At 69.0% G+C, this 56,039-nt stretch carries 50 protein-coding genes (2 of these 50 only partly in view); 29 read left to right on the top strand and 21 right to left on the bottom strand.

Features of this window, described 5'->3' with window-relative positions:
- Positions 1-343, top strand: the end of a protein-coding gene (locus tag HUA75_RS20840) for a cyclic nucleotide-binding domain-containing protein (protein ID WP_141647399.1). It extends 989 nt beyond the left edge of the window; 343 of the gene's 1,332 nt are visible here — the last part of the coding sequence; its start codon lies beyond the left edge, outside the window; the stop codon is at positions 341-343.
- Positions 344-350: 7 nt separating this feature from the next.
- On the top strand, positions 351-845 hold the full coding sequence (locus HUA75_RS20835; protein WP_141647398.1) for a hypothetical protein: 495 nt from the start codon (positions 351-353) through the stop codon (positions 843-845).
- 18 nt (positions 846-863) lie between these two features.
- On the opposite strand, the gene HUA75_RS20830 is transcribed toward HUA75_RS20835, so the two are convergent.
- Entirely contained in the window at positions 864-2,444 is a 1,581-nt protein-coding gene (locus HUA75_RS20830; protein ID WP_141647397.1) for a tetratricopeptide repeat protein, read from the bottom strand.
- 92 nt (positions 2,445-2,536) lie between these two features.
- On the opposite strand from HUA75_RS20830, the gene HUA75_RS20825 reads away from it, so the two are divergent.
- Positions 2,537-3,508, top strand: coding sequence for a homoserine kinase (locus HUA75_RS20825; RefSeq protein WP_141647396.1), 972 nt, complete (start codon positions 2,537-2,539; stop codon positions 3,506-3,508).
- A gap of 41 nt (positions 3,509-3,549) precedes the next feature.
- Here HUA75_RS20825 and HUA75_RS20820 read toward each other — a convergent pair whose 3' ends face one another.
- The 3 genes from HUA75_RS20820 to HUA75_RS20810 all read right to left on the bottom strand — a co-directional run bounded on the left by HUA75_RS20820 (position 3,550) and on the right by HUA75_RS20810 (position 7,042).
- On the bottom strand, positions 3,550-4,017 hold the full coding sequence (locus tag HUA75_RS20820) for a nuclear transport factor 2 family protein (protein WP_141647395.1): 468 nt from the start codon (positions 4,015-4,017) through the stop codon (positions 3,550-3,552).
- A 71-nt stretch (positions 4,018-4,088) separates the two neighbouring features.
- Entirely contained in the window at positions 4,089-4,616 is a 528-nt protein-coding gene (locus HUA75_RS20815; protein WP_174487373.1) for a hypothetical protein, read from the bottom strand.
- A gap of 65 nt (positions 4,617-4,681) precedes the next feature.
- Positions 4,682-7,042, bottom strand: a complete 2,361-nt coding sequence (locus tag HUA75_RS20810; RefSeq protein ID WP_174487371.1) for a tetratricopeptide repeat protein — start codon at positions 7,040-7,042, stop codon at positions 4,682-4,684.
- A 25-nt stretch (positions 7,043-7,067) separates the two neighbouring features.
- Here HUA75_RS20810 and plpQ point away from each other — a divergent pair, with 25 nt between their 5' ends.
- From plpQ to HUA75_RS20790, 4 genes are all read left to right on the top strand, one after another.
- The gene (gene plpQ, locus HUA75_RS20805) at positions 7,068-7,469 is read left to right on the top strand and encodes a motility regulator PlpA (protein WP_141647970.1); all 402 of its coding nucleotides are present in this window, start codon (positions 7,068-7,070) and stop codon (positions 7,467-7,469) included.
- On the top strand, positions 7,466-8,017 hold the full coding sequence (locus HUA75_RS20800; protein ID WP_141647971.1) for a DUF192 domain-containing protein: 552 nt from the start codon (positions 7,466-7,468) through the stop codon (positions 8,015-8,017). The genes plpQ and HUA75_RS20800 overlap by 4 nt, the downstream gene beginning before the upstream one ends.
- A 153-nt stretch (positions 8,018-8,170) precedes the next feature.
- Positions 8,171-10,528: an alkaline phosphatase PhoX gene (locus HUA75_RS20795; protein ID WP_141647972.1), complete on the top strand. Its 2,358-nt coding sequence runs from the start codon at positions 8,171-8,173 to the stop codon at positions 10,526-10,528.
- A gap of 29 nt (positions 10,529-10,557) precedes the next feature.
- Positions 10,558-12,222, top strand: coding sequence for a hypothetical protein (locus tag HUA75_RS20790; protein WP_141647973.1), 1,665 nt, complete (start codon positions 10,558-10,560; stop codon positions 12,220-12,222).
- Between the two features lie 7 nt (positions 12,223-12,229).
- Here HUA75_RS20790 and HUA75_RS20785 read toward each other — a convergent pair whose 3' ends face one another.
- Both HUA75_RS20785 and HUA75_RS20780 read right to left on the bottom strand, forming a co-directional pair.
- On the bottom strand, positions 12,230-13,354 hold the full coding sequence (locus HUA75_RS20785; RefSeq protein WP_246137722.1) for an EAL domain-containing protein: 1,125 nt from the start codon (positions 13,352-13,354) through the stop codon (positions 12,230-12,232).
- Between the two features lie 203 nt (positions 13,355-13,557).
- A complete protein-coding gene (locus HUA75_RS20780) occupies positions 13,558-14,796 on the bottom strand; it encodes a hypothetical protein (protein ID WP_141647975.1) in 1,239 nt (412 codons plus the stop codon).
- 72 nt (positions 14,797-14,868) lie between these two features.
- Here HUA75_RS20780 and HUA75_RS20775 point away from each other — a divergent pair, with 72 nt between their 5' ends.
- Positions 14,869-15,897, top strand: coding sequence for a zinc-binding dehydrogenase (locus HUA75_RS20775; protein WP_174487370.1), 1,029 nt, complete (start codon positions 14,869-14,871; stop codon positions 15,895-15,897).
- A gap of 7 nt (positions 15,898-15,904) precedes the next feature.
- On the opposite strand, the gene ybaK is transcribed toward HUA75_RS20775, so the two are convergent.
- From ybaK to purE, 3 genes are read right to left on the bottom strand one after another with little or no spacing between them, the layout of a single operon-like run.
- On the bottom strand, positions 15,905-16,381 hold the full coding sequence (ybaK, locus tag HUA75_RS20770) for a Cys-tRNA(Pro) deacylase (protein WP_141647976.1): 477 nt from the start codon (positions 16,379-16,381) through the stop codon (positions 15,905-15,907).
- Between the two features lie 4 nt (positions 16,382-16,385).
- Complete coding sequence (purK, locus tag HUA75_RS20765) at positions 16,386-17,528, bottom strand: 5-(carboxyamino)imidazole ribonucleotide synthase (protein ID WP_141647977.1); 1,143 nt, start codon at positions 17,526-17,528, stop codon at positions 16,386-16,388.
- Entirely contained in the window at positions 17,525-18,022 is a 498-nt protein-coding gene (gene purE, locus HUA75_RS20760; RefSeq protein ID WP_141647982.1) for a 5-(carboxyamino)imidazole ribonucleotide mutase, read from the bottom strand. The genes purK and purE overlap by 4 nt, the downstream gene beginning before the upstream one ends.
- 207 nt (positions 18,023-18,229) lie before the next feature.
- On the opposite strand from purE, the gene HUA75_RS20755 reads away from it, so the two are divergent.
- Positions 18,230-19,471 (top strand): hypothetical protein, encoded by a 1,242-nt coding sequence (locus HUA75_RS20755; protein ID WP_174487369.1) that lies wholly within the window; start codon positions 18,230-18,232, stop codon positions 19,469-19,471.
- Between the two features lie 103 nt (positions 19,472-19,574).
- Here HUA75_RS20755 and HUA75_RS20750 read toward each other — a convergent pair whose 3' ends face one another.
- Positions 19,575-20,996, bottom strand: coding sequence for a VWA domain-containing protein (locus HUA75_RS20750; protein WP_174487368.1), 1,422 nt, complete (start codon positions 20,994-20,996; stop codon positions 19,575-19,577).
- Between the two features lie 86 nt (positions 20,997-21,082).
- Positions 21,083-21,604, bottom strand: coding sequence for an adventurous gliding motility lipoprotein CglC (gene cglC / locus HUA75_RS20745; RefSeq protein WP_174457139.1), 522 nt, complete (start codon positions 21,602-21,604; stop codon positions 21,083-21,085).
- 257 nt (positions 21,605-21,861) lie between these two features.
- Here cglC and HUA75_RS20740 point away from each other — a divergent pair, with 257 nt between their 5' ends.
- From HUA75_RS20740 to HUA75_RS20705, 8 genes are all read left to right on the top strand, one after another.
- Positions 21,862-22,686, top strand: coding sequence for an outer membrane beta-barrel domain-containing protein (locus HUA75_RS20740; protein WP_141649328.1), 825 nt, complete (start codon positions 21,862-21,864; stop codon positions 22,684-22,686).
- Positions 22,683-23,465: an outer membrane beta-barrel domain-containing protein gene (locus tag HUA75_RS20735; RefSeq protein ID WP_174457138.1), complete on the top strand. Its 783-nt coding sequence runs from the start codon at positions 22,683-22,685 to the stop codon at positions 23,463-23,465. Before HUA75_RS20740 ends, HUA75_RS20735 begins: the two co-directional genes overlap by 4 nt.
- Positions 23,465-25,513: an adventurous gliding motility protein GltC gene (gene gltC / locus HUA75_RS20730; protein ID WP_141649331.1), complete on the top strand. Its 2,049-nt coding sequence runs from the start codon at positions 23,465-23,467 to the stop codon at positions 25,511-25,513. The genes HUA75_RS20735 and gltC overlap by 1 nt, the downstream gene beginning before the upstream one ends.
- Positions 25,514-25,622: 109 nt before the next feature.
- Positions 25,623-26,903, top strand: coding sequence for an MFS transporter (locus HUA75_RS20725; protein ID WP_174457137.1), 1,281 nt, complete (start codon positions 25,623-25,625; stop codon positions 26,901-26,903).
- Position 26,904: 1 nt separating this feature from the next.
- Positions 26,905-27,951 (top strand): phosphate acyltransferase PlsX, encoded by a 1,047-nt coding sequence (gene plsX, locus HUA75_RS20720; protein WP_371745607.1) that lies wholly within the window; start codon positions 26,905-26,907, stop codon positions 27,949-27,951.
- Positions 27,948-28,991: a phosphatase domain-containing protein gene (locus HUA75_RS20715; RefSeq protein ID WP_141644869.1), complete on the top strand. Its 1,044-nt coding sequence runs from the start codon at positions 27,948-27,950 to the stop codon at positions 28,989-28,991. The genes plsX and HUA75_RS20715 overlap by 4 nt, the downstream gene beginning before the upstream one ends.
- Positions 28,992-29,606: 615 nt before the next feature.
- Positions 29,607-31,325 carry a polynucleotide adenylyltransferase PcnB gene (gene pcnB, locus HUA75_RS20710; RefSeq protein ID WP_141644870.1) on the top strand — a complete coding sequence of 573 codons (1,719 nt, stop codon included), beginning with the start codon at positions 29,607-29,609 and terminating at the stop codon, positions 31,323-31,325.
- Positions 31,322-32,257 (top strand): DMT family transporter, encoded by a 936-nt coding sequence (locus HUA75_RS20705; RefSeq protein ID WP_174487367.1) that lies wholly within the window; start codon positions 31,322-31,324, stop codon positions 32,255-32,257. The genes pcnB and HUA75_RS20705 overlap by 4 nt, the downstream gene beginning before the upstream one ends.
- 6 nt (positions 32,258-32,263) lie before the next feature.
- Here HUA75_RS20705 and HUA75_RS20700 read toward each other — a convergent pair whose 3' ends face one another.
- Complete coding sequence (locus HUA75_RS20700) at positions 32,264-33,472, bottom strand: DNA polymerase IV (RefSeq protein WP_174457134.1); 1,209 nt, start codon at positions 33,470-33,472, stop codon at positions 32,264-32,266.
- Positions 33,473-33,532: 60 nt separating this feature from the next.
- The gene (locus HUA75_RS20695; RefSeq protein WP_174487366.1) at positions 33,533-34,534 is read right to left on the bottom strand and encodes an aldo/keto reductase; all 1,002 of its coding nucleotides are present in this window, start codon (positions 34,532-34,534) and stop codon (positions 33,533-33,535) included.
- An 82-nt stretch (positions 34,535-34,616) separates the two neighbouring features.
- Between HUA75_RS20695 and HUA75_RS20690 the strand changes: the two genes are divergently transcribed.
- The gene (locus HUA75_RS20690) at positions 34,617-35,537 is read left to right on the top strand and encodes a LysR family transcriptional regulator (RefSeq protein WP_174487365.1); all 921 of its coding nucleotides are present in this window, start codon (positions 34,617-34,619) and stop codon (positions 35,535-35,537) included.
- Between the two features lie 30 nt (positions 35,538-35,567).
- The gene (locus HUA75_RS20685) at positions 35,568-36,197 is read left to right on the top strand and encodes an HAD-IA family hydrolase (RefSeq protein ID WP_174487364.1); all 630 of its coding nucleotides are present in this window, start codon (positions 35,568-35,570) and stop codon (positions 36,195-36,197) included.
- Positions 36,198-36,312: 115 nt separating this feature from the next.
- Here the strand turns inward: HUA75_RS20685 and rpsD are convergent, their stop codons facing one another.
- The gene (gene rpsD / locus HUA75_RS20680) at positions 36,313-36,945 is read right to left on the bottom strand and encodes a 30S ribosomal protein S4 (protein ID WP_174487363.1); all 633 of its coding nucleotides are present in this window, start codon (positions 36,943-36,945) and stop codon (positions 36,313-36,315) included.
- A 546-nt stretch (positions 36,946-37,491) separates the two neighbouring features.
- Between rpsD and HUA75_RS20675 the strand changes: the two genes are divergently transcribed.
- Positions 37,492-38,052 carry a hypothetical protein gene (locus HUA75_RS20675; protein WP_254627651.1) on the top strand — a complete coding sequence of 187 codons (561 nt, stop codon included), beginning with the start codon at positions 37,492-37,494 and terminating at the stop codon, positions 38,050-38,052.
- An 87-nt stretch (positions 38,053-38,139) separates the two neighbouring features.
- Here the strand turns inward: HUA75_RS20675 and HUA75_RS20670 are convergent, their stop codons facing one another.
- Complete coding sequence (locus HUA75_RS20670) at positions 38,140-38,292, bottom strand: hypothetical protein (RefSeq protein ID WP_174487361.1); 153 nt, start codon at positions 38,290-38,292, stop codon at positions 38,140-38,142.
- Positions 38,293-38,325: 33 nt separating this feature from the next.
- Here HUA75_RS20670 and HUA75_RS20665 point away from each other — a divergent pair, with 33 nt between their 5' ends.
- On the top strand, positions 38,326-38,727 hold the full coding sequence (locus HUA75_RS20665; protein ID WP_141644876.1) for a hypothetical protein: 402 nt from the start codon (positions 38,326-38,328) through the stop codon (positions 38,725-38,727).
- 15 nt (positions 38,728-38,742) lie between these two features.
- Here the strand turns inward: HUA75_RS20665 and HUA75_RS20660 are convergent, their stop codons facing one another.
- Positions 38,743-39,009, bottom strand: a complete 267-nt coding sequence (locus tag HUA75_RS20660; protein ID WP_174487360.1) for a hypothetical protein — start codon at positions 39,007-39,009, stop codon at positions 38,743-38,745.
- Positions 39,010-39,083: 74 nt separating this feature from the next.
- On the opposite strand from HUA75_RS20660, the gene HUA75_RS20655 reads away from it, so the two are divergent.
- Both HUA75_RS20655 and HUA75_RS20650 read left to right on the top strand, forming a co-directional pair.
- The gene (locus HUA75_RS20655; protein ID WP_174487054.1) at positions 39,084-41,036 is read left to right on the top strand and encodes a hypothetical protein; all 1,953 of its coding nucleotides are present in this window, start codon (positions 39,084-39,086) and stop codon (positions 41,034-41,036) included.
- A gap of 168 nt (positions 41,037-41,204) precedes the next feature.
- A complete protein-coding gene (locus HUA75_RS20650) occupies positions 41,205-43,073 on the top strand; it encodes a protein kinase (protein ID WP_174487359.1) in 1,869 nt (622 codons plus the stop codon).
- Between the two features lie 9 nt (positions 43,074-43,082).
- Here the strand turns inward: HUA75_RS20650 and HUA75_RS20645 are convergent, their stop codons facing one another.
- Positions 43,083-44,048 (bottom strand): RluA family pseudouridine synthase, encoded by a 966-nt coding sequence (locus tag HUA75_RS20645; protein ID WP_174457125.1) that lies wholly within the window; start codon positions 44,046-44,048, stop codon positions 43,083-43,085.
- Entirely contained in the window at positions 44,045-45,190 is a 1,146-nt protein-coding gene (locus HUA75_RS20640; RefSeq protein WP_174487358.1) for a serine/threonine-protein kinase, read from the bottom strand. Before HUA75_RS20640 ends, HUA75_RS20645 begins: the two co-directional genes overlap by 4 nt.
- A 130-nt stretch (positions 45,191-45,320) precedes the next feature.
- Here HUA75_RS20640 and HUA75_RS20635 point away from each other — a divergent pair, with 130 nt between their 5' ends.
- Complete coding sequence (locus HUA75_RS20635; protein ID WP_141644883.1) at positions 45,321-47,369, top strand: serine/threonine-protein kinase; 2,049 nt, start codon at positions 45,321-45,323, stop codon at positions 47,367-47,369.
- A 75-nt stretch (positions 47,370-47,444) separates the two neighbouring features.
- The gene (locus tag HUA75_RS20630) at positions 47,445-47,732 is read left to right on the top strand and encodes a hypothetical protein (protein WP_141644884.1); all 288 of its coding nucleotides are present in this window, start codon (positions 47,445-47,447) and stop codon (positions 47,730-47,732) included.
- A 47-nt stretch (positions 47,733-47,779) separates the two neighbouring features.
- On the opposite strand, the gene HUA75_RS20625 is transcribed toward HUA75_RS20630, so the two are convergent.
- The 3 genes from HUA75_RS20625 to HUA75_RS20615 all read right to left on the bottom strand — a co-directional run bounded on the left by HUA75_RS20625 (position 47,780) and on the right by HUA75_RS20615 (position 51,848).
- On the bottom strand, positions 47,780-49,918 hold the full coding sequence (locus HUA75_RS20625) for a putative metal-binding motif-containing protein (protein ID WP_174487357.1): 2,139 nt from the start codon (positions 49,916-49,918) through the stop codon (positions 47,780-47,782).
- Entirely contained in the window at positions 49,915-50,739 is an 825-nt protein-coding gene (locus HUA75_RS20620) for a tetratricopeptide repeat protein (protein ID WP_254627649.1), read from the bottom strand. Before HUA75_RS20620 ends, HUA75_RS20625 begins: the two co-directional genes overlap by 4 nt.
- Before the next feature lie 101 nt (positions 50,740-50,840).
- Complete coding sequence (locus tag HUA75_RS20615; RefSeq protein ID WP_141644887.1) at positions 50,841-51,848, bottom strand: YafY family protein; 1,008 nt, start codon at positions 51,846-51,848, stop codon at positions 50,841-50,843.
- Between the two features lie 124 nt (positions 51,849-51,972).
- On the opposite strand from HUA75_RS20615, the gene HUA75_RS20610 reads away from it, so the two are divergent.
- The 4 genes from HUA75_RS20610 to rseP all read left to right on the top strand — a co-directional run.
- On the top strand, positions 51,973-52,932 hold the full coding sequence (locus HUA75_RS20610; protein WP_174487355.1) for an SDR family oxidoreductase: 960 nt from the start codon (positions 51,973-51,975) through the stop codon (positions 52,930-52,932).
- Between the two features lie 165 nt (positions 52,933-53,097).
- Complete coding sequence (gene uppS / locus HUA75_RS20605; RefSeq protein ID WP_141644889.1) at positions 53,098-53,889, top strand: polyprenyl diphosphate synthase; 792 nt, start codon at positions 53,098-53,100, stop codon at positions 53,887-53,889.
- The gene (locus HUA75_RS20600; protein WP_174454882.1) at positions 53,886-54,716 is read left to right on the top strand and encodes a phosphatidate cytidylyltransferase; all 831 of its coding nucleotides are present in this window, start codon (positions 53,886-53,888) and stop codon (positions 54,714-54,716) included. Before uppS ends, HUA75_RS20600 begins: the two co-directional genes overlap by 4 nt.
- A gap of 84 nt (positions 54,717-54,800) precedes the next feature.
- A protein-coding gene (gene rseP / locus HUA75_RS20595; RefSeq protein ID WP_174487354.1) for an RIP metalloprotease RseP crosses the window boundary here: on the top strand, positions 54,801-56,039 show its 5' portion. It continues 399 nt past the right edge of the window; only the first 1,239 of its 1,638 coding nucleotides appear in the window; the start codon lies at positions 54,801-54,803; the stop codon falls past the right edge of the window.

The raw sequence follows: 56,039 nt of genomic DNA, 5'->3' as shown, positions 1-56,039 counted from the left end.
CTCGCCAGGGCTGTTCCTCGTGCTGGCCGGAGAGCTGGTGGTGCAGAAGGAGGACCCGGCGGGCGGCACCGTGACGCTGGGCGTGCTGCGCGAGGGCGACGTGGCGGGGGAAATCTCCCTGCTGACGGGCCTGCGTGCGTCGGCCACCGTGGCGGCCACGCGCAAGACGGCGGCGGCCTTCCTGGAGCGCAACGCGTTCCACGAACTGGTGCGAGTCTTCCCGCACATCCGCACGTACCTGGAGCAGCTGTCGGACCGTCGCCTGAAGCAGATTGGCGAGGCGCTGCGGCCCCTGGAAATCATCGACGCGGACGAGCTGGTGCTCGAGCCCGAGGCGGCGTGAGGAGCGAATGGTGATGTTGTCGCGCTCGAAGGTGGTGGGGGTGGCGCTGGCCCTCATGGCGGCCGGTGCGGTGCTCTACTTCTGGCCGCGTCGGGAGCCGGGAGTCCCGGAGGCCATCACCCGGCAGGTCATCACCATGACGCGCGCCGCGGAGCAGAAGGACATCTCCGGGGTGATGGAGGGCGTGTCCGAGCGCTTCAAGACGGACGGCGGCTGGGACAACCGGCAGGTCCGGGGCGTGCTGACGGGCCAGGTGCTGCGCGGCCAGTGGGTCCGCATCTTCACGACGAACCTGGAGGTGCACGAAGTCTCCCCCACGCAGGGCGACTTCCAGGCCCGCTTCATCTTCGGTCGCTCCCAGGCGGAGAACCTGAAGGACCTGGCGGCGGACAGCGTGCTCAACGCCTACCTCATCGAGGGGACGTTCGAGAAGGAGACCGACGGTGAGTGGCGCATCGTCCGCGCCAAGTACCGTCCGCTGGAGGCCTCGGAGCTGCTGTAGGAACGCGGGCGCCCAGGCTCACTGGAGCAGGGCGCCCGTCTCGTTCATCCACGCCTTGGCCATGGGGCCCTGGCCCGCGGACTCCAGGCCCTTCTTCACGGAGTCGATGCGCGCGGCCAGCTCGTCGCGCGACGTCCCCTGTGAGCGGGCCCGCACGAGGCCAAAGTAGTAGTGCTGGCAGCCCGCCGCGTACGCGCTCTGCGCGAAGAGCAGGTCGCCCATGGCGGTATATGCCTCCGGCAGCGTGCCCGCGCCCGTGTCCGGGGCCACGGTGGCCAGCAGGGCCTTCGCACCCTCGTAGTCCTTGCGGAGCACCAGCAGCGCGCCCTTGGCGTACTGGGCCCGCGCCAGCCCGACGCCCTTCGCGGCGATGGCCTTGTCATAGGCGGTGAGCGCGTCGTCCTGTTGGCCCGCGGCCTCCAGCAGCCCGCCCCGGGCGAGCCAGTAGCGGCCGTCCTGCTCCAGGAGGCTGACCTTCTTGCCGTCGGCGGTGGCCACCTGGATGACGCCGAAGGTGCCCTCGTACGCGTCCAGCAGCGCCAGCGCTCCGGTGTTGTCGCCGGATGCCTGGAGGCTGCGCGCGCCATCCAGGTAGAGCAGGGGGGCGGTGCGCCGCTTCGCCACCGCGGCCTCGAAGGCGGCGCGCGCCTCCGGGCCCTTCCGCGCCGACAGGGCCCGGGCCCGGGCGAAGAGGGCGTAGACGTCATCCGGCACCGTCTTCAGCGCGGCGTCCGCTTCCTGGAGCGCCTCGTCCGTCGCGCCCCGCGTCAGCGCCAGCTCCGCCTTCAGGGCCCCCATGCGGGAGCGCAGCGAGGGCGTCAGCTCGGCGTCTTTCTCGGAGGCCGTGGCGAGCGCGCGCTGCGCCTCCTCCAGCTTCTTGCCCTGGTACGCATACGCGAGCCCCGCGCCCAGCCGCGCCATGAGGTGGTCCGGGTTGACGCTGGTGGTCTTCTCGAAGACCTCCACCGCCTGGGCGTGCTGGCCTTCGTCGAGCAGGGCCTCCGCGTACGCGGTGGTGAAGCGCGTGTCCCGGTAGGCCCCCTCGGCGGCGCGGGCGAACGCCTGACGCGCGCCGGGCAGGTCTCCCTTCGCCTGGAGCGTCAGGGCCAGGGCCAGCGTCAGCCGCGGGCTGTTGGCGCCCTGGGCCTGGAGGTCCGCGAGGTACTTCTCCGCCTCGGCCGTCTTGCCCTCCGCGAGCAGATGCAGGGCGCGCGCGCTGTAGCGCTCGCCGGAGCGGGAGTCGAGTGCTTCGGCGCGGGACAGGTACTCGCGCGCCTTGGCATCGGCGCCGGGCTGGTGGTGCTCCAGCCACAGCACTGTCTGGATGTCGGCGGCCAGGGCCTGGCCGTCGCGGGCCTCGGCGTCCACCTGGAAGAGCGTCTCCAGCTCCGCCATGGCGCGGGTCAGGTCCGCGGGGTTGCCCCGGAGGGCCGCCGAGCGGGCCGCGCGCATGCGCTCCTCTGTCTCCTTTCGCACCGCGCCCCGGTGGACGAAGTAGGTGACGGCGCCCGCGAGCACCACGGCCACCACGGCCACCTGCACCAGCGCGCTCTTCCAGCTCTCGCGCCGCTTCCAGTCGCCCTGAACCTCGGTGCCCATGGACCTGTCTCCCCGCGCTGGAGTTGGATGCTATTAGGTACGCCCCTCCCAGGTGTCAATGGAGCGGGCCCCGAGCATGGGAGGAGTGAGCAATGGCGGTTCACACGGCGCTGTCCCCCGAGGTCTTCACTCGCGTCGCCGACATTTTCGGACTGGGGAGTGTGCGGAGCGTGACGCCCATTCCCCAGGGCTCCATCAACACCAACCACCGGCTGGAGACGGACACCGGCCGCTACTTCGTTCGCCACACGACGGTGCGCTCGTCGGATGACCTGCGCTTCGAGTCCGCGCTGCTCGCCCACCTGGCCGCGTACCATTTCCCCTCGCCCGTGCAGCTCACCACGCGCGACGGAGCGACGTTCGTCGAACTCGAGGGCGGGCGCGTCAGCGTCTTCCGCTGGCTGCCGGGCGAGGAGCTGCGCCATCCGAACCTCACCTCCGAGCACCTGGAGCGGCTGGGCACGGAGCTGGGCAAGCTGCACCGCGACACGCAGTCCTTCAGCGGCTCGCGCACCAACCCGTACTCACCGGACGTCGTGCGCGGATGGCTGGCGGAGCTGTCGCGTCACCCGGATGCGACGCTGGCCACCATCGCCGGGGAACTGGAGCGCCTGCTCGACACGGCCGAGTCACAACGCCTGGGCCTGGAGCCGCTCGGCGTCATCCACGCGGACCTCTTCACCGACAACGTGAAGTGGCTGGGCGGTAGCGTGGGGGCCTTCTTCGACTTCGAGATGGCCTGCCGCGAGGCGTACGGGTTGGATCTGGTCATCACCCTGAACGCCTGGTGTTTCGATGGCGGCGGGTATCTGCCGGAGCTGTGCGAGGCGCTGGTGCGCGGCTACCAGGACATCCGGCCGCTGTCTGCCGTGGAGCGGGCCAACCTCTTCGGCCACGCGCTCTTCGGGGCGGTGCGATTCACGGCCAGCCGCATCCGCGACTACCACCTGTCCCCGCTGCCGGCGGACAAGCTGGTGCGCAAGGACTACCGCACCTATCTCGCCCGGGCGCGCGCGCTGTCGGCCATGGGGCCTTCGGGCTACGCGACGCTCCTGGGCTTGTGAGCCACCGGGGCGCCATGACGCGCCCCGGAGTCGACGCGGCTTCAGATGCCGGAGAGGATCTTCCAGCGGCCATCCTCGAGCCGGAACACCATCTGCTCCAACTCCGCCTCCTTCTGGGGGCGGGGGGTGAGGCTGGGCATGCGCCAGCTCACCTTCCAGTAATAGATGGCGGTGGCCATGTCCTTGCCCACCTGCACCCGGCGCACGTCGAGCTCCACCTTGGGCGACTGGAGCTGCGGGAAGAGCGTCTCCAGGTACGGCACGAGGTTGGCCGTGTTCAGGTCATCCTCGGGGTCCCCCGGCGTGCCGCCATCCTCGCGGAAGTCCTTGGACACCAGGGCCTGGATGCCCTTCGCGTCGCGTGCCTCAATGGCAGACCGGTACTGCTCCATCACTGACAAAATGGCCCGCGTGTCGGAGGTGTCGTCGATTTCGGTGCCGGGGATGCGCTTCGGAGCGCAGGCGGCCAGGAGGGTCAGGGCGCAGAGAGCGAGGAAGCGGATGAGCATGGCGGGGCCTTACGAAGACAATGGATGAGAAGTCAACCCATTCCCCCGGCCCCACCTGCACTCCGCGTGCCTCAGCAATTGCGGATGACCTCGGAGATGAACCGGTTGAGCACCGGAATCTCGTTGTCGAGAATCTTGAGGCCCTCGCCCTGGATGATTTTCTCGCCGATGAGCGCCAGCGGCTTCATCAGGAAGGGCAGTTTGAGGGAGATTTCGCCGTCCATCGACCGCTCCGTCTGCCCGGCGCCCAAGTCACGGAAGCGCATGGTGCCGGTGTTCACCAGCATCTTGGAGATGGTGCCCGACGTGGGCGTGTTGGTGAACGTGAGCTCCTTGCGGCGCTTGTCGTAGGTGGACGTCTCGATGAAGGCGAACCACTCGGGAGGCACGCGCTTGGGGCCGATGCTCTCGATGACCGGCTTGGGGCGGTAGCGCACCTTGCGCTTCACCAGGTCGCCCTCGGTCTTCACTTCAATCGGCGCCAGCTCCAGCAAGACGCCGTGGTACTTGAGGAGGAACTCGAAGTACCGCTCGTCGAGGAGCGCGCGCTCCACCTCGTCCACCGTCCCCTGGATTCGCTGCCTCGTCTCGAACCGCATCGCTTCCCTCCTGATGGGCTGGCTCGTCGCCGCTGTGTGGGCTGCCTGCCTAGCGGAAAGCGCGGCTAGCGGAAAGCCTGTCGTGGCACCAGGGGCCCCTGGAAGGTCTTCTCCTCGAAATCACACCGCTCCCGCCACTCCTGGGCGGTGGCCTTGAAGGCCGTTCCGAAGTCTGGAAGGACCCCGACCTCGTGGCGCACCGCGCCGCAGTCCCCGGCGAGGTAGGCGGCCTCCACCTTCACGCGCAGGGCCTCCCGGCGGAGGGCCTCCGGCAGCGAACCGTCCGCCAGCGCACGTTGGAGGTATTCGCCGGCGAGGACGGGCGAGCCCACCTGCTGGAGTCGGCGGCCCAGAAGGTAGTTGAGGTACGCGTCCTGGGGCACGGCCTGGAGGGCGCGCGTCAGCATCAGCAGGCGCAGCTCCTCGCGCGTCGACTGGAAGTACGCGTCGATGGCCTCGCGTCGCGCGGTGGAGTCCAGCGCCGCGAGCTTCACCTGGGCGGTGCGCGTCAGCTCGGGCGTGGCGTCCAGGGAGAGGACCTCGTCCAGGTAGCGGCGCGCCTGCTCGGGCTGCTGGCGTCGGGCCTCCACATCCGCGCGGGCCATGGCGACCTCGGCCGCGGTGACGGCCTGGGCCTTGACCTGATGGGCGAGCGTGGAGAGCACGGTGGTGGCCTCGTCGTAGCGCTCCAGCGCGGACAGCGCGGCGGCTTCGCCCAGGCGGAACGAGGGCTCCTCCGGCTGGAGCGAGGCGGCGCGGGTGTAGCGCTCCAGCGCATCCGCGGGGTCTCCCACCAGCGAGGCGCGCGCGGACTCGGTGAGTCGGGCGACTTCGCGGGCGCAGGCGCGGCTGAACAGGCTGCCGGCGCGAAAGCGCGCGAAGGCGCGGGCGATGGCCGTGTCGTCGAGGGGCAGGGCGTCCACGTGGCGTTCCCACTCCGAGACCAGCTCGTCCAGCGGGCGCCCGTAGGCGTCGTCGAAATCCGCGTGGGCGTAGAGCGCGCGCAGCTTGTCCGCGCCGTAGGTCTCCGCGAGGTAGAGCAGGAAGGAGCCGGCCACGGTGTACGCGCGAGCGGGAGCGGATTGGTAGAAGCCCTGCGGCCCCATCAACTTGCGCATGTCCGGGGCCAGCTTCTGGCGGCGCATGCCCGCGGCCCACTGGTGCAGGGTGAGGTCGCCCTGGGCGGGGCCGTCGGCGGCGACGGCGAACCCTTCGATGACACCCATGAGGGGCCAGAGTCCCAGGCGCGTGGTGACTCGGAACGGGCCGCTGCCGGCGGGGGCGGCCATGACGTGCGCCAATTCGTGGTGCAGGGTGGAGTGGGGGAAGGGCTTGTCCTGGATGTGCAGCTCATACCGCCAGGGCTTGGCGTACTGGGTGCGGCCGGCGCCCACCAGGCGCTGCTTCTCCTCTTCGTTGCGATAGAGCCACACGCGGATGCGCTCGGTGGGGGCCACGCCGAGGAAGCGCTGCACCTGCATCCACCGGAACTCCATGTCGCGGGCGAGGCGGTCCACGTCCTCGCGCGACTTGCCCCGGGGGTAGTGGAGGCGGAAGTGCTCCGTGTCGCGCACGCCGCCCAGGGTGTCCGCGAGGTAGGCGTCCGTCATCCGCGTGCGCAGCTGGGGGCCCTTCACCTCCAGGAAGAGGATGGCGGACATGGGGAGCGCGAGCGCCACCAGGCTCCAGGGGCGCACGCTCGCGCGGCGCAGGGTGCCGGCGCCGAGGTCCAGCATCGCGGCGGCGAGCCCCGCCAGGACCCAGGCCCACAGCAGGGTCTCCAGGCGGAACCAGCCCAGCGCGGGCGTCATCACCAGGGCCTCGTCGTAGAGGGGGCCGGGCAGGTGTCCCAGGAAGTGGTTGAAGGCGAAGACCTGGGGACCGGCGACGATGGGCCACACGGTGGGGACGAGCGACAGCAGGACGAGCAGCACGTGCAGTGCCACCCCCCGGGAGGGCCGCCGGGCCTTGAAGCCGCAGAGGACTCCCGACGCCGAGGCCAGCACGGCCGAGGGGAGGGTGAGCATGGGATAGAAACCCACCAGCTCGAAGGGGTCGCACGAGGTGCGCAGCCAGGCGAAGACGGTGGAGGCGAGGAAGGGGGGGATGAGCGCGCCGACATTGAGGACGAGGGCGGCGCCCAGGGCTCGACCCACCGCGGCGCCGGGGCTCTGGGGGACGGCGGCGGCCGGGGGCCTGGGGTCCTGGCCCAGAATGATGCGGCGCTCCTGGAAGGCGGCGGCGACGCCTGGACCCCCGCCGAGCAGGCCCACGGCGATGGCCAGGGCGAGGCTCAATTCGAAGCCGGGGACCCCGAAGAGGGGGAGGAGGACGAGGGCCGAGCCGCCGCCCGCCAGCAGGAGCAGGGGGGCCAGGACGGCCGGGCGGCGCGACAGAGCGCGGGCACGGGTGAGGACTTGCTCCATGGCCTCACCTATACTCCCCAGCCGCATGTCCGAACAGAAGACAGGTCCCGAGCACCGCCAGCACGGGCGCGCGCCCATCGAGCTGAAGGTCGACTACAAGAAGCTCAACTCGTTCTTCGCGGACTACACGAAGAACATCAGCAAGGGTGGCACGTTCATCAAGACGAAGAAGCCGCTGCCCATCGGCACGCGCTTCCTCTTCAAGCTGACGGTGCCGCACCGGGAGGCGCCCTTCGAGTTGTTGGGCGAGGTGGTGTGGTCCAAGGCGGACGGCGACGAGCCGGGCATGGGCATCCGCTTCATCTACAGCAGTGATTCGCAGCGGGTGGAGTTCGAGACGGTGGTGGAGCGGCTGATGTCCGACAGTCTCGGGCCGGAGCTCACCGAGAAGTTGCTCAACAAGCCGCTGCATCCCCAGCACCCATGAAGACGCCTCGTTGGCTCGCGCCCCTGCTCCTTCCGCTGCTGCTGGGCGCCTGCCAGCAGGAAGCGCAGGGCCAACAGCCTTCCACGCCTCCGGCCCCCGTGCGACCGCCTGTCACCGACGTCACCTCGAAGGACTATGTGAGCCCGCCGTTGCCGCGTGCGCATGTGCGGCTCAAGGACGCCTTTGGCGGGGTGCATCGGGTGGAGGTGGAGGTCGCCGCCACGCCGGATTCCCGTCAGCGCGGGTTGATGTGGCGCACGGAGCTGGCGGAGGGGAAGGGCATGTTGTTCCTCTTCCCGTCGCAGGAGATGCAGGGCTTCTGGATGCGCAACACGCTCATCTCCCTGGACATCATCTTCATCACCTCGGACCTGCACATCGCGGGGGTGGTGTCGCGCGCGGTGCCGAAGACGCTCGACTCGCGTTCGGTGGGCGCGCCCAGTCAGTACGTGCTGGAGGTGCCCGCGGGCTGGGCGGAGAAGAAGGGCGTGCGCAAGGGCGCGCAGGTGGAGTTCGAGGGCGTGTCGACCATTAGCATCGCCCCCTGACTTCGGTGCTCGTTGCCCGTGCGTGACGTTGCGCGCGCGTGACGTGATGAAGAAGTGACGCACTGAACAAGCCGCTGCCACATGGCCTCCTCAGGATGCGCTCGCGCCCGGACACGCTCGTGTCGGGCGCGAAACCCCTGGAGGAAGTGCTTCATGTCTTCACGACTGCTGCGGCTCGCGACCGGCGCGATGCTTCTGGGTAGCACCCTGTCCATCACCGCTTGCGAAGGTGACACGGGCCCCGCCGGTCCCGCTGGCTCCAACGGACAGGATGGCGCGGATGGACAGCCCGGCACCCCGGGTGACGATGGCGACCCCGGCGAGAACGGTGGGCCCGGCCCCGCGGGCCCCGGTTCCCAGGGACAGCCTGGCCCCGGTGCCGTGACGCGCGCCCCCGGTGTGGAGGCCGGCACCCCACTGTCTTCCGTCATCGCGCTCACGTTCCGTGGAGACCTGGGCACCGGCGCGACGAACCTCGCGGAGTACGTGAAGGCTCGCGTGGACCAGTTCGTCGCCGGCTCGCTGCCGACACCGCTCGTCTTCCCCTTGCCTCCCGCGTCGACCGACTCGGTGCGCACGGTGCCGGGCCTGTTCTCCTCCACGGTCATCAAGTGGATGGACCCCATCACCTTCAGCAAGACGGGTGCTCGTTTCGGCGCCAACGTCGACTACATCGCGTTCTTCGGTGACGGCTGGTCCGCCCAGGGCAACGCGCCCCAGTTCAAGGGGAGCGGCTCGGCGGGATGGATGTGGATCAACCACGAGTACATCTCCGGCACGAAGCCCCGCGTCGGCACCGCACCTATCGGCCAGCACCTGGACTTCGCGCGCTTCCTGCGCAACAGCGGGACGTTGTCCAACTCGGTGACGGATGGCACCACGTGGCAGGACGACGCGCTCATCGCCTACAACAAGGAATGGAAGAAGCAGGTGGGCGGCACCTGGATTCGCGTGGTGCAGGACCCGGCCACCGGCGAGTGGGCCGTGGACCGCAACGCGGGCAACCTGCGCTACGACGCCTCCAGCACGACGCTGGCGAAAGTCGTCGGCATGACGCTGTCCGGCGTGGACCGTGACGACTCCGGCGCCGACCTGGCCTCGGGCGTGGTCGCCGGCACGCACTCCAACTGCTCCGGCGGACAGACGCCGTGGGGCACCATCTTCACGGGCGAGGAGAACGTGCAGGGCGTCTACGGCGATCCGGAAGGTGGCCTGTGGACCGGGAAGAACGACTGGATTCCCAACGCGCCCGGCATGGTGACGGGGGCTCCGCTCGCGCCGGACTTCTCGTCTCCCACGTCGGGCGACATGATCAGCTCCGACTCTCGCTCGTCGCACCGGAAGGACGGCTACGGCTTCCTCACCGAAATCGACCCGGGCCAGCCGGCGGACCTCTGGTACGGCAAGGACGCGTCGAAGCCCGGCGCGGGCCACCGCAAGCTCGGTGTCATGGGCCGCGCCCACTGGGAGAACGCGGCCTTCGTCGTCGACGCGAACTGGAAACTGCTCGTCGACCAGCCCATCGTCATCTACGGCGGCGATGACCGCCGAGGCGGGCGCATCTTCAAGTTCGTCTCCAGCCGTCCGTACACGGCGGGCATGACGAAGGCGGAGATTCGCGCGCTGCTCGACCAGGGCACGCTCTACGCCGCGCACTTCGCCGGCCTGGACAACGGCACCGGGGACACGCTGGTGGGCGGTGTCATCCCCACCGAGCAGGCGCCTGGACAGGGGCGCTGGGTGGCGCTGAGCCTGGACAGCGCGGACCTCGCGCCGAACGGCGAGGCGCTCGGGCAGCCGACGATGACGGTGGGCACCGCGCTGCGCGACGTCAGCTACAACGCCATTGGCGGCTTCACGGACGACGACCAGGTGCGCAAGCTGCTGTGGACGGCGGCGAACAAGGTCGGCGTCATGGAACTCAACCGTCCCGAGGACCTCGAGTGGAACCCGAAGGACCCCAGCGGCACGCCGCTGCTGTACGTGGCTTTCACCGAGCACGGCGACCCGACGGCGCTGGACCAGCAGGGCCGTGTCGCCACCGCCACGCGAGGGCCTGATGGGGCCTGGGTGACGAAGGCGCGCGGCGCCACGGACAACCGGGCGACGGACCGGGTGGGCTCCATCTTCGGCATGCGCGAGGCCAACCCGGCGGCACCGGGCGGCTCGCGGACGTTCACCTTCTTCCGCGTGTGGAAGGGCGAGACGGCGGCGACGAGCGCCATGCCGGAGTTCTCCGCGGCCAAGCCGGACAACCTCGCCATCGACCGTGACGGCGGGGTGTGGTTCGGCACCGACGGCAACTTCGGCGTCAACAAGGTGGCCGACGGCGTCTACTACCTGAACCAGAGCCCGGCGCATCGGGACAGCGCGTACTTCCGCAAGGCCTTCCGCGTGCTGTCCATGCCGAGCGACGCGGAGGCCACCGGCCCCGCGTTCAGCGCGGACATGAAGACCCTGTTCGTCAGCGTCCAGCATCCGGGCGAGGACAGCTACAGCGTCTGGCCGTAGTCGCGCGCCCGTCCAGGAGAACGACACCCATGCCCATCATGTCGAAGGGAGGCGCCAGAGGCGTCCTCGTCCTGTGCCTCGCGCTGGGAAGCCTGCTCGCCTCCGCGGGGGTGTGGAGGCAGCGTGGTTCCACGCGCATCCCCGAGCCTCCCTTCGACCCGCTCGCGCAAGCCCTGGCGAGCGGGAGCACCGTGGCCAACCGTGAGGCCCCCATTCCGTCCATGTGTTACACGAAGACGGAAGGTGTCTCGAACCCCTGTTGGACGTGCCACACCGGGGGCGTCGGCTTCAACGTCATGGACGACGAGTCCTTGCAGGCCGAGTACGCCTTCAGCGACGTGGGCCTGCTGAACCAGTGGAGCAACCTCTTCGTCGACCGCACCGCCGCGCTCGCGGACATCTCCGACGACGAGGTGCTGAAGTACATCCGCGAGGACAACTACGCGTCACTGCGCGAGTCGTTGCTCCAGCGTCCCGGTGGCTTCAAGGGCTGGGTGCCGGACCTGAACCTCTCGCGAGGCTTCGACGCGGAGGGCTTCGCGCTCGACGGAAGTGGCTGGCGAGCCGTCCGCTACAAGCCGTTTCTCGGCACGTTCTGGCCGACGAATGGAAACACGGACGACGTCTTCATCCGGCTCCCGGAGGTGTTCCAGCGCGACGCCGACGGAACGCTCTCGCGAGACGTGTACCGGCTCAACCTCGCCATCCTCGAAGCGGCGATGACGGTGGACCCCGGGCTGCTGGAGGTGGCGGCGGCGCGGCGACGGGTGGAGCCGGTGGACGAGCGCTCGGGGGGCGTGGATGTGAATGGGGACGGCGTGTTGACCTCCGGTGTCGAGGAGGTGCGCGGCCTGCCGAAGACCTACGCGGGAGGCGCCGCGAGAATCGCCGTGCGCCGGGACTTCTATCCGCGCGGCGTCGAGTTCCTCCACACCGTGCGGTACGTGGACCCGGATGCGCCCACGTTGTTGTCGGCGCGCATGAAGGAGGTCCGCTACTCGCGCAAGGACGAGGAGTACGCGGGAGACCAGGTGATGGCCTTCTATGCGGCGGAGCAGGAGAAGAAGCTGCGCAACCGGCTGCCCGCGTTTCCGGGCACGCCCGAGCTGGGGCTCATCAACGAGTTCGGCTGGCGCCTCCAGGGCTTCATCGAGGACGCGAAGGGCCGCCTGCGGGTGCAGACGTTGGAGGAACACGCGTTCTGCATGGGCTGTCACACCAACCTGGGCGTGACGGTGGACCAGACCTTCGGATTCCCGCGCAAGGTGCCGGGCAGGGAAGGGTGGCGGCATCAAGACCTGCGCGGCATCCCCGACGTGCCACAGGTGGGCCATGCGAAGCCGGAGGTGCTCACGTACTTCGAGCGGGTGAAGGGCGGCGACGAGTTCCGCGCGAACGAGGAGCTGCTCACGCGCTTCTTTCCGAAAGGCACGGTGGATGAGACGTCCGTGCGCCGGGCCGCGCGGGGAGGGGACAAGGACCTGGCATGGCTGCTGACGCCGTCGCGCGAGCGGGCCGTGGCCCTGGGCCGCGCGTACATGGTGCTGGTGCGTGAGCAGGGCTTCACGAAGGGCCGCGACACGCTGCTGGCGCCTCCGAGGAACGTGCTGCCCCAGGTGGAGAACGGCTCCACGGGACTGGAAGACGCGGGCCTCATCTTCGAGGACGGTCGCCTGCACCTCGCGTGGGAGTGAGCTGGGCCTACTTCGCCGTGTGGCGCTCCACGAGCTCGGTGGCGCGCAGCAGCAACTGCTTCATGGTGACGGTGCCCAGGAACTCGCCCTGTGCATCCGTCACCACCACGGGGTCGTAGACGGCCTCCGGCGCGCGCGCCATCGCCAGTCCGACGAGCGCCGTCACCGCCATCTGGTCCTCGACCACCAGCGGAAGCTCTTGCCGCCCGCCGCCCGCCGCGAGGCTCCGCCGTGTCACCAGCGTCTGGGGCCGCGCGCCGTCCAGCACCACCACGTGGTCCACCTGCGGCGCATCGCGGAAGAGGTTCGTCACCGCCTCTGACGTCGCCGTCGCATCGGCCGTGGCCCGGCGAATGACGAGACCGCCCACCGTGCTGTCATCCGCGCGCTCGCGCAGAAGCAGCGCGCGCATGGCCACGCGTCGTCGCGCCTCGAAGGCCTCCGTGGGACGTCCGGGAATCGGCGCGGGACGGGCGAGCAGATATCCCTGCGCGTGACGGATGCCCAGCCGCAGCAGCACCGTCATCTCCTCCCACGTCTCCACGCCCTCGGCGATGAGGATGGCGTCCACGCTGGAGGAGAACGCCACCAGCGACTTCACCAGGTGCTGCCGGTAGTCGTGCAGGTGGATGTCCCGCACCAGGGCCTGGTCCAGCTTGATGAAGCGCGGCACGCAGTGCACCAGCGTCACCAGTCCGGAGTGTCCCGCGCCGAAGTCATCCAGCGCGAGCCCGAAGCCCTGCTCCGAGCACTCACGCGTCAGGCGCTGCAGCAGCGCGCCATCCTCGATGACCGCCTTCTCGGTGAGCTCCAGCACCAGATGCCGGGGCCCCAGCCCGTGCCGCTCCAGGAGCGCCAGCGTGGAGCCATCCCCGAAGCGCGGGTCGCTCAACACGTCCGGACTCACGTTGAAGAAGAAGGGCGCGCGCCGCTGGTCCTCCGGCAACGTGGAGATGCGGCGCAGCGCGGACGTCCAGCACGCGCGCTCCAGCTCCCACGTGTAGCCCGACATCCTCGCGTGCGTGAACAGCTCGTGCGGTGACTCGAGCGTTCCCTGTCCGCGCGACAGCACCTCGTGTCCGATGACCTCGCCATCTCGCAAGTCGACGATGGGCTGGAAGGCGGAAGTCACCCCGGGCTCGGAGCCGTTCCACAACCAGAGAGGAATCGGACCGGGCTGTCGGACGAGGGGGTGGGTCATGACGGGGCAAATGTTACCTGACGGTACCCACGTCTACAGTTCATGCCTGCGCACTACCGTCACAACTCTTACTCAGCGTACGAGCCGACGGCCTCCCACCGGCTCGATTGGCCCTGACATCCGGGGAATCCTGCTCATGGGACGCGAATTCGAGAATCCGCGCCTGCTTCGGAGGGCCCCTCCTCGACGGGTTGGACCGGGTTGACAGCCGAGGGCGAGTCCGTCCGGACGGGCTCGGGGACCTGGGCCAGCGTCGCCTGGGTGGCCACCGCGTCCAGGCTCTGACCTTCTTCCCACTGCACGGAGGACAGCGCGCGGAACCGACGCGCGAGCGATGACAACTCCGCGGCCTTGAGCTGGGCCTGTCCACTGCGCAGCGACAGCAGTGCCACGCGCGCGCGCTCCAGCAGGGCGACTTCCGCGCGCAGCCTCGCGAGGATTCGCTCGCGTCGCAGCTTGAGTTCTCCCAGCCGCTCGACTTCTTCCGCCAGCGACGCGGCCGCGGACTCCAACTGCCGACGCGCCACCGCATCCGTGCTGGCCTTGGCGCTGCGTTCCAGCTCCGCGCGCTCGGCCTGCAGCTCCGCCTGGGCGCGCTCCTCGAGCTGCGCTTCCACGCCAGCCCACTCGGAGGCCAGCTCCACCGCGTCGCGAGTGATTCTCGCCAGCGTGCGGGCCAGCTCCTCGCGCGCGGGCTCTCGCGGCAACAACGCGAGCGACTGACCGCACTGGCGATACAGCGCGAGCGCGCGCTCACACTGCGTCCGGAAGTCACCGGCCAGTCGGGGAATCAGCTCCTCGGCGCGGGCCTCCACGGGGTCCGCGGTGAGGGCCAGGTGCGCGGCCACCGAACTCAGCCCCACGAAGAGTCCCAGGATGGCGCCCGTCGCTCCCGCCGCGAGCAGCGCGGGCGTGGCCAGGTCCGCCAGCCGCGCGGAGAACACGCGGGCAATCTCCACGCCGCCCAGCGTGAGCCCCGCGCTCAGCAGCGCGCCGAGTCCCAGGTGCACGAGGGTGGGGCGCGCCTCCGCCACCTGTCCCTCCACGCCCTTCTCGCTCAGCCGCGCGCGCACCAGCAGAGAGCCCGCCGCCGCCGCGCTGCACGCCACCGTCCAGGCGGGCGCCATTCCCAGCGCATACGGCACCGCCGTCAGCACCACACCCAGTCCCCCCAAGAGGATGCGGTCCCAGCGGTCTCCCTGCGCACACGCCAGCACCACGGCGGCGGGCACGAGCCAGGCCAGTGGCAAGGGCAGTCCGATGCGAGCGGTGACGAGCTGCAACAGGCCCGCGCCGGCCCCCGCGGCGAGGGCGCGCGTCACGGTGCGCTCAAAGGCTTCGCGGTGGTGCAACTGCAAAATGGTGGCGTTCATCGACACTCCGGACCCGGAGGAGGCCCAAGGGACTCCCCCTTTCACGTACGGGCGAATTAAAAGGTCTGCCGGATGAAAGCCCCCCCTGTCCCCGTGGTGATGCGCGCGCTGGTCCTCAAGGCCTATGACGGGCGGCCGGAATCCCTCCAGGTGGAGCGCCGCGCCGTTCCCCGACCTTCCGCGAAGCAGGTGCTGGTGCGCATGGCGGCGTCGCCGATCAACCCGGCGGACCTCCAGTTCGTGCGGGGCCAGTACGGGGTGCGCAACGCGCTGCCCACGGTGCCGGGCTTCGAGGGCAGTGGCACGGTGGTGGCCTCGGGAGGCCTGGCGGGGCAGTTGCTCGTGGGGCGTCGCGTCGCGTGTGTCGCGCCCGTGGGCGGAGATGGCCTGTGGGCGGAGTACGCGGCGGTGCCGTTGCAGCAGTGCATCCCCCTGCGCGCGCACATCACCTTCGAGCAGGGTGCCAGCCTCTTCGTGAACCCCTTCACCGCGTGGGTGCTGATGGAGCGCGCGCGTGAGGGCGCGCACGTGGCGCTGGCGCAGACGGGTGCGGCGAGCAGCGTGGGTCGGATGCTGGGCGCGCTGGCGCGGCGGCGAGGCGTGCCCATGGTGCACGTGGTGCGGCGCGCGGAGCAGGTGGACCTCTTGCGCGGCCTGGGCGCGGAGCACGTGCTGAGCAGCGACGAGCCGGAGTTCCAGGAGCGGCTGCGCCTCATGTGTCACCAGCTCAAGGTGTCACTCGCCTTCGACGCGGTGGCGGGGCGGCTGACGGGTCAGTTGTTGGGCGCCTTGCCCGAGGGCGGTCGCGTGACGGTGTATGGCGCGCTGTCGGAGCAGGAGTGCCGCTTCGACCCGGGCGACGTCATCTTCGGGCGCAAGACGGTGGACGGCTTCGCGCTTTCTGAGTGGGCGCGGCGGGGCTTCGGCCGCGAGCAGCTCAAGGCGCTGATGGGCGTGCCGTCCCTGGTGGGCCGTGAGCTGGAGACGCCGGTGCGCGCGCGGCTGCCGCTGGAGTCGGCGGGGGATGCGGTGCGCATCGCCTCGGCGGACATGACGTCCGGCAAGGTGCTCTTCATGCCGGAGCAGGGGTCGATGGTGTGAAGGCCGCTCAGGCCTTGTCGCGGGAGATGGGGCCGAGCTTCGCCTTCGTCACCCGCAGGTAGTCGGCCGGCGCCAGCACCAACTGCGTGCCGCGAACGCCCGCGGACACGGCCACCTCGTCGAACAGCTCCAGCGTCTCATCGACGTAGACGGGATAGTCCTTCTTCCCGCCGATGGCCGTGCAGCCGCCGCGCACATAGCCGGTGAGTGGCTGGAGTTCCTTCAGCGGCACCGTGTCCACCTTGCGGTCTCCGCTCAGCCGGGCCAGCGCCTTGAGGTCCAGCTCCGCGTTGCCGGGCACCACCGCCATCAGCACGCCGGTGCGGTCGCCCCGCGCGACGAGCGTCTTGAAGACCTGCTCCGGTGGCATGCCCACCTTGGCGGCCACCGACTCCGCGGAGAGGTCCTCCGGGTCCACCTCGTAGTCGCGCAGCGAGTACTTCACGCCCAACGAGTCGAGCAGCCGCGCGGCGTTCGTCTTCATGGCCTCAGACTCCGAGCACCGCGGCCGCCGCCTTCACCCGCGCGAGTGCGTCCTCGGGCGTGGTGCCCACCGCGGACAGGTGCCCCATCTTCCGGCCCTTGCGCGCGTCGCGCTTGCCATACAGGTGCAGGCGCACGCCGGGCAGCGCCAGCGCGTCCTCGAACCGGGGGCCGCCTTCGCGCAGCCACAAGTCCCCGAGCAGGTTGACGATGGCCGCCGGACGCACCACCTCCACCGAACCCAGGGGCAGGTTGCACGCCGCGCGCACCGCCTGCTCGAACTGCGAGGTGAGGCAGGCCACCTCCGTCGAGTGGAAGCTGTTGTGCGGACGCGGCGCCAGCTCGTTCACCAGCACGGTGCCGTCGCGCAGCAGGAACAGCTCCAGCACCAGCAGTCCCTCCACCTGGAGCGCCTCGGTGATGTCGCGGGCCAGCTCCGTGGCTCGCTCGGCGACGCCGGCCGGCAGCGGGCCGGGGAGCAGCGACCACGCGAGGATGCGCTCCTCATGGTGGTTGAACGCGGGCGGGTACACCGCCAGCTCGCCCTTCGGACTGCGCGCCACCAGCACGGACAGCTCCGACTGGAGGTCCAGCGCGGCCTCCACCACGACGGAGCGCTCACCCAGCTCGCGCCATGCGGCGGGAGCCTCGGCGGGCGTCTTGACTTCCACCTGACCGCGCCCGTCGTAGCCGCCCTCGCTCGACTTCACGAAGCACCGGCCGCCCAGCGCCTGGATGGCCTGGGCCAGCTCGTCGGCCGAGTGCGCCTCACGCCACGGCCCCACGGGGAAGCCGCCCTTCGCGAGCCAGCCCTTCTGTCGGCCTCGGTGCTGGATGACGTGCAGCACGGACGCGCCCGGACGCATGGGCGTGTGGCGGGCCACCGCCTCCAGCGTGGCCAGCGGCACCTTCTCGATTTCGAGCGTCACGGTGTCGCAGCCTTTCGCCAGCTCCTCGGCGGCGGCGATGTCCGCGAAGGAAGCGGTGAGGCAGCGGTCGACGACGGAGCGCGCGGGGCACGTCGCGTCCGGGTCCAACGCCTGCACCTGGAAGCCGAGCGTGCGCGCGGCCAGCGCCATCATCCGCCCGAGCTGCCCCCCGCCGAGGATGCCAATCGTCCCGCCGGGGAGCACCACGCGAGGGCTCATGACAGCTCCCGGTGGGCCATGACTTCGTCGGTGCGCGCCTTGCGCCAGGCGGCCAGCCGCTCGCGCACCTCCGGGTACTTCAGCGCGAGGATGGCCGCGGCGTGCAGGGCGGCGTTGGCCGCGCCCGGCTTGCCAATGGCCTGCGTCCCCACGGGCACGCCCTTGGGCATCTGGACGATGGAGAGCAGCGCGTCGATGCCGTTGAGCAGCGTGGTGGGCATGGGCACGCCGATGACCGGCAGCAGCGTCTTCGCGGACACCATGCCCGGCAGGTGGGCGGCGCCACCGGCGGCGGCGATGATGAGCGACAGGCCCCGCGACTCGGCGGTGGACGCGTACTCCATCATCCAGTCCGGCGTGCGATGCGCGGAGACCACCCGCACCTCGTGCGGGATGCCCAGCTCCTTCAGCACGTCGATGCCCGGCTGCAGGTACTCGAGGTCACTCTTGCCGCCCATGATGACCCCGACCCAAGGGGTGTTTCCGCTCGCCATTCGGTCCACGCCTCCGTGCCTCCAGCCGAAGGCGGGAGGAACGCGGAGATAGGGCCGGGCGATTCCGACGGTCAACCTGGAAGTCACCCTTCGCGCCCGCGTGCACGGAGGGTGCGCTCGCTCGCTTCGACTCACGCCCCACTCGAGCCACGCATTCCCTGTGTGCTCGTCTGGCGTCTTTCAATCCAGTCATGTCAGATTATTCCGATGAAAATCCCCCTCCATCGTGTCGTCGTTCATCGAGCGTTCGCTCCAGGACTTCTCTGTGTCCTGGTGGGCCTGGGCTGTCAGGCAGGGGGCGATGACACCGAGCCGCCCGTGCGTGGACAGGCCGTGGTGGCTTCGCTGGACTCGCCATCCTCGCTGCCCACGAGCCACCATCAGATCGTCTTCAGCGCGAGCGGCCCCATTGACGGGATGCACTGCGTCGCCATCGACGAGCCCCAGGACCCGAATGGCTGGAGTGACAATTACCTGTGCTCGCCGACGGACCTCGGCTTCGTCTGGGTCCACGCCGACGAGCTGCCCCTGCCCCTCATGCGTTGCACTCCCGTGACGGAGCGCTCGGAGCCCGGGAGTTCGTGGGCCGAGAACTACCTGTGCATCCCTCACGAATCTCCGCTCACCCTGACCTGGTCCAGCGCGGGGCCGCTGCTTGGCAAGGAGTGCGTCAGCTTCAACGAGCCCCAGGACCCTCACGGGTGGAGCGACAACTACCTCTGCCTGGAGGCTCCGCTGGTGCTGAACTTCAGCGCGTCTGGCCCCATCGAAGGGATGACCTGCACGCTGATGAACGAGCTGGCCGACCTCGCGGGAGGGTGGGGGGACAACTATCTCTGCACGAACAAGGACATCGGCCTGCGCTGGACCATGGACGGCACCTTGCCGGCCGGGGCGCGCTGCAACCCGATTGTCGAGAGCGCGGAGCCGGCGGAGACCACGTGGCACGACAACTTCCTGTGCGTGCCCGAGGAGGCGGAAGCGATGTTCGCCTTTTCGTCAGCGGGACCGCTCCAGGGCCCGGACTGGCGCTGCACCCGGTTGCTGGAGACGGAGGACCCCCATACCTGGGACGACAACTACCTCTGCTACCGCGAGGTGCCGCTGGGGTTCCAGTTCTCCTCCGCTGGCCCCATCCAGGGCAAGGCGTGCACGGCCATCACGGAGACGACCGACGTGGCGGGCACGTGGAACGACAACTTCCTGTGCGCCGAGCGCGACGTGGGCCTGCGCTGGAGCGAGACCGGGGCGATTTCGGGCATGCGCTGCACGCGCATCCGCATGTCAGGGGAGACGGGGTGGGATGACAACTACCTCTGCGTGCCGCCGACCTCCGCCCTGAACTTCGTGTGGTCTCAGATGGGCCGCTACGCCAACAAGATCTCCGTGCCCTTCGCGGAGCCCGCGGATCCCCACGCCAACTGGATGGACGCGTACCTCTGCTACTAGCCGTCCCCTGAAATGAAACACCCCGCCTCCGCCCGGCGCTGTCGAGCACCGTGCGGGAGCGGGGTGGGGCGGCGGGCCCGAGTGAGGCGCAAGGCCTCGAAGGTCAGTAGGTGGAGCCCACCTTGCCGAAGCCGCGCAGCGCCTTCACCTTGGACTTCTTCGTGGCGGAGCGGACCTCCTCTTCGCTTCCGGCGCTCTCGTACTCGTCCAGCGTGGCCTGCTGCTCGGCCAGGTCCGAGGCCACCGCCGCCGGGCTCGCCACGGTGCTGGCCTCCTTGAACATCACCTGGTTCTGCTGGATGTAGCCCTTGGCCTCGTCGCGGCGGCCCTCGCGCAGGGCCTCGGCGGCCTTCTGGAGGTTCTGCGCGCTGCGCGCCCGCACCGCGTACACCGTGGCGTCCTTGTCCTGCCTCGCGACAACCTCTTCCTGCCGGTCCGTCACCACCGCGGACAGGGCGGCGCCGTTCTCCACGCCCACGTTGCGGATGAGGTCGGTGTAGTTGAGCGTCAGGTCCGTCACCCGCACCGTCTGGCCCACCGCGTCGCCCGTCGTCGACAGGCGCACGACGACGCGCTCCAACTGGCCGGCGGAGAAGTTCGGCAGCGACACCATCACCTGGTTGCCGGACTGCCGCGCGTTGTAACCCAGCACCTCGCCCAGCACCGTGCCCGAGGGCAGCGTGAAGGTCAGCGTCACGTCCCGCGCCACCGTGGTGGAGGCCTGCTGGAGGTCCTTCTGGAAGAGCGCGGCCAACTGGCCGGCGTCCTCCAGGTAGCCGTACGCACCGGCGCCGTACTCGGCGAAGCCCTGCATCAGGTCCTCGTTGAAGTCGGTGCCCACGCCAATGGCGCTCACCGTGATTCCCGTGGCACGCAGCTCGCGCACCTGCCGCGTCAGGCCCTCGTCGTCGGTGACGCCCTCGGTGGGCTGGCCGTCGCTCAGGAGGATGAGCCGGTTGACGCCGTAGCCCTCCTGCGCGGTGGACAGCTGGTAGCGGCCCGCGGACAGGCCCGCGGAGATGTTGGTGCCGCCGTCATCCCAGATGCCATCCACGTACTGGAGCATCCGCTCGCGCTGCGCGGGCGTGGCCTGCGCCGACGGAAGGCTCTTCACGTCCGAGCCGTAGTGGACGATGGCCAGCCGGTCCTCGTCCCGCAGCAGCCCCACCAGGTGCCGCGCGGCCTGCTTCGCCTGCGCCAGCTTGTAGCCGCTCATGGAGCCCGACCGGTCGATGACCAGCGCCAGATTCACGGGGCGGCGCTTGGAGCCGGGGACCTCCGCGCCCGTCAGGTCCACCGTGGCGAAGACCTCCGAGCTGCCCGCGGGCACATACGGATGCGACAGGCGGCTCGTCATCGTCAGCGAGCCGGGCGTGCCTTGCACGGGGAGGGGAGGCGTCGGAGGCGGCGTCTTCACCTCGACGACGGGCTCCGTCCTCGGGCGGGTCACCTGGGGCAGGCCCAGCACCAGGGCGGTGAGGGCCAGGCCACCGGCCAGGGACAGGAAGAGGACCGTTCGATTCATGAGGCAGGGCTCCTTGCGCGGACGACGCGGGCCCTGCCTTTACGAATCAAGCGCGGGAAAAGGTCTACCTCCCGCGCACGAAAGTGTCACCCACCCTGCGCGCTGATGTTCCCGGCGCAGAAGAAGGGCGAGTTGTTCTCACCGAAGGTCCGTCGGTAGAAGTCCTCATCCGCGGAACGCAGCGCGTCGAGCGTGTCCTCGTCCAGCAGCAGCGAGCGGCAGGTCATCCGGCCCGGCAGGTCCGGATTCACGTCGGAGGTGTCCTTCACCTCGCACGCGTCGGAGCTGGCCCCGTCGATGCACGGCTTGCTGCAGTAACCCATCGCCGGCGCCGTCGGGTTCACCGCGCCATCCTCGGTGCGCGCGCGGGGGTAGTCCTGATCCCGCACACAGATGAGGTCCTCGCACTCGACGGAACCAAAGGAGATGAAGTCCTGGCGGTCCGCCACTTCACTCTCCAGCACCGGCATGGTCTTGGTCGGCGAGTTCTCCTCGGGCAGCGCCTTCCGGACCAGGGTGCACGGCTTGCCAATCTCGCTGCTGACCTTGCATCCCCCGAGCAACAGCGCGGTGGACACGAGGAAGGCGGCTCGCACGGACATCTTCATGAGACCTCGACAAGGGGGAGGGGGCACGGGGGGCCCACGACTAGCGCGCCCAGGGTAGCACAGCACCTCTGGGTGCCAACGCTCACACACCGCGGTGTCCACTCTGGAATTGTTCAGGAATACCGGAGAGATACAGAGTAGACAGGCATGCGCTGGGCGGTTGCTGCTCGGGAATACGACCGATAGGATGGCGAAGCGAAGAGTCGCGCTGAACCCCCGGTGGAGTCTTTCCCCCCCTCCCCCACGGAGCCCCCGGTTTGAATCGCCACACGTTGCTGCTCGCGCTGTGCCTGGTGCCCGCCCTGGCACCTGCGCAGAGCCAGGAGGGCATGGGACTCGACCTCACGGAAGAGACCCAGCCCAAGTCCGAAGAATCACCCACGCCGCCGCCGGCGGAGGAGGCCGCGCCCGCAGCGACCGCCACCCGACCCGTGGAGGAGGAGGCTCCACCTCCCGAGGCCTTGCCGCCGCTGACCGACATCACCCAGGAAGACCGGGTGAAGAGCGTCCAGCGAAAGGTGTACCGGAAGCAGGGACGCTTCGAGCTGACGCCGCTCATCAGCGTCTCCGTCAATGATCCGTTCTATTCGAAGGTGGGTGTCTCCCTGCGGGGCGCCTACTACCTGGCGGACACCCTGGCCATCTCGGCGCGTGGCTCGCTGATGCAGGTGGTGCCGTCCGACGACGTGCGCACCGCCAAGCGCGCCTTCTACAGCAAGATCTACAACTCGGTGCCCGAGTGGTCCGCCATGGGCGACGTGGAGTGGAGCCCGCTGTACGGCAAGGTGGCCTTCCTCAACTCCATCCTGCACTTCGACGGCTATCTGCTGGCGGGCGCGGGCGTGGTGAAGACGGAGACCTCGTCCTTGCCGGGCCGCGGGCTCAACCCCGCCGCGGACCTGGGCCTGGGCATGCGCTTCGTGGCCCAGGACTTCATCGCGGTGAACGTGGCGCTCATCAACACCTCCTATGTGGATCAGCCCCTGGGCAGCGCCAAGGGGGCCATCCAGAACGTCATGACCCTCAACGCCGGCATCTCGCTGTTCCTGCCCTTCCGTTCGACGGGGAGGGACGCGGAATGAAGCCCGTCTTCCGTTGGCTGTTGACCCTCTGTCTCGCCATGCCCGTGCTGGCGAACGCGCAGACCACCTCCGAGGAGGAGGAGGCCGGCGACGTGTCCGAGGTGGACAAGGACCGGCTCGGCCCCCTGCGTGAGCGGGTGCGGCCCGTGTCGGGCCACGTGTTCCTGAAGAAGGGGCGCTTCGAGTTCAGCCCGTCCGCGACGCTGTCGCTGCGCGACGCCTTCTTCACCAAGTACATCTTCGGTGGCGTGCTCACGTATCACCCCATGGAGACGCTCGGCATCAGCCTGCGGGCGGGCTACGCGGTGAACGCGGTCGCGGGCTCGGCGCAGATCTGCACCTTCTCCGACGGCACGGATGGCTCCACGCGCGGCTGTAAGTCGCCCGCCAAGAGCGAACTGGATGGTCAGGCTCCCGGGCAGCTCAAGCTGCTGGGTGGCGCGGACGTCCAGTGGGCGCCCATCTACGGCAAGCTGTCGCTCCTGGCCGAAAGCTTCATCCACTTCGACCTGTACGGCGTCGTGGGTGGCTCGGTCATCCAGTACCGGGGACCGGACCTGGATGACGCCACGGGCCTCTTGGCCAAGGACTACCTCACCCCCGGCGGCAACGTGGGCGTGGGGATGCGCTTCTTCTTCAACCGCTGGGTGACGCTGCGCACGGAGGTGCGCGACCTCATCTATGTGGAGAAGGGCCGCACCGACAACTATCTGCGCAACCAGCTGCTGTTCGAGCTGGGAGTGTCCTTCTTCTTCCCGTCGTCCAACCCTGGGTCATGATGCTGCGCTCCTTCAGGCTCATCCGCCTCGCCGTCCTCGGGCTCGCGCTCGTGTGGACGGCCCCTTCGTTCGCCCAGAACTTCGAGGGACTGGACCTGGGTGGTCAGTCCAAGTCCAAGAAGAAGAAGAAGGGTGCTTCAACCACCCGGTCCTCCAAGGCCTCCAAGTCGAAGAAGAAGCCGACGCGTGGCTCGCGGGGCAAGACGCCTCCCGCGCCCGTGGAAGACGACGCTCCGGCGGAGGCCACCGGTCCCATCGAGGCCACTCCGGCCGCGGTGACCGGCCCCACCTCTCCCTCCGAGGCGACGCCCGCTCCGGCGCCCACGCCCACCCCGCCCGCGGCTCCCGCGAACAGCGGCGGCTTCGGGCTGGACCTGACGCAGGAGACGCCCAAGACGCCCGCGCCCACCATGTCCTTCGACGCGGTGGACGTGTCCGGCAAGACGGCGGACCGCCAGCGGCTGGACATCACCGTCAGCCTCTTCAAGAACGACGAGTACGAGAAGGCCGCCATGTCGGCCCACGAGCTCCTCGCGGACCCGAAGCTCGCGGGCCTGCACACGGAGGCGCGCTACGTGCTGGCCAAGTCACTCTACCGCATGGGCATGTACCACTCGTCGCTCGGTGAGTTCTCCAAGCTGCTCGCCCTGGGGCCGTCCACCAAGTTCTTCAAGACGAGCCTGGAGTGGCTGTTCTTCATCAGCCGCAAGACGAAGAACGAGACGGTCATCCTCGACGAGATTGCCCGTCACGCGAACCAGGAGTTCCCGGAGAAGTACCGCAACGAGTTCCGCTACCTGCTGGCGCGCTACCACTTCGTGCGCGGCCGCGCGCTGGACCAGGTGGGCCAGAACGCGGACGCGGACAAGAGCTTCGCGGAAGTGCAGCGGCTGACGCTGCTGATTCCCAAGACGGACGCGTTCTACCCCCGCGCGCGGTACCTGGACGGTCTGGCTTCGTTCCGCAACGGCAGCCGTCAGAAGGACGCGGCGGCCAAGCGTGGCAACGGGGAGATGCTGGCGTCGGTGGAGGCGATGAAGGAAGTGGTGCGCCTCACCCGCCCGGTGGCCGGCAAGTCCGCGGACCAGGTCAAGCTGGACAAGTCGCTGCGCGAGCTGGCGTTCATGCAGCTGGCCCGCACGCACTACGGCATGCAGCAGAACCGCTTCGCGCTGTTCTACCTGGGCAAGGTGGAGCGCGGGAACACGCAGTGGCTGGAGTCGCTCTTCGAGGCGAGCTGGGCCAACTACCGCGTGGGCCAGTTCGAGCAGGCGCTGGGCAACCTCATCACGCTCTCGTCGCCCTTCTTCCGCGAGGAATACTTCCCGGAAGCGCTCATCCTCAAGGCGGTCATCTATTACGAGAACTGCCGCTACCGCGAGTCCAACATCATCCTCCAGGACTTCGAGCGCACGTACCTGCCGGTGCATGACCAGCTCGAGTCCCTGGTGAAGAAGAACATGGAAGCGGGCGAGTACTACTCGGTGCTCGCGGACGTGCAGAAGAAGAACAAGGACGGCCTGGAGAAGAACGAGACGGACGTCATCCTGGAGCGCATCCTCCGCCTGGCCCTCACGGACCAGGACCTGCGCAAGACGAACGACTCCATCCTCGAGCTGGAAGGGGAGATGGACGCGTTCGCCAGCCGGGGTGACACCTTCAAGTACTCCGAGCTCTCCAAGAGCCTGCTGGAGGAGCTGAAGGTCCACCGCACGGGCCTCATCTCCAAGGCGGGCATCATGGCCAAGGGCAAGCTGGAGACGGAGCTCGTCGCGCTCAAGCAGCTGCTCGCCAACGGCCTGCGCATCAAGTTCGAGACGACGACGAAGGAGAAGGAGTTCCTCGAGGACCAGCTCAAGGCGGGGGGCCGTACGTCCATCGTCAAGAAGTACAAGTTCTCGGTGGCCGTCTCCGACGACCAGCTCTACTGGCCGTACGAGGGTGAGTACTGGCGCGACGAGCTGGGCACGTACCAGTACACCCTGACCAAGGGCTGCATCGACCGCGACACGGCGAACCGGAACGTCCAGTCCGCCGAGGCGCTCTAGCAGAGAGCGTCAAATCGTCGCGGGGCGCGGAGTTGCCGCGCCTTTCAGACCGCCGGAGCGCTATCGTCCGCGCTCCGGCGGTTTTTCATTTCCAGCAAGGGAGCTACGGGTGAGCCGGACGGCGTCACTGCGCGTCGTCTTCGGAATCGTGTCGCTGGACCTCATCGGGTTCGGCATCCTGATTCCGCAGCTGGGCGTGTACGGAGTGAAGTTCGGAGCGTCGCCCTTCACGGTGGGGCTGCTCATCTCCGTCTATTCGCTGATGCAACTGGTGGCGGCCCCCGTGCTCGGTCGGCTGAGTGACAGGTACGGCCGCCGGCCGGTGTTGCTGCTCAGTCAGGTGGGCTCGCTGTTGGGCTACGTGCTGTTCGCCCTGGCGCACTCGCTGCCGCTGCTCTTCCTGGCGCGCGTCATCGACGGCATCTCCGGCGGCAACATCGCCACCGCGCAGGCCGTCGTCGCGGACATCACCCGCCCGGAGGAGCGCGCGCGGGGCATGGGCGTCATCGGCGCGGCCTTCGGTCTGGGCTTCGTGCTGGGGCCCGCGCTGGGCGGCTTTCTGGGCGCATGGGGCGGCAACCTGGCCATTGGCCTGTTCGCGGCGGGGCTGGTGGCCGTCAATCTGGTCTGCACCTGGTTCTTCCTCCCGGAGTCCCGGGTGGAGGGGGGGCCGGAGGGCCATGTGCGCACCCTCAAGGGCGCCGTCCAGGCGCTGCGGTTGCCCGTCGTCGCGCGGTGCCTGGTGCTGATGCTGCTGTTCACCACCGCGTTCTCACAGATGGAGGGGACGTTCTCCGTCTACCTGCTCACGCGCTTTCTCTCCGTGGGGCCGGTGGCGCTGGAGGGGGGGCTGTTCCTCCACCCGGTGATGACGGACACGGCGGTGCTCCGCGAGGCGAGCCTGCGCGCGGGCTGGCTCTTCGCGGTGGTGGGCGTGCTCAGCGCGCTGGTGCAGGGTGGGGTGGTGCGCAGGCTGGTGGGAGGGGAGGGGGGCGGGGGCTCGGGGCGAGAGGCCCAGGTGGCCACGGCGGGCTTCGGGGTGACGGCGCTGGGCCTGGCGCTCCTCCCGGTGGCGCCCACGTACGGGTGGCTGTTTCCCGTCATGGGGCTGTTGGCGGTGGGCTCGGCCTTGACGAACCCCTGCCTGTCCGCGCTGGTATCACTGCATGCGCCCCCGCAACGACTCGGTGCGGCGCTGGGGGGCTTCCAGGCCGCGGGCTCGCTGGGGCGGATTCTGGGGCCGGCGCTGGGCGGGTGGCTCTTCACCCGCTTGGGGCCCGGGGTGCCGTACGGAACGGCGGCGGGAATGCTCGTGGTGGGGGCGTTGGTAGCGGCCAGCCTCGTGACTCAGGCGAGAATGGCAGGCGCGAGGGCCGGACAAAGGTCGTAAGATGGGGGCCATGGTGGTCAAACAGCCGCAGCCCGTGACGATTGCCTTCGACGTGATGGGGACGGACCATGGGCCAGCGGAGGTGGTGCGCGGAGCCGCGCAGCTCTCCCTGGACTCACCCCACATCCATGCGTTGCTGGTGGGGGACCGGACGCTCATCGACAACGCGCTCGCGGAGACGAAGCACAACGGCGAGCGCATCTCCGTCCAGCACGCGGCGGACTTCGTGGGCATGGACGAGAAACCCGGCGAGGCGCTGGCGCGCAAGCCCAACGCCTCCGTGGCGGTGGCCGCCAGGCTCGTCGCGGAGGGCGAGGCCCAGGCGCTGGTGTCCGCGGGCAACACGGGCGCGGGCGTGCTGGCGTGCGCGCGCCACTTCCAGCTCATCCCCGGTGTGCGCCGCGCGGCGCTGGCCACGGTGTATCCGACGCGCTCGGTGCGAGGCGCGAAGGAGGACCCGTTCTCCCTCATCCTCGACGTGGGGGCGACGGTGGAGGCCACGGCCGATGACCTGGTGACGTTCGCCGTCATGGGCTCGCAGTACGCGCGCATCATCTCCCGCAACGAGCGGCCCAAGGTGGCGCTGTTGTCCAACGGCGTCGAGCCGCAGAAGGGCCCGCCCCGGGTGGTGGAGGCGCACGCACGGCTGTCGGAGATGAAGGACATCAACTTCATCGGCAACGTGGAGGGCATCGACATCCCCAAGGGCACCGCGGATGTCATCGTCACCGACGGCTTCACGGGCAACGTGTGCCTGAAGATGCTGGAGGGCGTGCATGAGACCGTCGTGGAGCTGGCCCAGTACGCCTACAAGGAGAGCCTGCGCTGGCGCGCGGGCCTGGCCATGCTGTCCAGCGGGATTCAGCGCATCAAGGACATCACCGACTGGAACCAGTACGGCGGTGCGCCCATCCTCGGGTTCGACCGCATCTTCATCAAGGCGCACGGGCGCTCGAAGGCGCGCGCCATCGCCAACGCGGGCAAGGTGGCCGCCAAGGTGGTGGCGAACAACCTGGGGAGCTCCATCCGGGAAGGTCTTCAGAAGTGAGTCTGCCGGACCGCATCGACCCGCGACCGCCGCGGCGCATCTACCGCTGGGATCTGGACAAGACGTACCTCCAGACGGACTTCGATTCGCTCAAGGACCTGCTGCGCACGGCCTTCCAGAAGGCGCACGAGAAGGTCGCCATCCCAGGCGCGAGCGCGCTCATCCGCGAGCTGTCGGAGAACGGCGACTCGCGGCTGTGCATCGTCTCCGGCAGCCCCAAGCAGATGCGCGCCGTGCTGGAGGAGAAGCTCAAGCTGGACGGCGTGCGCTGGGACGAGTTCGTCCTCAAGGACAACATCGGCAACCTCTTGCGCGGGCGCTTCCGCGCGCTGCGCGGGCAGGTGGGCTACAAGCTGCCCGCGATTCTGGAGAGCCGGGTGAAGGCGCCCGCGGAGGCCGAGGAGGTCCTCTTCGGTGACGACGCGGAGGCGGATGCGTTCATCTACTCGCTCTTCGCGGACCTGATTGCCGGCCGCGTGGACGAGCGCGTGTTGTCCCAGGTGCTGGAGGCGGGCGGCGTCTATCCGGACGACGCGGAGCGCGTGCGCGCGGCGTGGAAGCAGATTCCGGTGGCGGACCCGGTGCGGCGCATCTTCATCCACCTGGACAAGCTGACGCCGCCCGCGCACTTCACGGCGTACGGGCCTCGCGTCGTCCCCATCTTCAACTACTTCCAGGCCGCGCTGGTGCTGCTGGCGGACGGGCATCTGTCCGCGCCGCAGGTGCTGAAAATCGCGGTGGAGATGGTGCAGACGGCGGGGCACAACATCATCACCCTCTCCAACTCCTTCCAGGACCTGCTGCGCCGGGGCCTGCCGCTGCAGCAGGCGGCAGTGGCGCTGTCCCAGGCGCTGGAGGGGCCCAACAAGCTGCTCGCCGCGATGCGTCCGATGCCGGACATCCTCTCCGCGTTCAGCAAGCGGCTCGCGGCGCTGGGCACGCCGCCGCCCCCTCCGCCCGTGCAGGCGGTGGACTACGTCTCCCTCATCCACCACGCGCTCCCGCGAAACCACAAGGGCCGCACCAAGCCGTCTCCCTGAGCCCGCCGGGACAGGAGCCGCGGCGCGCGCGCACCCCATGTGCGAGGGGTGCCCGAACTCAACGGGAGGGTGGCTGCCTGGTGTCCAGACGACCGACCAGGCGGGTGGGACGCGTCCGGGCCCGCCGGGGTGCTGCCCAGGCGGGCTGGTGCACGGTGCTTGGGCCGGTTCCAGAACGTTTCACGCGCTTCCAGTGTTGATACGGAACAGAGTCATCCGGGAGGGCGGGAGCCTGCCGCCGGCTGCCGGCCATGGGGTTGATACTCGTGGCGGACTCTTTTTCACCGCCTGGAGCGAGCCTGGAACAGGATGCCCTTCGACGCCTCCCCGAATGCACGGTCGAGCCCCTTGTTGCTGGAAAAGGGACGGGTGGGGTGGAAGCGCTCCACCTGTCCGGTGGACCCGCAGAAAGGGCGCTACTCCCTCCCAGGGTGGATGCGCTATAGACGGCTGCCCCTGAAGCGCCCCGTTTGGGGTGTCCATGGTGATGACGCGAGTTTTGACTGAAACGCCGCCTGCCGGCGGTCCGCTGCCACCTGCGCCCGATAAGACGCGCGCGAGGTTGCCTCATCCGAGGCGGCAGTGGGCTCCGAGCGCGGCGCTCAAGAGGTTTCCATGTCTTCCAATCTGGAGCTGACGACTGCCCCCTCGGAACAGGCGAGTGCCCCCGAGTCCGTGGCCGCCGAATCGGCCCTCCCCGAAGTTTCTTCCCACTCCGCTGTCTCCGCCGACGAAGCGCCCGAGCCCAGAAGCCAGATGAGCCCGCTCGAGGACGACGCCGACGACGAGTCCGATGACGACGACGAGGTCGACGCGCTCGACGGCGTCTTCGACGAGACGGGTCTGGCCGCCGCGGAGGTGCTCGCCGCCGCCGAGGCGCAGGACGCCGCCGAGGCCGCCGAGGACGAGGTGGAGCAGGTGCCCACCGTGCTCGAGCCGGAGCCCGAGCCGACCCCCTACGAGCGCGCGCTGCACGCCCCTCATGTCCGTTCCACGGGAGAGCCGGCGGAAATCGACCCGGACGAGCTGGACCCGGACGCCCTGAAGGTGGTTCTGCGGCTGCATCAGCACGGCCATCAGGCGTACCTGGTGGGCGGCTGCGTGCGCGATCTGCTGCTCGGCAAGAAGCCCAAGGACTTCGACGTCGCCACCAGTGCCCACCCGGGCGAGGTGCGCGCCATCTTCCGCAACTGCCGGCTCATCGGCCGTCGCTTCCGGCTGGCGCACGTCTACTTCAAGGGTGGGAAGATCATCGAGGTCTCCACCTTCCGGGCGAATCCGACGGAGCTGGAGGCCGCGGCGCCTTCCGCGCCGGAGGACGAGGGCGAGGCCGGGGGCGATGACCTGCTCATCACCCACGACAACGTCTTCGGCACCGCGCAGCAGGACGCGCGCCGCCGCGATTTCACCATCAACGGCCTGTTCTACGACGTGAGCGAGGGACGGGTCATCGACTACGTCCGCGGCCGTCGTGACTTGGACGAGCGGTTCATCCGCACCATCGGCGACCCGGAAGTGCGCATGCGCGAGGACCCGGTGCGAATCCTGCGCGCCGTGCGTTTCGCCGCGAAGCTGGACCTGGACATCGAGTCGCGCACGTACGCGGCCATGGAAGGCGCGGTGGAGGACCTGCCGCGCTGCGCTCCCGCGCGCCTGCTGGAGGAGACCTTCCGGCTCATCCGTGGCGGCGTGTCAGCGCCGGCCCTGAAGCTGCTGGACGCGCTGGATGCGATGAAGTTCCTGCTGCCGCCGGTGAATGCGTACCTCAAGCAGCACGGCAAGGAAGGCGAGAAGACCTTCTACGCCTTCGCGCAGGCGCTGGACCGCCGGGTGGCTGCGGGTGAGCCGCTCGACGACGCCATCCTCCTGGCGGCGTTGCTGGTGCCCATCAGCCACTCGGGCCCGCCCGCCGAGCCGCAGGAGGGCGGTCGTCCTTCCGTGTCGCAGGTGGTGGAGGAGCTGCTCGCCGGCTTCGTCCAGTCGGCCCGGCTGCCCCGCCGCATCGCCGAGCGCTGCCGCATGCTGCTGCTCGCGCAGCGCACGCTGTCCGGCGAGCGCCGCCGCAAGAGCGCGGCCTTCCGGCGTCACCCCCTCTTCGGAGAGGCCCTCACCGTGTTCGAGATGACGGTGGAGGCGACCGGAGAGCACCGTGAGCAGCTGGACGCGTGGAAGGCCGGCGAGGTGCCGCCTCCTCGCCCCGAGGCCTCCGACAGCGAGGGCTCCGAGCCCGGTGGCCAGCGCAAGCGTCGTCGTCGTCGTCGTCGTCGTCGTGCCGGGGGAGAGGGCTCCGCCTCAGCGGGTTCTTCATCCGGCTCCGGCGCCGGCGAGGCGTGAACCCGGCGCCCCCCGTGGAGGTGGAGGTCCCCCGGACACGTGTCTACGGGGGACTGGTGCTGGGCGTGGTGGCCGTGTCCTGGGCCGCGCCGCTCATCCGCTTCGCGGAGGCGCCTTCCCTGGCCATCTCCGCGTGGCGCCTCACCTTCGCCTCGGTGCCGCTGCTGGCGCTCGCGCTGGTGCGGGGCCGCTCGGAGCTGACGTCCCTCTCCGCGCGGACCTGGGGCTTGCTGGTGTTGTCCGGCCTGGCGCTGGCGCTGCACTTCGCGACCTGGATTGCGTCGCTCCAGTACACCACCGTGGCCAGCTCGGTGGCGCTCGTCACCACGCAGCCGGTGTGGGTGACGCTGTTCGCGTGGCTCGCCCTGGGTGAGCGCGTGGGCCCTCGTGGTATCTCGGCGCTTGTCCTGTGTCTCGCGGGCAGTGTCCTCATCGGCGCGCGGGACTTCGCGGCCGGAGGCACGGCGCTCTGGGGTGACCTGCTCGCGGTGGCCGGCGCCGTCATGGCGGGCGTGTACTTCGTCGTGGGCCGTCGCGTGCGCGAGTCGATGTCGCTGGGCACGTACGTGGGCATCGTCTACTCGGTCGCGGCGGTGGCGCTGATGGTGGCGTACGGCTTCGTCGACTCACCGCTGACGGGCTTCACGCCGAGCACCTGGATGGTGCTGGTGGGACTGGCCCTGGTGCCGCAGCTCATCGGCCACTCGCTGCTCAACGCCTCCGTGCGTCACCTCTCCGCGCCCTTCGTGGCGGTGGCCTCGCTCGGTGAGCCCGTGCTCTCCACGCTGTGGGCCGTGCCGCTCCTGGGTGAGAAGCCCGACTGGGTGCAGCTCGTCGGTGGGGGACTGGCGCTGGTGGGCGTATTGGTCATGTCCCGGGACGAGACCGCGCGCCAGCCGCCGCCGCCCGACATGGTTCCCGCCGCGGACTGAGCGCGCTCAGCGCTTGGGTTTGTCCTTGTCCACGGGGCGCTCGGAGCGGTGCTCGTCGCCACCCGGGGCGTCGCTGCCCGCGATGTCCGCGGTGGTGATGGCCTTGCTGCCGAAGCGCTCCGCGATTCTATCCAGCGCCGCGTTCAGCTTCGCCGTCCGGGGCGGCGCGGCGGGGAAGAGTCCGAGCTGGGGCGGCACCTCGTCGAGCTGCACGCTCACCCCGGTGAGGCGGATGGGCTTGCCCTCGTGTGAGCGCTCCAGCAGCTCCAGCGCGGTGCGATAGAGCGTCTGCCCGTCGTCCGTCGCCTCGCGCAGCGTGGTGCGGCGGGTGAGGAGCGTGAAGTCCGAAAGCTTCAGCTTGAGCTGCACCACGCGGCCCTTCACGCCCGCGCGCCGCAGGCGCCGAGCCACGCGCAGCGCCTGGGCATGCACGTGGGGCTTGAGGGTCTCCACGCCCGCGAGGTCTTCCTCGAAGGTGTCCTCGGCGCCCACGCTCTTGGCCGCGCGGTCCGGCACCACCTCGCGCATGTCGATGCCCTGCGATAGCTCCCACAGGTGCCGACCGCTGGTGCCCAGCCGCGCCTCCAGCCACTCCGGGTCCTTCGTCGCCACGTCGCCGATGGTCTTCAGCCCCGAGCGCTGGAGGGCCTCCTCCGTCTTTGGCCCCACGCCCCACAGGCGCGACACCGGCAGGCCCGCGAGGACCGCCACCGTCTCCTCCGCGCGGACCTCCCGCTGGCCGTTGGGCTTGGCCAGGTCCGAGGCGATCTTCGCCACGAACTTCACCGTGGCGATGCCCGCGGACGACGGCAGCTTCAGCTCGTCCGCGATGTCCTTGCGGATGCGCCGCGCGATATCCGCGGGCGAGCCGAACAGGCCCACCGAGGCCGTGACGTCCAGGAAGGCTTCATCCAGGGACAAGGGCTCGATGAGCGGGGTGTAGCGCTCGAAGATGGAGAAGACCTGCTCGCTGGCCTCCGCGTACGCGGGGAAGCGTGGCTTGACGATGATGGCATGGGGCGCGGCCTTCACCGCGCGCGCCATGGGCATGGCGCTGCGCACACCGAAGGGTCTCACTTCATAGGACGCGGCGACGACCACGCCTCGCTGGGCATGCCCGCCAACGATGACAGGTTTGCCCTTCAGGGCTGGGTTGTCCCGCTGCTCCACGGACGCATAGAAAGCGTCCATGTCCACGTGGATGATGGCTCGCATCGCACCAACCACTCTAGCGGCTCTGTCTGACGTTGCAGGGGCTCCAATTGGGCGTGGGCGCTACCGGCGCTCGCTGTCCAGCAAGCGCATCTGCTCGGGCCCATAGCGTCCACCAGAGACGGCCCCAAGTGAGTCGAGCGCGGCGACGTCCTCGCTCGTCAGGGGCCGATTCAAGGCCCCCAGCGCGTCGTCGAGCTGCGCTACGTTCTTCATCCCGATGACCGGTACGAACCCCGGCTGTCGTGCGAGCACCCAGGCGATGGCGAGCTGTGCGGGCGACATCCGCCGCTCTTGCGCGAAGCGGTGGAGCGAACCCACCACGTCCTTGTTCTTTTCGCGATGCTCGCCACTGAAGCGGGGCAGATGGGCGCGGAAGTCACCGGCGCCGGTGGGCTTGCTCCCGGTCAACAGTCCTCGGGAGAGGACGCCGTAGAGCGTCGCGCTGATGCCGAGCTCCCGGAGGGTAGGGAAGATGTTCGACTCGGGGCCCCGGCTCGCGAGGGAGTACTCGATTTGCAGGTCGGCGATGGGGTGGACGCGGTGCGCGCGGCGGAGGGTTTCTGCGCCGACCTCGGAGAGGCCGATATGGCGGACGTACCCCGCCTTCACCAGGTCCGACATCGCGCCGATGGTCTCCTCGATGGGGACGTTCGGGTCCAGCCGCGCGGGGCGGTAGATGTCGATGACGTCGACGCCCAGGCGCTTCAGCGAATACGTGGCGAAGTTCTTCACGGCGGCGGGGCGCAGGTCCATGCCGAGCCAGCTCCCATCCGGGCCCCGGAGCGCGCCGAACTTCACGGAGAGCTGGACCCGCTCGCGGCGCCCGGCGATGGCGCGTCCCACGAGCAGCTCGTTGTGTCCCATGCCGTAGAAGTCGCCTGTGTCGAGCAGCGTGACGCCGCGCTCAATGGCCGCGTGCACGGTGCGCAGGCTCTCATCGTCGTTGGTGGCGCCGTACATGCCGGACATGCCCATGCAGCCCAGGCCGAGTGGGAAGACCTCGGGGCCCGTGGTGCCTGGCTTCTCCGTGTGCCGCGTCTGCCTGGCTTCGTGCGTGCTCATCGCGTCTCCCTTTGTCGTGCCGACGCCACAAGAATTCGCGAATCGCCATCCTGAAATCCAATCAATAGGATGCATCCCGAACATGAACGCCATCTATGAGAAGTCGCTGGACCTCAACCTGCTGCGCGTCTTCGTCGTCGTGGCGGAGCTGGGCAGTGTCACGGCGGCGGCGGCGCGCCTCTATCTCACGCAGCCCGCGGTGAGCGCGGCGCTACGGCGCCTGACGTCAGCGGTGGGCTCACCGCTGTTCGTCCGGGATGGGCGCGGGCTCGTTTTGAGCGCGCGCGGGCGGCGACTGCTGGCCTCCGCGAGGCCGCACCTGGAGGCCCTGGTGGAGGCCGCGCTGGCTCCCGCCGCGTTCGACCCACGGACGAGCGAGCGAACGGTGCGCCTTGGCCTCTCCGACGCGAGTGAGTCCTGGCTCCTGCCGCGCCTGCTCCACGTGCTCGCGAGTGAGGCCCCTCACCTGAAGCTCGTCGTGCTTCCGGTGCAGTTCCGCACTGTGGGAGGGTTGCTGAGCGCGTCGGCGGTGGACCTGGCGGTGACGGTGGCGGATGAGCTGCCTTCGGGCATGCGGCGACTGGAGCTGTTCACCGAGCACTTCACGTGTCTGCACGACGCGCGTCGGCTTCGCCTCGGGAAGACGCTCACGCTGGAGCGCTACCTGGCGCAGGAGCACGTCATCATCTCGTACAACGGAGACCTGCGCGGCGTGGTGGAAGATGTGCTCGGCCACCAGCGGCGGGTGAGGGTGTCGATTCCCACGTTCCATGGCCTGGGCGCCCTCCTGGAGAACAGCACGCTCGTCGCGACCGTGCCGGGGATGGTCGCTCGGGACGTGGTGGCGCTGCGCCCGTTCCTTCGTCAGCTGAAGCCGCCCTTCACGTTGAGAGGCGCTCCCATGGAGTTGCTCTGGCGGAGCGCGTCCGAGGACGACGAGGCCATCCGCTTCGTCCGCGAGCAGGTTGTCAGCGTGGTGCGGAACCTGCGGCGCGCGTCGTGAAGGGTTTCTGGTATGACTCCTCGGCGCCTCATGTCTCCCTATCGCCTGGTCATCTTCGACTTCGACGGCACCCTGGCGGACTCCCTGCCGTGGTTCCGTTCCGTCTTCAACGACATGGCCGACCGCTTCGGCTTCTCACGGCTGACGCCGACGGAGTTCGAGGCGATGCGAGGCATGTCCGGACGCGAAATCATGGCGCACACGAAGGTGCCCATGTGGCGGCTGCCCGCCATCGTCAGCTACATGCGCAAGCAGAAGTTGTCCGCCGCCGCCTCCACGCCCTTGTTCCCGGGCGTGCCGGAGTTGCTCGCGGAGCTGAAGGACGCCGGGGTGACGGTGGCCATCATCAGCTCGGACAGCGAGGTGTCCGTGCGCTCGGTGCTGGGCCCCGTCGTCGACTCGGTGACGCACTTCGACTGTGGCGCCGCCATCTTCGGAAAGGCCGCGAAGTTCCGACGCATGCTCAAGCGTGCCGGGGTGACGACGGCCGAGGCCCTGTCGGTGGGCGACGAGATTCGCGATATCGAGGCGGCGCGAGAGGCGCGCATCCCCGCCGCCGCCGTGGGATGGGGCTACACGCTGGCGGACGCACTGGCGCGCCATGCTCCCGCGCACCTGTTCCATTCCATGGCGGAGTTGAAGGCGGCGCTGCTGCCCTGAGCACCCAGGCGCCTCGGTGTGACGCGCCTGGGAGTCCGTCGAACGGGGGGCCTCGGGCGCGAATGGGAGGCCCTGGAGGCAGACCCATTCGCGGTGATTCCGAGTGCCCGCCGCGTCAGCTGCGCTGCGCGTAGTACTCGACGATGAACGGCTCGTTCACGTCGACGGGAATCTCCTCCCGCTCCGGGGTGCGCACGAAGCGCAGGCCCTCTCCGTCACCGAGCACCTGCACGTACGGCGGTACGGAGCGCCCCTTCATCCGCTCGAAGGACTCGCGGACGATGAGCAGCTTCAGGTGGGCGGAGAGGTAACGAATCTCGCTGCCCGGCTTGACGCGGAAGCTGGGGATGTCCGTGGCGGCGCCATTCACCTGGAAGTACCCGTGGCGGACGAACTGGCGCGCCTGTCGGATGCTCGTGGCCAGCCCCGCGCGCAACACCAGCGCGTCCAGGCGGCTCTCCAGCAACTGCAACAACACCGTGCCCGTGTTGCCCGGCGAGCGACGCGCTTCCATGAACGCGCGGCGGCACTGCTTCTCCAGCAGGCCGTAGTACAGCTTCAGCTTCTGCTTCTCCCGCAGCCGCCGGGAGAAGTCGCTGTTGCCCATGCGCGCCGTGGCGCCGTGCTGCCCGGGCGGATAGGGACGCCGCAGCACCGGGTCCTTGTCCGGGTCCTTCGCGGTGATTCGCGAGAGCGGAATCCCCAGTCGCCGGCACATCTTGCCCCTCGGTCCCAGATCACGTGCCACGTCTCGTCCCTCCGTATCCGGCTCGATGCTGCCGAGCTCAGTTGATTTTGATAATCAGTATCAATATCAAGATCAGTACCGTGAATACGGGCCTCGGGTCAAGCCCCACCGTGCGAGTTGGAGGTGGGCAGCGCTCACGGACGGTGTCGTCCGGGCATCGTGGGTGAGGCGGACACCGGGGTCGGCGAGGCTTGGACGCAGGCCGATGAGCGCGGAGGTGGAGGTCTCTACGAGGCGCGACTTCGGGCGTCAGGTGCATGCTTGCGAGGCGCCTGTCCGGTGCAAACCCAGGCATGGCGCGTCAATCGACCAGCGCCTTGCGAACGCTCTGGGAGTGGTAAAGCGAGACACCTGTTGGTTCTCGGTGCCTGGGAGATGAGAGCCGATGCTGGCGAATCATGACGCCGGTGCGTTGCATTCCGCGAGGGCGGTCCGCGCTGTGAGTCGTTGAGGGGCGGCGATAGAGTCCTCGTCCTCCTCTCATCGGAGTCTCTCACCTCATGACTGTTTTCAAGCAGATTGCCTTTGCGTGTGCCGAGGTGTCCCTTGTCGCCTGTGGGGGACTTCCCGAAGGGGAGAGGCTCCCAGGAGACGCTGGACGCGCAGCAGGCCGCGCTGACCACCAGCTCCTTCGGCGGCTGTTTGTTCACCCTCTCCTCGGCCGTGATTCCCGTGGAGCTTCCTCCGCGCCATGCCATCCCCCTGACGCGCAATGCCTCGGGGACGTGTCCGTATCCCGCGGCCAGAGTGGAGTTGGGCCGCTCCTACAACACTCCACACATCGCTGCGCTCGGCACCAGCGTGGGCCTGACCACGGCCTTCTCGTACAAGCAGTCCCCGAGCGGCAGTGCCAAAACCCAGTGCAAGGTCAATCACATCGACGCGGCCACGCTCACGAAGCTGCGTGACACGAACATCGTGGTGAACTTCGGCGCCGGAAACGTCCCCGTCTGCAACCTGGACCAGACGGACGCTGGCACAACGCTGGTCGTCTACGGCACGAAGACGGGCCCGCTCCCCGGCGAGACGGGGAGTGGCGGCAACTACGTGGCCACGGATTACAACGTCTTCACCAGCACCACGGCGCCTGTTTATTACGCCTACTGAGATGACTCGAGTCCCGCGGAGGCGCTGCTCCGCGGGCCGTCGGACTTCATCTCCCGGTGTCCCGAGTGCTCCGCGCCCGCCTCAAGGTCAGGTGCCGCTCTTGTCGAACATGGCCGTAAAGGAAGCGCCGTTGTTGTAGACCCGCGGCTTCTTCAGCCAGTAGCGCGCCGTCACTTCCGCCACTGCCCGCGCTTTCGACAGCCCATGCCAGCACACGCCGGCCGAAGTGGTAGGATTCACGCGCCGTATCGACCTCAAGCCAGGAGATTGTCGATGAAGCCGAGCATCCTTGTCGGAGGACTGTGGGCCCTGTGCGTGCTGGTGGGCTGTGGTGGCGCGGAACAGGAGCCTTTCGAGCAGACGGTGTCGGAGCAGGCCGTGACGTGCCAGCAGGCCTGTCAGTCCGAGTACCTTGCCTGCATGCGGGAGAACGCCGGAAGCGGCCCGGGCAAGGCGCTGTGTGCCCAATCCCTCACGTGGTGTCGCGCGGCTTGTCCCCCGGCGCTCGGGGCCGAAGCGACGGTGTCCGAGAAGCCCGCTCACCTGCTGCCGCCATGCGCGTCGTATGAAAGCTTTCTGTGCTCGGGGGCCTCCAGCGAGGTCGTCTGCTACCACGACAACGGGCAGTTGGGTGGCTGTACCTGCTCGGAAGAACTCATCTGGAGTTGCTACTGAGGGGCTCGCCTCTCTTCAGCCCGTGGGGCGGAGCACGCCACTGTCGTTGGCGTCCTCCTCCGCATGGAACCCGATGAGGCAGTTCGCGATGACCTGAATCAGCTCGCGGTCCGCGTGAGGATGACGACGGGCGGCGAGCCAGCCGTCTTTCGTCCAGGCCACCCGGGCAAGATACGGCTCGGGCGGGATGCGCCCGTGTCGCAAGCGCGTCATCGCGAAGGTGATGGGCGAGCAGCGCCGGGCCGGAGAGAAGCGGCGGGTCCTCTCGATGACAGTTCCCACGAGATGCGAGGCCCGGTGGGCGCGGCGCGCTCCGACTTTCTGTTTGGATTCGACTCCCACCCCTGGGAGTCCCCATGCGAACGTGTCGTGCAGCCGAGTCTGCCGTCGCCGGAGTATTGCTCGTCGTCTCCACCTTGTTCCTGGGCTGCACGGGAGGAGAGGCTGACGAGCCTCCCGAGCCGCTCGACGGTGTCGTCCTGGCGCGACAGGGGCAGGGGTTGGTGGACGGCAGCAACATCACCGAGTACGCCGCATCGTGTCGCGCGGAGCTGGGGCGGCTGACGGACGCCACGTTCAACTGCCGGGACGGGACGCTGCTGCACACCACCAACACGCCCGACGGCATGACCTGTGACAAGCCGGTGTGGCTGGACCTTGGCGGCAAGTACTGCGTCGACAATGCACGCCTCTTGAAGCTCAAGACGAGCAACCCGAACACCGAGGCGCGCGTCATCTGCCGCCGCTACAAGGCGGGGCTGGATACGTCGGAGAGCTTTCAGGATGTCGCCATCGTCGTCGCCAACAAGACCTCGGGGGCGACGTGCTACTTCCAGGCCTTGAGCGGCAGCGGCGCGGACCTCAATGGCAAGAATGTGCCCAATCCGATGGCGGACCCCGCTTCCGCGGATGCGGCGGAGCGCGCCGCCGCCACGGCGGCCAGGGCGTTCTACATCAGCCCTCAACGGCTCCGGGACAACTCCAGCCTGCACTGCTCCAAGTGCCATGACAGTGACCCCTGGATGCACTCGCCCTACATCGACCAGGTGGCGGCGACCGTGGATGGGTTGCCCGCGGGATTCAAGAAGGGGAAGTACAAGCTCGTCGAGGAGGCCTATCTCACGAACGCAGGGCGTGGGTGGCCCAAGCCGGAGACGGTCACCACCGCTCAAGTGAAGGACGGTGATGGGAATGTCGGCAATCAGGAGTGCACCACCTGTCACCGCATCGGCACCAAGAACACGTGCGCGGACTGGTTCCCCAGGTCCGTCGACAAGGCCGCCATCCCCGGACGCAACGCGGCGAACGGCGTGTGGCCGAAGAGCCACTGGATGCCGGAAGTGCTTCCCGCCACGAAGGCCGAGTTCCACACGCTCTATGACAACCACATCAAGGCGCTCGAGTGCTGCTGCACCACGCCGTGGAAGCTGGGCTGCACCACCTTCACCGACCTGACGGACCTGACCAAGAAGCGTCAAGGAACAGGCGCGGTGGATTTCAAGCCCGGTGCGCAGAAGTGTGTGGATGGCACGACGGGGGTGGTGGCGCTCGGCGTCAGCATCGCTCCCATTGTTGTCGCGGCGCGAGGCTCCGGAGAGAACTCCTGCACCTCACCCCTCACGGCGCCGCTCTGTGCGAGCTTCACCATCGAGCGCACCGATTTGGAAGGCACCACCACCACGCTCACCGAAGGGCCCAACGGCGCCCCGTTGATGGCCTGCGCCAGTCATCCCCAGTCGCCCTATCCAGGGCCTCACGAGTCATTCCTCCCCCTGGAGCCAGGCGACCTGGTGACGCTCTCCACGCCGCAGCGGTATGCCTTCGCGGACAACCATGACCTGCTCGAGTTCGTGGGGTGGCAGGTCTCGGAGAATTGCCCCTGTGCCGACGGCGGCAGCACGCTGTGTCAGTTCCGCACTCGCGGCAGCCGCCACTGGTACGGAACGGACCCCGAATTGCCAGAGGTGACGTACGAGGGCGACCCGGAGGGCTTTCATTGTCAGGCGCTCTACCAGCGCACGGAGGTCTGCCGGGTTCCCGACGCGGGCGTGGATGCCGGCACGGACGCGGGCGTGGATGCTGGATACGACGGAGGCCCAGTTGACGCGGGTTGGGATGGCGGCGTGCTCGACGCGGGAATCGCTGACGCGAGTGTCGACGCGGGAGTGGCCGACGCGGGAATCACTGACGCAGGGGGGAAGCGCTGTGATGGCGGGGTGAGCGTCCGTGTTCCTTTTGGCCCGGGCGGCCCCACTCCCGTCGAGGACTGCGAGGCGACCGAACAACCCGAGGAGCCCGAGGAACCTTGACCCGGGGAGGGTCTGAATGATCCCACGGGCCGGTGCGCTCTTGGCGTGGCACCGGTCCGCTTGTCCTTGGGCCTCCATGGATTTCCGCCCGAAGAAGTGTGACTCCAGACATGCGGCGAAGGGGTTGATCTGGGCTGATGCGATTCATGGGGCTACATTGCTCGCCCCATGGATTCTGTTCCTTCCAAGCCTTTTGGCCGCTATTCGTTGGTGTCAAGGCTTGGCAAGGGCGGCATGGCGGAAGCGTGGCGCGCGCGGCTGGTGGGGGAGGCGGGCGTGACGAAGCCCGTGCTCATCAAGAAGGTGCTGCCGGAGTACGCGCAGGATGAGCGCTTCATCCAGATGTTCATCAGCGAGGCTCGCATCTCCGCGTCGCTGTCCCACGGCAACATCGCCCAGGTCTTCGACTTCGGACGGACGGAGGGCGAGCACTTCCTGGCGATGGAGCTGGTGGACGGGCCGCCGCTTCATCGCATCATCAAGCGCGCGCTCCAGCATGGCCTGAGCGCCGTGCCGGTGGCCCAGGCTGTCTTCATCGCGCTGGAGGTCTGTCGAGGGCTGCATTACGCGCACACGCGCGCGGACAGCCGGGGTGTTCCCCTGGGCATCGTCCATCGGGACGTCTCTCCGGAGAATGTCCTGGTCAGCTACGAGGGGCAGGTCAAGATCGTCGACTTCGGCATCGCCAAGGCGCGCGAACTGCGAGGGTTCAAGACCGAGCCCGGTGTGGTGAAGGGCAAGTACCTCTTCTTCTCGCCGGAGCAGGCGCGCGGCGAGGACGTCGACGCACGCACGGATGTGTGGGCGGCCGGTGTGGTGCTCTACCAGATGCTGTGCGGGCGTCTGCCGTTGCAGGGCCCCGAGTACGTGGTGATGCACCAGTTGCAGGAGGGGCGGTTCCCGTCACCGAGGACGCTGCGCCCGGAGCTGCCCGTGGAGCTGGATGCCATCGTCCAGAAGGCGCTGGCCGTGAAGAAGGAGGAGCGCTTCGAGTCCGCGCACGCCTTCGCCGAAGCGCTCTCCGGGTTTCTCTATGCGACGACGCCTCGGTTCTCGCCCATGTCGGTGGCGTGGCTCGTCCAGACGCTGTTCACCATGGAGTTGCGTGAAGAGGGACGCGAGCCCCAGGTGCCCACGCCCTTTCGGGAGGAGCTGGCTCGCGCCGCGGAGACTCGCACTGTCGCCACGATGAACGAGGTTCCCGTGGTGACGCAGGTCTCCACCCACCGGTGGACCTCGTATCGACAAGGCCTGGGCGCGGGGCTTGGAGCCGCGCTCCTGTTCTCGGCGGCGCTGGGTGTGGTGACGTTGACGCTCAGCGGGAAGTCGAGCCCCAAGGTGTCGGCCCCCGCCCCGAAAGCGGAGCAGGCTTCCACGGCCCCATCGTCGCCCACGACAGGGGCCCCGGTGCCTTCAGACGAGCTGGCGGAGGTCCAGGTTCCGGCAGTCCCGTTGTCTCCCGAGAAGACCCCCGAGTTCGCCAGTCCGACGTCTCTGCCCGAGAGGGACGCGGGCACAGCGGCCGTCGCACCCGCTCGCGAGGACAAGGCCCCGACTGTCGCGGTCGCCATCCCCGTTGATGCTCCGAAGCCAGGGAGCGCGACATCCGCTCCGCGTCCTCCTCCTGTCGTGTCCGCCGCGGGCGTCAAGGCGCTGTCGCCCGAAGACGAGTTCGCCGCGCTGATGAAGGCAGGGCGGTCCGCGGAGCAGGCAGGTCGTACCAAGGCCGCGATGGTCAGCTATCGCAAAGCCCTCGTGCTCAAGGACGGCTCGCATGAAGCCCGGAAGGAGCTGGGGCTCCTGCTGGTGAGCGGCTTCGAGTCGGAGAAGTCCTTGCGCGAGGGCGTGGTCCTGCTCCAGCACGTCGTTCGCGCGGATGGCGCCGATGCTCGCGCCTGGTTGTCGTTGGGGATGGCCTACCAATCCCTGGGAGACAGCAACCAGGCGGCGGAGGCCTTCAAGAAGTACCTCCTGCTGGTGCCCACGGGCGGCGCATCCAATGCGGCTCGGGCGATGCTCAAGTCCCTGGGGAAGTGAGCAGCCCCGTCAGCTCGCCGGACTCTCGTCCTCGCGCTCGCCGCGAGGCAGGGGCAAGCCCAGTCGCTCCAGCTCCGCGCGCAGCTCCGGGGGCAGGGGACTCGTTACATGCATCGGCTTCTTCGTCTCCGGATGCGCCAACCCGAGCGCCCGTGCATGGAGGAAGAAGCGCCCCAGCCCTGGCGCCTCGCGCCCGCCGTAGAGCGTGTCGCCGACGATGGGCGCGCCAATGCCCGCCATGTGCGCGCGCACCTGATGCAACACGCCCGTGAGGATGCGCACCTCCACCAGGCTGTACTCGCCCACGCGCGCCAGCACGCGGAATCGCGACACCGCCTCGCGCGCGTCCTCGGCGCCGTGTGGCGCGGGCTCCACCCGGTCCGGGTGACGTGGGTGATGGCGCAGCGGCAGCTCGATGTCGCCCTCGTCCACCAGGGGCCCCGTCACCAGCGCGAGGTAGCGCTTGTCCACCGCGCGCTCACCGAAGGCCGCGCGGACGGCATCCCACGCCGTGCGCGAGCGCGCGGCCACCACCACGCCCGACGTCTCCACGTCCAACCGGTGGCACAGCCCGCCTTCGCGCGGGTCCACCGACGCCTGCGCGCACTCGGGGTAGCGCGCCACCAGCGCGTTGGCCACCGTGCCCGTCTCTCCCGACTGGAGCGGATGCGAGGGCCGGCCCGCGGGCTTGTCCACGAACACCAGCGCGGCGTCCTCGTGCAGCACGACGAGCGGGAACTCCTCGTCGGGCACCGCCTCGCGCGTCTCCTCCTCCACCACCACGGAGATCTGCTGCCCGGCCGTGAGCGTGAGGCCCTTCTTCGCCGCCCGGTGGTTCACCTTCACCGCGCCCGCATCGAAGAGTCGCTTGAGGCGCGCGCGCGACAGGCCCAGCGCCTCGCCCACGAAGAGGTCCACCCGCTGGCCCGCCTTGTCGGCGTCCACGGTGAAGGTGTGCAGCTTGGAGGGATTCACTCGGAAAGAGCCTCGTAGACTTCCTCGGCCGTCTGGAACCGGTCGTCCGGCTCCTTGCGGATGAGGCGGTGGGCCACGCGTGCGAACTGCGGGTCCCCATGAAGGTTCAGCGCCAGCACCGGCGGAGGCTCCGTCTCCAGCACCTGCCGCCACAGCTCGTGCGGCGTCTTCGCATCGAAGGGGGGCCGCCCGCTGAGCAGCTCATAGAGGATGACGCCCAGACTGTACAGGTCCGAGCGCCCATCCAACGGCTCCCCGAGAATCTGCTCGGGCGCCATGTAGCGGTACGTGCCCACCAGCTTGCCCGCCTCGGTAATCGCCACGTCGTCCGCGAGGAACTTGGCCAGCCCGAAGTCCATCAGCCGCACCTGCCGGTCCTCGTCCACCATGACGTTGGACGGCTTCAAGTCCCGGTGCACCAGCCCATGCCCGTGGATGTAGGCCAGCGCCTCGCACAGTTGGAGCATGGTGTCCTTCAGCCGCCCCATGCGCTCGGGACGGTTGAGGTCCTCCTCGCGCGGCGCCCGGCCGTCGTCCACCGGCTTGCGAGCCGCGGGCGGGGGCAGGTCGAAGCCCTCCATCGAGTCATCCGAGCCGGAGCCCGAGGCCAGCTCGTCTTCGCCTTCCCCCGCGCCGTAGGGGTCCAGGTCCTCGCTGGGAGGCTCCTCGTTGAAGGCGTCCATGCTGAAGAGCCCCTCCGCCGCGGGGCGGGCGTCACCCGCGGCGTCGGCGTTGGAGATGCTGTCGCTGCCAGGGCCGAAGTCCTCGTCCGCGGTGCGCCGCACCGTCAACAGGCCGCGCGGCGTGGTGCCGCTGATGGGCGACAGCAGGTCGTCCCCTCGGATGTCCAGGTAGTGGCGCAGCGTGAGCCCTTCAATCAGCTCCATGGCCAGGTAGGGCCAGCCCTGATGGACCCCCGCCTCGAAGACCTTCACCACGTTGGGATGGGACAGGTCCGCCAGCGTCTCGAATTCGCGCGCGAGTCGTCGCGCCGCCCGTTCGTCCAGCGCGGGGCCGGCCGACAGCAGCTTGAGCGCGACTTCGTCGTTGCTGCGGCGGTCCAGGGCCCGGTACACGGTGCCGGCCCCGCCGCTGCCGAGCGTCTCCAGGACGCGGTAGGGACCGATGACCTTCGGGGGCATGCGTGCGCGGATCCTACGGACGGCGTCGCGTCACGGTCAAACTTGATGATGCCTGGTTGCACGGTCCTGGGCAGAACACTCGGGCAGGCATTTCACTTTTCCAGGGAAACCTGGGAGAACCCTTCATCAAATGCAAGTCGGGAAGTATCAACTCGTCCGGAAGCTTGCCTCGGGGGGCATGGCGGAGGTCTTCCTCGCCAAGGCCGCGGGCCCCATGGGCTTCGAGAAGACGCTCGTCCTGAAGCGGATCCTCCCGCACCTGGCGGAGGACCCAGCGTTCGTGGAGATGTTCCTGGGGGAGGCGCGGCTGGCCGCGCAGCTGGAGCACCCGAACATCGTCCAGATTTTCGACTTCGGCGAGGCGGACGGCAGCTACTTCCTGGCGATGGAGTTCATCGACGGGCCCACGCTGCGGCGGCTGGTGAAGCGCGCGGCGGAGCAGCCCCTGCCGCCGATGATGTGCGCGAAGCTGGTGTCGCTCGCGGCGGAGGGCCTGTCCTTCGCGCACGACTTCTGTGATCCGGCGACTGGAGAGCCCCTGGGGCTCATCCACCGCGACGTGAGTCCGGACAACATCCTGGTGTCGCGGCAGGGCGCGGTGAAGGTGGTGGACTTCGGCGTGGCGAAAGTCGCGGGGCAGGGGCACCGCACGCAGACGGGCGTGGTGAAGGGGAAGGTGGCGTACATGCCACCGGAGCAGCTCCGGACGAAGCCGCTGGACCGGCGGGTGGACGTGTACGCGCTGGGGGTGGTGCTGTACGAGCTCCTGACGGGCAAGCGTCCCTTCGACGCGACGACCGAGGCGAGCACGATGCAGGCCATCCTGTTCGAGCCGTTCATCCCCGTGGTGGAGCGCCGGCCGGATGTGCCGGTGGCGCTCCAGAAGATTCTGGACCTGGCGCTCGCGAAGGAGCGGGACACCCGCTACGCGGACTGCCGCGCGCTCCAGGCGGACCTGGAGCGCTACCTGCTGTCGTCGGGTGAGTCCGTGGGGGCGTACCAGCTCGCGCAGTTCGTGGCGAAGCTGGTGGCGGAGGGTATGTCGGGGCCGGTGGTGGCCTCGCCCGCGGCGATGGGAGGTGCGACGCCCGCGAAGCCCGGGAGCACGCCGAAGTCCATGGCGGCGCCTCCAGAGGCGAAGGGGCCTCCGCCTCCGCCCGTGGACTCGACGTCTCCCACGACGCCCATGCCGCTGTCGGTGCGGGGGATGATTGCGGAGGGACGTCCGCAGCCCGTCTCGAATGAGGGCGGCAAGGGCTCGGACGCTCCGGAGCGTGCGGCGAAGGCGGCGGGGGCGCGACGCAAGCCGGCCTCCCGTCCGATGCTGCCGGCGCAGGGTGGGGTGGCCTCCGAGGCTCGAAGCGCGGGTGAGGGCTGGAACGCTTCGGGCATCGCCGCGGTGACAGCGCCCGCGGGGCCGTCGGGGGAGTCCGAGCGGGATGCGGAGGAGCGCGTCCCGACGAATGGCGGCGGGGCGGACGAGGACGCCATCTCCACGGGCGCGCAGGTGCGTGCCCCCAAGGCGAGCAAGGCCTCGACGGGACTCCTCGCCGTGCTCGTGGGTGGAGCGGTGCTCGTGCTCGGCGGCGTGGCGGTGGTGGCCACTCGGGGCGAGCAACCCATTGTCGTGGTGCCTCCTCCTCTTCCCTTGGGGAAGAGGCCGGAGGCGAAGCGTCCGTCGACGGTGGAGCCGCCCAAGCCTTCCACCGCGCAGGAGCGGGTCGCGGGCGGGGATGCCCCGCCGGCGGGACAGGCGCCGCAAGTGGCGGTGATGAAGGCGGAGCCTCCGCCCACCGCGCCGGTACCGTCACCGAAGGGGGTGACCGCGACGCCCGTGGAGAAAGCGCCGCCGGCTGTCGTGTCCGCTGCTGGCGGCACTTCCGCCGCGCCAGTACCCGTGTTGCCCGAGGTGAAACCTGTCGCGAAGGCCGCGCCGCCACCGCGCCCGCGCGCGAAGGTCGTGGCCACGGGCATATTGGAGTTCCGCATCCGCCCCTATGCGACGGTCGTGGTGGACGGAGACAGCCTCGGGCAGACGCCGGTGGACCCCATCTCGCTGCCCGAAGGCAAGCACACCATCCGGCTCATCAATACCGCGCTGGGCAAGGACGAGACATTCACATACGAGGTGAAGGCGAGGCAGAAGAACATCTTCAAGCACAACTTCCACACGGAGTAGGCGCGTCTTGCCCGTGGCCTGAAAGTGGCCTGGGCGGATGCGCGGTGTCGGAATGAAATTGTAGGCTTTGAGCCCATGCACCTTGCAGAGAAATGGCTTTACGGGCTGGTTGGCGGCAGCGGGGCTTTGCTGCTCGTGTTCTTCCTCCGCGCGATCGAGCTTGAAAGTCGCGGCGTCAGTGGCGGCCCGGAGTGGGGGGTGTTTGCCTTCCCCGCGGCCTCGATGATTCCCGCCTCCGGGCTGCTCTGGCTGTTCTTCGGGCACAAGCTGGAGAATCACAAGCTGTGGATCATCGTGTCCACGCCGCTCCTGTTCGTGCTCACGGTGGTGGCCGCGGGCGTTCTCGTGCCTGTCTCCTACTGACCAGTCCGCGCCGAGCGCCCGGGCTCATTCACAACCCGGGGCCGCACTCAAGGCCATGCGGGCCAGTGGAGGATGCGGCCACTGGTGCCCACGACCCAGAGGTCGTCGGGGCCGGTGCCCGTGATGTCATTGAGGCGGATGCCTCCCGTGGAATGGACCTGCTGCCAGGTCTGCCCATTGTAACGGTAGACGTGTCCGCTCTTGCAGGTCGCATAGGCGGACCCCGCGCCAAAGGCGATGACCGAGGTCAGGTCGTGCGTGGTGGGAAAGGACAGCCGGGTCCACTGACCCAGGTGCCACCGCAGGACGGTGCCTGTGTCTCCCACCGCGAAGGCCAGCCTGGCGTTCGCCACCCAGACACCCCGGAGCGTGTCGAGGTCGGGTGCGACGTCCTCGACGGCCTCGGTATCCCACTCGCCGGAACTTCGGTTGTAGCGATAGATACGCGCGTCCGTCGCGGGGCCTCCCACGATGAAGACGGTGTCCGCCGTCGCTCCATGCACGTCGTAGACATAGTGAAAGTTGTTGTTGATGGGGTTGTAGGTCGGTGTTCCGGTGCCGTTCCAGGTGAAGGCCGCGCCCTCGTCCGAGGCCAGGCTGTCGGTCGCTCCATAGAGCGTGAGCACGTTGTTGTTCCGCACTCCCACCAGGCCGTGGACCCACAGGTTGTCGTTCTGGACCTGGACGCAATTCGACGCCGAGGAGTCCTGGCGGGCCTTCCTCCCGTCGACGGAGCCGAGCCACGCGCGACCGGTGGTCGGGTCCGCCCAGACGCTGGTCCACGCGGCGTCCGTCATGCCGCAGCCAAAGTCGGAGAGGACCGTGAACGTCACCTGCCCGGGGGTCAGCCTTGCTCGAAAGTTCTCGTCGCCGCCCACCCAGACCCCGCCGCGAGTCCAGGAGGAGGCGGAGATCCATGTCTGGCTGGTGGAGGCCACCGTCTGCCCGGCCCAGGTGGGAGTGAGTCCTCCCGGGCACTGGGTCGGGCCTTCCTTCTGACCGTCGCAGTCGTTGTCCAGGTCGTCACACAGCTCCGGCGCGCCAGGATGGGTGAGGGGGTTCCCATCGTCGCAGTCGCCGGTGTTGCTGACGTAGTCGCCCGCGGGGTGCACGCAGGAGCGGATGGCTCCGGAGGTCTGGCCAGAGCCGTCGCCATCCTCGTCCAGGTACCAGGCCGGGACGGACTGCGTGGCCCCGCAGACGAGAGTGGTGCCACTTGTGTCGCATTGGAGTTGTCCCGTGCACTGCGTCGCAGAATCCGTGCACGTCGAGCCGAGCCCGGGGAAACCCTCGTCGAGGATTGCATCGCAGTCGTTGTCGACTCCGTCGCAGCGCTCCAGAGCGCCCGGATAGATGCTGGCGTTCGTGTCATCACAGTCATCCGGGGGGGCGGTGACGTAGCCGGCTGGCACCACGTCACAGAAGGTCGTCGGGGTGACTCCCTTCTGTCCATGTCCATCTCGGTCCTGGTCCAGGTAGGCCAACCGCGCGGAGGGACTGTCGCAGGAGAGGCGTTGGTCCGTCACGTCGCAGCGGTAGACACCCTGGCACCCCGCGCTGAGCGTGCACTGACCTCCCAGGTTGAAGTGCGCCTCATCGTTGATTCCGTCGCAGTTGTCGTCCTGCGCGTTGCACCGCTCCGCCGCGCCGGGGTTGATGTCACTCTGGTCATCCTGGCAATCCGTTCCGCCGTTGACGCGACTGACATAGCCATCCCGATCCGCGTCCTGGGCCTCGATGCGGAGCGTGGCGGGGACCCCCCTGTTGTTGGCCACCGTGACGCTCGCGAGGTTGATCCCCACCGCGACTCCCTCGCAGCTCTGCTCGAAGGCTCTTGCCTCCACTTCCACGGTGGGTCCCCAACCTTTGGGTGGAGAGACGACGACTCGAAGATTGAAGCCGGGCCCTGCGCCGATCAGGACGTCCCTGAAGGTTTGTGAGACCTCCTTCCCGCTGCCCGCGTCCCGGGCACGGACGAGCACGCAGCGAGGGCTGAATTCCACGAGGGCTACCGTGAGGTGGATGCTTCGACATGCGGTGCCACCGCCGAGCACCGCATTGGCCGGTTGACCGTCGAAAGCGGTCTCGAGGTCAAGATGGCCGTCGCAGTCCGGATACAGCTCATCCAGGTCTGGCACTGTGCAGGCCGTGGCGAACAGCAGGCACAAGAGGGCAGGGCGCATCATGGATGCACCTCCTCGTTCTCGGGCTCGGAGCCGGTGAAGTAGGTGATGACCGCCCCCGCGACCGAGGTGACCGCGACGCCGAACAGGACATTCGCGGCGAGTGCCTGTCCCCGGGCCGAGTCCAGATGCCCTCGCTGTGCGTCGACCTGCGTGGCCTCGCGGGCATTCTGGATGTTCCCCCGGGAGCGAAGTCCGAAGTAGCTCCCGACTCCGCCCGCCGCGAGCCCGGCCCCCGCGAGGACCATCGAGATGGGACGGAGCCTGGACAGCGCTCCGTTCGGAGGCGCCATTCGCAACTCCGCGGCCTCCTCCTCCGGGTGGACTGGAACCAGCGCGACCTCGGGGACTTCCTGGATGGGACGCTCCAGGTTGTCCGAGTGGGGCACCTTCGGCTCCGGCATGGCGGTGGCACCGGTGCTGCCCGCGTTCGGGGGCGCATTCCGCGCAAGGTCCCGCGACACTTCCCGGCGCACGTTCTCGAAGTCCCGTTGCACCTTGGGGGACACCTTCACGGGAAGCGACGCCAGGGGACGCAGCGTCAATCCCTGCCGGAAGGCGACGAGGGACTTCTGTCGCTGGCCGAGGTCCGCCAGCACCAGACCTTCATAGAGCAACGCGTCGGCTCGCTCATCCTCGGTCCTCGCCAGGGCCTTGGCATCCGAGAGCGCGAGCAATGCCTGTTCGTACTCCAGTTCCTCGTACAGTCGTGCCGCGTCACGCAGGCGCTCCTGAAAGGCATCAGGCGCTGTCGCAATCCGCGTCGCCCGCGAGACGACCGGCTGCGCCGAGGCCGCTCCCGCGAGGGCCAGGGTGAGGCTCATCAATGGTGGGAGGACCCTGATGAATCTCTGGAATGCGGACTTATCCATGCATGGCCACGCTAGCATGACTTCCGGCGAGAGGGCCGGGTCGACGCAAGGCCTTACGAAGGCCGCGGGCGGGGTATTGCAGGCGCGTCTGTCGATGTGTCCGGATGCGCCGCGAGAAGCCCTGTCGCCAGGGCAATCATTCGGGTTCGCAGTGACGCGGGCTCCACCACCTCGAAGCCACCGCCCACCTCACAGAGCTGGCCCAGCGCGATGGCCTCCCGCTCGAAGTCCACGACGACAGTCTTTCGGCCGTCCGCCACCTGCCCTGAGTCGAATCGTGGCGCCTCCGTGGACGGACGAATCCGGCGCAAGGTCGCCTCCGCGTCCGCCGTCAGCCGCAGCGTCACCTCGTACCGCGCTCCCTTTTCCGCGAAGCGCGCGCACCACTCCCGCCAGAACGAGGGCAAATCGAAGCGCGCGGGCCGCTCGAAGGACTCTCCCCGCTGCCGGACACCTTCGATGCGCGAGCCCCGGTACACACGCGGGCCCTTCTCCGTCCCGGCGACCAGGTACCAGCGGTCCGCCTTGAGCACGAGCGCATACGGGTCCACCGTGCGCCGGCTCTGCTTCCCATCGAAGTCCCGGTACGTCAGCGAAACCTTCCGGTTCTGCCACGCCGCCTCGCGCAGCACCTCCAGGTGGGGCACCGACTCCCGCTCCGTGAACCAGCCGGAGGCATCCACGTGCAGCCGCTGCCGTGCGTACTCCATCGCGGGCTGCTGCAACACGGGCAGCGCCGCCGCCAGCTTCACCAACCCGCTGCTCAGGGGCGCGGACAGGCCCAGGTCGCTCAGTCCCCCCGGTGTGGCGCTCATCGCCGCCAGCGCTTGCAGCTCCGTGCGCGTCAGCCCCGTGAGCTGCGTCTTCCACCCATCGAGCAGCGCGACGCCTCCCGCGGACCCGCGCGTCGCGTACACCGGCACGCCCGAAGCAGACAGCGCGTCGAGGTCCCGGTGGATGGTGCGCTCGGAGACCTGGAGTTCGCGCGCGAGCTCTCCCGCCGTCCGCTTCGGACGGGTCTGCAACAACATCATCAGGCTGACGAGTCGGTCGGCACGCATGTCGGAAATCCCACCGCGCACTGTACGCGGGCCATCATGACAGGGGATGTCATGATTGCCTCCGTAAGGTGTTCCCATCACCGGCCATCCGCACCCCACCTCCGCCGGTCCGAGGAGAGACACCATGAAGAAGCCACTCGAAGGACGCATCGCCCTGGTCGCGGGAGCCACGCGGGGCGCGGGCAGGGGCATCGCGACCCGGCTCGGCGAGGCCGGCGCCACCGTGTACTGCACGGGCCGCAGCGTGCGCGGCCGTCCCGCCTCTGGCTCCAAGCGCCCGGAGGTCCTCGAGGAGACCGCGGAGCAGGTCACCGCGCTGGGGGGCCACGGCATCGCCGTCCGATGCGACCACACCGTCACGGAGGAGGTCGCCGCCCTCTGCGCGCGCATCCAGAAGGAGCAGGGGCGGCTCGACATCCTGGTGAATGACATCTGGGGCTGCGACGCCATCTCCGAGCTCGGCGTTCCCTTCTGGAAGCAATCTCCCGAGCACGCGCGCACCGTGTTGGAGCGCGCCGTGCTCACCCACATCCTCACCAGCCGCCACGCTGTTCCGCTCATGCTCGGGCAGGAGCGGGGCCTCGTCGTCGAAATCACCGACGGCGACCACTTCGGCTACCGAGGCAGCGTCATCTACGACGTCGCGAAGATGAGCGTCATCCGGCTCGCGTTCGCCATGTCGCGAGATTTGCGTCGCACCCGCGTCACCGCGCTCGCCGTGACGCCCGGCTTCCTGCGCTCCGAGGAGATGCTGGAGGGCTTCGGCGTCACCGAGGCCAACTGGCGCGACGGCGCGAAAGTGGAGCCGGACTTCATCGCCTCCGAGTCACCGTCCTACGTCGGCCGCGCCGTCGCCGCGCTCGCCGCGGACCCGAACGTCGCCACCAAGGCCGGCACCGTCCACAGCTCCTGGGCCCTGGCCCGCGAGTACGGCTTCACCGACCTGGACGGCTCCCAGCCCCACTGGGACGAGTACTTCGAGCGCACCTACCGCACGCCCTACCGCGTCGCCGACGCCACCGCCTACGCGTCCTGGCACAACAGCCCCATCGAGATTGCCCGCCCCAACTGGCCCGTCGACTGAATCCGTCCTTCCGCCCGCACCCGGGCCGGGCCCACCCGGGCCTACATGGTCTGGGAGTCCTGGGCCGCTCGCACCGAGCGGGCGACCGACCAGGGGCCTCGGGCGACGGTTGGGCCACGCGCTCGTGGACGTGGCCCCTCTGCGCCGGTAGGGTGCGCGGCTCGAATGGAACGCCCCCTAGTGGTTTCCGCCCTCGAAAATCAGGTCAAGGCCCGGCCCGTGCCGCGCCACGTGGGCATCATCATGGATGGCAACGGTCGGTGGGCGGAGTCGCGGGGTCTGGACCGACTTGAGGGCCACCGCGAAGGGAGCTCCAGTGTGCGGGAGGTGACCCGCACCGCCCGCCGCGTGGGCATCCAGGCCCTGACCCTCTACGCCTTTTCCTCACAGAACTGGGCCCGCCCCGCGGAGGAGGTCGCCGGGCTGATGGACCTCTTGCGCGACTACCTGGAGCGCGAGCGGGCCGAAATCCTCGACAACGGCATCCGCCTGAACGCGGTGGGTGACGTGGGGCGCCTGCCCCGCTTCGTGCGGGAGCCGTTGGACCGGCTCATCGCCGACTCGGCGCACAACACCGGCATGGTGCTGTCGCTGGCGCTGTCCTACGGCGGCCGGGAGGAAATCCTCCACGCCGCCAGTCGGATGGCGGAGGCCATCTCCCGGGGCGAGCTGTTGGCGGGCCGGGTGGAAGAGGCCGACTTCGAGTCCTTCCTGTGGACGAACGGGCTGCCCCCGCTGGACCTGGTGGTGCGCACCAGCGGCGAGCAGCGCGTGTCCAACTTCCTGCTCTGGCAGATGGCGTACGCGGAACTGTGCTTCACCGACGCCCTCTGGCCGGACTTCCGCACCGATGAGTTTCTCCGCTGCGTGTCTCAGTACCAGCAGCGAGAGCGGCGCTTCGGTCTCACTTCCGCCCAAGTCAAGCGGGAGGACACCCCCCAGCGGGCCAAGGCGTGAACGACAAGAACAAGAACCTCGTCGTGCGCATCGTGACGGCGCTGACGCTCCTGCCGCTCGTGGTGTTGCTGCTCTTCCTCGGCGGCGTGTGGAGCGCGGGCCTGTTGGGCCTCGCCGCCGCCGCGTGCGTGGGGGAGTACTATCTCATCGTCCAGAAGCGGCTGAACGCGGCCGCCTGGGTGGGCATGGCCTTCGCCGCGGTGATGCCGTTCCTGCCGCTCAAGGACGCGGCGCGCACGGGAGAGACGGCCTTCTGGCTCACCGTCGTCTTCTCGTTCTTCGCGTGGATATTCCACCTGTTCAAGGGCCCGCTCGCGGAGGCCCCCACGCGCACGGCGCACCTGGTCAACGGCTTCCTGTACGGCGCCGTGGGCCTCACCGCCCTGTCCGCGCTGCGGCTGCTGCCGGACCATGGGCTGGCGTGGGTCATCTGCGCGCTGACGATTACGTGGGCCAACGACACCGCCGCGTACTTCTTCGGCCGCTTCCTGGGGCGCCACAAGCTGTACCCCGAGGTGAGCCCCAACAAGACGTGGGAGGGCTTCTTCGGCGGCATGCTCGGCTCGGTGGGCGGCATGTTCATCGCCCGGGGCTTCTTCTTCCCCGTGTTCACCGTGTGGGACTGCGTGCTGCTGGGCATCGCCGGCGGCCTGTTGGGTCCCGTGGGTGACTTGTGCGAGTCCATGCTGAAGCGCGCGTACGGGGTGAAGGACTCGGGTTTCCTCATCCCCGGGCACGGTGGGGTGCTGGACCGCATCGACGCTTTGCTCTTCAACGCCCCCCTGGTGTTCGTCTACGTGCAGTTCGTGCGCGGCCTGCTTCCGTAGAATCGTGAGATTTCGCTCGCCCGCCTGGCTGGCGGGCCCGGATGTGCGTTGTCCGTCCGGGGGCTCACGATTACTGTTGCCGCCATGCCCTCACTTCAGAACCTGGGGTTCTTCATCCTCCTGCTTGGCGTGCTCGTGACAGTGCACGAGCTTGGCCATTTCCTCGTGGCGAAAGCCTGCGGGGTGAAGGTCCTCAAGTTCTCCATCGGCTTCGGGCCCAAGCTCATCGGCTTCGTGAAGGGCGAGACGGAGTATCAAATCGCCATCCTGCCCCTGGGCGGCTTCGTGAAGATGGCGGGCGACCTGCCCCATGAAGAACTGAGCCCCGAGGAAGCCAGGCGCGGCTTCCTGGCGCAGCCCCCCTGGAAGCGCGGCCTCATCGTCCTGGCGGGGCCGGCCTTCAACCTCATCTTTCCCGTCATCGTCTATTTCTTCGTGTTCCTCGGCCCGCACCAGGCCACGTCCACCCTGGTGGGGTACGTGGAGCCCGGAATGCCCGCCGCCGCCGCCGGCATGCGCCCTGGAGACCGGGTGCTGTCCGTGGAGGGCGAGTCGGTGCGCACCTTCGACGACATGCGGGACACCTTCGTCGGGCGCTTCGAGCGGCCGATTCCCATCGTCGTGGAGCGCGATGGCCAGCCGGTGACGTTGACGGTGAAGCCCATCAAGAACACGGAGACGTCGCCCATCGACACGGTGGAGCGGGGCCTCATCGGCGTGCTGCCGCTGGCCAAGCCGCCCCTGGTGGGCGTGCCTCCGGGGTCCGTGGCGGAGGCCGCGGGCCTGCGGACGTTCGACCGCGTGCTGAGCGTCAACGGGACGAACGTTCCGGACGAGGCGCGGCTGTACCAGGAGTTGGGCCGGCGCCCGGAAGGGGAGCCGCTCAAGGTCGTCGTGCGGCGCATGGACACCGTGGCGGCGGGTGTGGTGCAGGGTCAGGTGGCCCGCGTGGCGGAGGTGACGGTGCCCCGTCAGCCCGGTGCGGGCCTGGCGGCGCTGGGCGCGGAGCCGGCGGACCAATATGTCGCGACGGTGGTGCCCGGCAGCGCGGCGGAGAAGGCCGGGCTCAAGCAGGGTGACCGCATCGTCTCGCTGGACGGCGAGGTGCTCCCATCCTTCCGGATGCTGGAGGTGAAGCTCAGCGGGGCGGAGGCGAAGCCCTTCACGCTGACGTGGCGGAGCACGGACGGCGAGCACACCGAGAAGCTCTCGCAGGCCCCGCTGATGGCGGAGGACGGCATGGGGCAGCAGCTCACGAAGCTCTCCCTGGGCGCGCGCGGGTGGACGCTCGTGGACGCGGACGTGGCCCGGGCGGACGAGGTG

This window comes from Myxococcus sp. CA040A (assembly GCF_013336725.1).
GTDB classification, from domain to species: Bacteria; Myxococcota; Myxococcia; order Myxococcales; family Myxococcaceae; genus Myxococcus; species Myxococcus llanfairpwllgwyngyllgogerychwyrndrobwllllantysiliogogogochensis.
The sequence above is the reverse complement of the archived record's forward strand: the minus strand, read 5'-3'. Positions and strand labels throughout refer to the sequence as shown.

Excerpts from the sequence above, each read along its gene's own strand:
- HUA75_RS20650 (WP_174487359.1), top strand. The coding sequence starts at position 41,205 with ATGGATTCTGTTCCTTCCAAGCCTTTTGGCCGCTATTCGTTGGTGTCA.
- plpQ (WP_141647970.1), top strand. The coding sequence starts at position 7,068 with ATGTCCGAACAGAAGACAGGTCCCGAGCACCGCCAGCACGGGCGCGCG.
- HUA75_RS20635 (WP_141644883.1), top strand. The coding sequence starts at position 45,321 with ATGCAAGTCGGGAAGTATCAACTCGTCCGGAAGCTTGCCTCGGGGGGC.
- ybaK (WP_141647976.1), bottom strand. The coding sequence starts at position 16,381 with ATGAAGACGAACGCCGCGCGGCTGCTCGACTCGTTGGGCGTGAAGTAC.
- HUA75_RS20685 (WP_174487364.1), top strand. The coding sequence starts at position 35,568 with ATGTCTCCCTATCGCCTGGTCATCTTCGACTTCGACGGCACCCTGGCG.
- HUA75_RS20755 (WP_174487369.1), top strand. The coding sequence starts at position 18,230 with ATGAAAATCCCCCTCCATCGTGTCGTCGTTCATCGAGCGTTCGCTCCA.
- HUA75_RS20655 (WP_174487054.1), top strand. The coding sequence starts at position 39,084 with ATGCGAACGTGTCGTGCAGCCGAGTCTGCCGTCGCCGGAGTATTGCTC.
- HUA75_RS20630 (WP_141644884.1), top strand. The coding sequence starts at position 47,445 with ATGCACCTTGCAGAGAAATGGCTTTACGGGCTGGTTGGCGGCAGCGGG.
- HUA75_RS20625 (WP_174487357.1), bottom strand. The coding sequence starts at position 49,918 with ATGATGCGCCCTGCCCTCTTGTGCCTGCTGTTCGCCACGGCCTGCACA.
- HUA75_RS20750 (WP_174487368.1), bottom strand. The coding sequence starts at position 20,996 with ATGAATCGAACGGTCCTCTTCCTGTCCCTGGCCGGTGGCCTGGCCCTC.
- HUA75_RS20665 (WP_141644876.1), top strand. The coding sequence starts at position 38,326 with ATGAAGCCGAGCATCCTTGTCGGAGGACTGTGGGCCCTGTGCGTGCTG.
- purE (WP_141647982.1), bottom strand. The coding sequence starts at position 18,022 with ATGGCGAGCGGAAACACCCCTTGGGTCGGGGTCATCATGGGCGGCAAG.
- uppS (WP_141644889.1), top strand. The coding sequence starts at position 53,098 with ATGGAACGCCCCCTAGTGGTTTCCGCCCTCGAAAATCAGGTCAAGGCC.
- HUA75_RS20810 (WP_174487371.1), bottom strand. The coding sequence starts at position 7,042 with ATGGAGCAAGTCCTCACCCGTGCCCGCGCTCTGTCGCGCCGCCCGGCC.
- purK (WP_141647977.1), bottom strand. The coding sequence starts at position 17,528 with ATGAGCCCTCGCGTGGTGCTCCCCGGCGGGACGATTGGCATCCTCGGC.
- HUA75_RS20700 (WP_174457134.1), bottom strand. The coding sequence starts at position 33,472 with ATGCGAGCCATCATCCACGTGGACATGGACGCTTTCTATGCGTCCGTG.
- HUA75_RS20775 (WP_174487370.1), top strand. The coding sequence starts at position 14,869 with ATGAAAGCCCCCCCTGTCCCCGTGGTGATGCGCGCGCTGGTCCTCAAG.
- HUA75_RS20830 (WP_141647397.1), bottom strand. The coding sequence starts at position 2,444 with ATGGGCACCGAGGTTCAGGGCGACTGGAAGCGGCGCGAGAGCTGGAAG.
- HUA75_RS20815 (WP_174487373.1), bottom strand. The coding sequence starts at position 4,616 with ATGCGGTTCGAGACGAGGCAGCGAATCCAGGGGACGGTGGACGAGGTG.
- HUA75_RS20835 (WP_141647398.1), top strand. The coding sequence starts at position 351 with ATGGTGATGTTGTCGCGCTCGAAGGTGGTGGGGGTGGCGCTGGCCCTC.
- HUA75_RS20695 (WP_174487366.1), bottom strand. The coding sequence starts at position 34,534 with ATGAGCACGCACGAAGCCAGGCAGACGCGGCACACGGAGAAGCCAGGC.
- HUA75_RS20795 (WP_141647972.1), top strand. The coding sequence starts at position 8,171 with ATGTCTTCACGACTGCTGCGGCTCGCGACCGGCGCGATGCTTCTGGGT.
- pcnB (WP_141644870.1), top strand. The coding sequence starts at position 29,607 with ATGTCTTCCAATCTGGAGCTGACGACTGCCCCCTCGGAACAGGCGAGT.
- HUA75_RS20610 (WP_174487355.1), top strand. The coding sequence starts at position 51,973 with ATGAAGAAGCCACTCGAAGGACGCATCGCCCTGGTCGCGGGAGCCACG.
- HUA75_RS20615 (WP_141644887.1), bottom strand. The coding sequence starts at position 51,848 with ATGCGTGCCGACCGACTCGTCAGCCTGATGATGTTGTTGCAGACCCGT.
- HUA75_RS20790 (WP_141647973.1), top strand. The coding sequence starts at position 10,558 with ATGCCCATCATGTCGAAGGGAGGCGCCAGAGGCGTCCTCGTCCTGTGC.
- HUA75_RS20690 (WP_174487365.1), top strand. The coding sequence starts at position 34,617 with ATGAACGCCATCTATGAGAAGTCGCTGGACCTCAACCTGCTGCGCGTC.
- HUA75_RS20735 (WP_174457138.1), top strand. The coding sequence starts at position 22,683 with ATGAAGCCCGTCTTCCGTTGGCTGTTGACCCTCTGTCTCGCCATGCCC.
- HUA75_RS20800 (WP_141647971.1), top strand. The coding sequence starts at position 7,466 with ATGAAGACGCCTCGTTGGCTCGCGCCCCTGCTCCTTCCGCTGCTGCTG.
- cglC (WP_174457139.1), bottom strand. The coding sequence starts at position 21,604 with ATGAAGATGTCCGTGCGAGCCGCCTTCCTCGTGTCCACCGCGCTGTTG.
- HUA75_RS20780 (WP_141647975.1), bottom strand. The coding sequence starts at position 14,796 with ATGAACGCCACCATTTTGCAGTTGCACCACCGCGAAGCCTTTGAGCGC.
- HUA75_RS20825 (WP_141647396.1), top strand. The coding sequence starts at position 2,537 with ATGGCGGTTCACACGGCGCTGTCCCCCGAGGTCTTCACTCGCGTCGCC.
- HUA75_RS20620 (WP_254627649.1), bottom strand. The coding sequence starts at position 50,739 with ATGAGCCTCACCCTGGCCCTCGCGGGAGCGGCCTCGGCGCAGCCGGTC.
- HUA75_RS20820 (WP_141647395.1), bottom strand. The coding sequence starts at position 4,017 with ATGCTCATCCGCTTCCTCGCTCTCTGCGCCCTGACCCTCCTGGCCGCC.
- HUA75_RS20640 (WP_174487358.1), bottom strand. The coding sequence starts at position 45,190 with ATGCCCCCGAAGGTCATCGGTCCCTACCGCGTCCTGGAGACGCTCGGC.
- plsX (WP_371745607.1), top strand. The coding sequence starts at position 26,905 with ATGGGGGCCATGGTGGTCAAACAGCCGCAGCCCGTGACGATTGCCTTC.
- gltC (WP_141649331.1), top strand. The coding sequence starts at position 23,465 with ATGCTGCGCTCCTTCAGGCTCATCCGCCTCGCCGTCCTCGGGCTCGCG.